Here is a 55,939-nt window from a genome sequence, read left to right as displayed (position 1 = left end):
GCGGGCCTGCGAGCTGAGCGGTGTGCTGCTGCACCGGGCCGAGGCCGTCGAGCTGCTGGTCGAGGACGACCGGGCGACGGGCGTGCGGCTGGGCACCGGCGAGCGGCTGCTCGCCGCTCGGACCGTGCTGGCCGCGGGCGCGCGCAGCCACCTGCTACCGGGCCTGCCGCCCGGGGTGCTGCCCGCGATCCGCCCGGTCAAGGGCCAGATCCTGCGGCTGCGGATCCCGGCCGCCTACCGCCCCTTCCTCTCCCGCAACGTGCGCGCGGTGGTGCGCGGCGGCCACCTCTACCTGGTGCCGCGGGCGGACGGCGAGCTGGTGGTCGGGGCGACCACCGAGGAGCAGGGCCACGACACCACCGTCACCGCGGGCGGCGTCTACGAGCTGCTGCGCGACGCCCACGAGCTGGTCCCCGGGATCACCGAGCTGCCGCTGGTGGAGACCGGCGCGGGCCTGCGCCCCGGCTCGCCCGACAACGCCCCGCTGCTGGGGCCCACCGCGCTGCCCGGACTGGTCGCCGCCACCGGCCACTACCGCAACGGCGTGCTGCTCACCCCGGTCACCGGCGACCTGCTCGCCGAGTACCTGGCCGACGGCACGCTGCCCGAGCGGGCCGCCCCGTTCTCCCCCGACCGCTTCGCCCTCAGGAGCCTGGTATGAGCCTGATCCCCCCGGCCGTCCCCGTGACCGGCCCCCCAGCCGTCCCCGTGACCGTCCCCCTGACCGTCAACGGCGAGCCGCGCGAGGTCAGCGGCGGGGCCACCCTCGCCGAGCTGGTCGCCGAGCTGTCCAAGGCCCCCTCCGGGGTGGCGGCCGCGGTCAACGAGGCCGTGGTGCCGCGCGGTTCGTGGGCCGGCACCCTGCTGGCGGCCGGCGACCGGGTGGAGATCCTCACCGCCGTGCAGGGAGGCTGACGCCGCGATGGCCGACGACCTGCTGACGATCGCCGACACCACTTTCACCTCCCGCCTGATCATGGGCACCGGCGGGGCGCCCAGCCTGGAGGTCCTGGAGCAGGCGCTGCGCGTCTCGGGCACCGAGCTGACCACGGTGGCGATGCGCCGGGTCAAGGCCGACACCCAGGGCTCGGTGCTGGACGTGCTGGTCCGCAACGGCATCCGGATCCTGCCCAACACGGCCGGCTGCTTCACCGCGGGCGAGGCGGTGCTGACCGCCCGGCTGGCCCGCGAGGCGCTCGGCACCGACTGGGTGAAGCTGGAGGTGATCGCCGACGAGCGGACCCTGCTGCCGGATCCGATCGAACTCCTGGACGCCGCCGAGACGCTGGTGGACGAGGGCTTCACCGTGCTCCCCTACACCAACGACGACCCGGTGCTGGCCCGCAAGCTGGAGGACGTCGGCTGCGCGGCGATCATGCCGCTGGGCTCGCCGATCGGCTCGGGCCTGGGCATCCGCAACCCGCACAACTTCCAGCTGATCGTGGCGGGCGCGGGCGTCCCGGTGATCCTGGACGCCGGCGCGGGCACCGCCTCGGACGTGGCGCTCGCGATGGAACTGGGCTGCTCGGCGGTGATGCTGGCCTCGGCCGTGACCCGCGCGCAGGACCCGGTGCTGATGGCGGACGCGATGCGCCGGGCCGCTGAGGCCGGGCGGCTGGCCCACCGGGCCGGGCGGATCCCGCGCCGCTTCCACGCCGAGGCCTCCTCGACGATGGCCGGGCGCGCCGACCTGGACCACCGGGAGCGGCCCGCCTTCTGACGGCCCGTCCGGCACCGTTCGCCCGCACTGATGACCAACCGTCGTATTGAATTATGACGGCCAGGTCATCCAACCGTGTTCTGTCCGCCCCTACACTCCTCTGGTGGACACGACCTTGAACGATCCTCCGCCTTCCGCTTGGGGGGACCCCCATCTCGGGACGCTGCTCGACGGCCGCTACCGGGTCGAGGAGCGCATCGCGGTGGGGGGCATGGCCACGGTCTACCGGGGCACCGACACCCGGCTCGACCGGGTGCTCGCGCTCAAGGTGATGCACCCCGCGCTGGCCGGGGACGCCGGGTTCACCGACCGCTTCATCCGGGAGGCCAAGGCCGTCGCCCGGCTCTCCCACCCCAACGTGGTCAACGTCTTCGACCAGGGCGCGGACGGCGGCTCGGTCTTCCTGGCCATGGAGTACGTGCCCGGGCGGACCCTGCGCGACCTGCTGAGCGACCGCGGCGCGCTCTCGGTGCGGGCCGCGCTCGACGTGCTGGAGCCGGTGCTGGCCGCGCTGGGCGCCGCGCACCGGGCCAACCTGGTGCACCGGGACGTCAAGCCGGAGAACGTGCTGATCACCGACGGCGGCCTGGTCAAGGTCGCCGACTTCGGCCTGGTCCGGCTGCTCTCCGGCGCGGACGCCCAGATCACCGACACCACCACGCCCGGTGTGATCATGGGCACGGTCTCGTACCTGGCCCCCGAGCAGATCCAACCCTCCAGCGCCACCGACCAGCGGGTGGACGTCTACGCGGCCGGCATCATGCTCTACGAGCTGCTGACCGGCAGCAAGCCCTACGTCGGCGACAACCCGCTGCAGGTGATCTACCGCCACCTGCACGAGGACGTGCCGGCGCCCTCGCTCGCCGTGCCGGGACTGGCCCCGGAGCTGGACGCGATCGTCGCCGCCGCCACCGCCCGCGACCCCGGGGCCCGGCCGTGGGACGCGGTCGAGCTGCTGGCCGCGGTGCAGCGGGCCCGGCGCGCCCTCACGCCCGCCCAGCTGGACGCCGAGCCGCCCGCCTCCACCCGGCAGGCCCCGCGCTTCTCGTCGGCCGACGCGACCTCGGTGCTGGACCTGTCGGCGCCGCCCGCCCCGGCGGTGGAGCGCACCAGCGTCTTCACCGCGCCGCCGGAGTCGCTGATCACCCGGCCGCGCCCCTACCACGAGCCCACCCCGCCGCGCCGCGGACGGTCGCCGCGCTCCCGGCGCGGGCTGGTCTGGGGCGTGGTCCTCACGGTGCTGGCGCTGGTGGTCGCCGGGGTCAGCTACCTGCTCTCCGGCGCCGTCTACGCCACGGTGCCCAGCGTGCTCGGCCAGAACCAGGCGCAGGCCGTCGGCACCCTGGACGGCGCCGGGCTGCGCGGCAGCTTCGTCCAGGTGTTCAGCGAGACGGTGCCCGCCGGCCAGGTGATCAGCAGCGACCCCGGCGTGGGGCAGCGGGCCCGCAAGAGCGACGCGATCAAGATCACCGTCTCCAAGGGGCCGGAGCGGATCGCGGTGCCCGACGTCACCGGCAAGCCGCTCGACCAGGCCCAGCAGCAGCTCACCGCCGCCCGGCTGACCCCCGGCGGCACCACCCAGGACTACAGCCCGACCGTGCCGCAGGGCTCGGTGATCTCCACCGACCCGGCCGCCGGGCAGCAGCTGGCGGTGAACACGCCGGTCGCGCTGGTGGTCAGCCAGGGACCGGAGCCGGTGAGCGTGCCGAACACCACCGGGCAGCCGGTGGCCGCCGCGCAGAGCGCGCTGACCGGCGCCGGGTTCAAGGTGGCGCTGGCCGGCGACCAGAGCTACTCGGACACCGTGCCGGCCGGCTCGGTCGCCGCGCAGGACGTCACCGGCACCGCCTCACCCGGCAGCACGGTGACCCTCACCCTCTCCAAGGGGCCGCAGCCGGTGGCCGTGCCCTCGGTGACCGGGATGAGCGAGTCGGACGCCACCAAGGCGCTGACCGGGGCCGGGTTCAAGGTGAAGAGCAGCGGGATCAACTTCTTCGGGCTGAGCGACGTCTCCGGGCAGAGCCCGCAGGCGGGCACCATGCTGCCGAAGGGGTCGACGGTCACCATCAACTTCTGAGCCGGGCGGCGGCTTCTGGGGCGGCGGTTTCCAGGGCGGCGGCTCTGGGGCGGCGGTTTCCGCGGCAGCGGTCCACCCCGCCGGGCGGGCGCTCAGCGCAGCGGGCCGTCGCCCGGCTCCTCCTGGTAGGAGTAGCGCTGCTCGGCCCACGGGTCGGCGCGGTTGTGGTAACCGCGCTCCTCCCAGAAGCCGCGCCGGTCGGCCCGCATGTACTCCACCGCGCGCACCCACTTGGGGCCCTTCCAGGCGTAGACGCCGGGGACGACCAGCCGGACCGGGAAGCCGTGCTCGGCGGTCAGCGGCTCGCCGTCGTGGTGGGTGGCGAAGACGGCGCGCGGGTCGGCGAAGCGGTCCAGGGGCAGGTTGGCGCTGTAGCCGTACTCGGCCCAGACCATCACATGGGTGACCCCGGAGGCCGGCGGTACCAGGTCGAGCACCGTGCTGGCGGCCACTCCGCTCCACTCGCTGTCGAGCATCGAGAACCGGGTCACGCAGTGCAGGTCGGCGCGCACGGTGAGCCGCGGCAACCGGTGGAAGCCCTCGTGGTCCCAGCTGTGCTTCTCGGCCGAGGCGGTCGCCCCGAAGACCTGGAAGTCCCAGGTCAGCGGCTTGAAGCGGGGGACGGGGCCGTAGTGCAGGACCGGCCAGCCGCGCTGCGGGCGCTGACCCGGTGGGAGCCTCGGGTCAGCCTGCGGCGGTGGTTCTTGTTCGGACTGACCCATGACTCCATGGTGACAGACGGCGCACGGAGCCAGCTGAGCGCCCCTCACCGTGATCGCGCGCCCCGCCGAGCGGATCAATCGGCTTGAAAGCGGCTAATCCGACACATTTGCGAGTGAGTGTGAACTTACTGGATATACCACCCGTAGTGGTGCCAGGATGCGTCCAATTGGTTCCCGAGCGAGGCAGGAAGGCACGCCATGAAGGGCGATCCCGAGGTCATCGAGTTCCTCAACGAGCAACTCACCGCCGAGCTGACGGCGATCAACCAGTACTTCCTGCACGCCAAGATGCAGGAGAACTTCGGCTGGACGAAGCTCGCCAAATACACCCGGCACGAGTCCTTCGACGAGATGAAGCACGCCGAGATCCTCACCGACCGGATCCTCTTCCTGGACGGGCTGCCCAACTACCAGCGCCTCTTCCACGTCCGGATCGGCCAGACGGTCAAGGAGATGTTCGAGGCCGACCGGCAGGTGGAGGTCGAGGCCATCGACCGGCTGCGCCGGGGCATCGTGGTGATGCGGGCCAAGAACGACGTCACCTCGGCGAACATCTTCGAGGCGATCCTGGCCGACGAGGAGCACCACATCGACTACCTCGACACCCAGCTCGAACTGGTGGAGAAGCTCGGCGAGGCGCTCTACATCGCCCAGCTGATCGAGCAGCCGGAGAGCTAGGTCCGGCGCTTCAGGCGCACGGCCCGCGGTTCAGGCACACGGCCCGCGGTTCAGGCGCTCCGGCGCAGCAGGGTCAGCGGCTCGATCGGCCGGTTGGCCGGCAGTTCCTCGACGCCCGGATCGGCCAGCCCCAGCTTGGCGGCCAGCCGGGCCGTAGGGCACGGGCGGCCGCCGTGCTCGCCCAGCAGCGCCTGGATCCGCCGCACGCAGGAGCCGCAGTCGGTTCCGGCCTTGCAGCCCTGGGCTATCTGGCGCGGGGAGTTGGCACCGCTGTCGATCGCCTGCCTGACCTGGTCCTCGGTGACCGCATGGCACATGCACACGTACATCGTGGCCTCTCCCAGGGGTCTCCGGTGCCTTTGAGCTAAGCCTTACCTTACCTGTCCTTCCGCGCACGAAGAAGGCCCTGCCCCCGTCGCGGGGGCAGGGCCTTCGTCACACTCGCCGGGGCCGGTCGGTCGACGCGCCCGCCACCGGCCGGTCGCTCTCAGTGCCCGCGGTACATCTCCGCGACCAGGAACGCCAGGTCCAGCGACTGGCTGCGGTTGAGCCGCGGGTCGCAGGCCGTCTCGTAGCGCTGGTGCAGGTCGTCGACCAGCACCTCGTCGCCGCCGCCGACACACTCGGTGACGTCGTCGCCGGTCAGCTCCACGTGGATGCCGCCCGGGTGGGTGCCCAGCGCGCGGTGCACCTCGAAGAAGCCCTTGACCTCGTCCAGCACGTCGTCGAACCGGCGGGTCTTGTGCCCGGTCTCGGCCTCGAAGGTGTTGCCGTGCATCGGGTCGCAGATCCAGACCGGCTGCGCGCCCGAGGCGGTGACCTTCTCCACCAGCGCGGGCAGGTGGTCGCGGACCTTGCCCGCCCCCATCCGGGTGATGAAGGTGAGCCGGCCCGGCTCGCGCTCGGGGTCGAGCCGCTCGATCAGGGTCAGCGCCTCGTCCACCGTGGTGGTGGGGCCGAGCTTGACGCCGATCGGGTTGCGGATCCGGGACGCGAACTCGATGTGCGCGCCGTCCAGCTGCCGGGTCCGCTCGCCGATCCAGACCATGTGGCCCGAGACGTCGTAGAGGTCGCCGGTGCGCGAGTCCACCCGGGTCAGCGCGGTCTCGTAGTCGAGCACCAGCGCCTCGTGCGAGGAGAAGAACTCGACGGTCTTGAACTCCTCCGGCGCGACCCCGCAGGCCTGCATGAAGCTCAGCGCGTTGTCGATCTCCTTGGCCAGCCGCTCGTAGCGCTGGCCGGCCGGCGAGTTGCGCACGAAGTCCTGGTTCCAGGCGTGCACCTGGCGCAGGTCGGCGTAGCCACCGGTGGTGAAGGCGCGCACCAGGTTGAGCGTGGCGGCGGAGGCGTTGTACATCCGCTTGAGCCGCTCGGGGTCGGGCCGGCGGGACTCGGGGGTGAACTCGAAGCCGTTCACCGAGTCGCCGCGGTAGACCGGCAGGGTGACGCCGTCGCGGGTCTCGGTGGGCTTGGAGCGGGGCTTGGAGTACTGCCCGGCGATCCGGCCGACCTTGACCACCGGCACCGAGGCGGCGTACGTCAGCACGGCCGCCATCTGCAGCAGGGTCTTCAGCTTGTTGCGGATCTGCTCGGCGGAGACACCGTCGAAGGCCTCGGCGCAGTCGCCGCCCTGCAGCAGGAACGCCTCACCACGCGCGACGGCAGCGAGCCGGGCGCGCAGCTGGTCGCACTCGCCGGCGAAGACCAGCGGCGGATAGGAGGCGAGGTCCGCCAGAGCGGTGCGCAGCGCCTCACGGTCCGGCCAGTCAGGCTGCTGCGCCGCGGGCAGGGATTGCCAGGAGTGGTGATTTGTCACGGTCACGGTGCCAAGGCTACGGGGTGTGACAACCGATTTGTGCCCGCCTTCCGATGGGTGAGACACCGGACGGACATTTCCGCGGCGCGCGTTCACTCCGGTGGGCGATCGGCTACTGTCGCTTCCATGCACGCGCCGCGCACCTTTTCCTGGTGGTGGGCCAACCCTCGGGTCGGCCCCCCGCTCGCGCGTCCCTGACGACTCGACGGCCGCCCCACCGGGGCGGCCGTCGTCGTACGCAGCAGACGGCCTTCCCGGCAGAGCGGACCCGAACCCGCCCCCTCCCGGAAAGACGCCGAACATGCCCGGTACCAGCGCCGCAGCCCTGCTCGCCCGCCTGACCGCCCCCGACGCCCCCGCGTTCGCCGTCCTGCACCGCCGCACCCCGCGGCTGACCCCGGACACCGTGGAGGTGCTGATCGGCGAGGTGGGCCACTACGACACGCTCGCCGAGCTGCCGCTGCCCACCGGCGCCCCCGCCGACGGGCGCCCGCGCCACGACCTGCTCGCCCTGATCCCCTACCGGCAGATCCGCGAGCGCGGCTTCGAGGCGCACGACGACGGCACCCCGCTGCAAGCGCTGCGGGTGGCCGAGCAGCACACGCTGCCGCTGGCGCAGGTGCTGGCCGCGCTGCCGCGGCTGCCGGTCACCCTGAGCGGAGGCCGCTTCGACATCGACGACGAGCGGTACGCCGAGATCGTCCGGCAGGTGATCGCGGAGGAGATCGGGCGCGGCGAGGGCGCCAACTTCGTGATCCGGCGCGACTTCCACGGCACCCTGGCGGACTTCTCCCCCGCGCTCGCGCTCAGCCTCTTCCACCGGCTGCTGGCGCAGGAGCGCGGGGCGTACTGGACGTTCGTGGTGCACACCGGCGAGCGTCTTGCCGGAGGCGAGCCGGGTCGCTGCCTGGTGGGCGCCTCGCCGGAGGTGCACGTGCGGCAGAGCGGCGGCACGGTCGTGATGAACCCGATCTCCGGCACCTACCGCTATCCGGCCACCGGTCCCACCCTGGACTCGCTGCTCGACTTCCTGCACGACCCCAAGGAGCTGGAGGAGCTCACCATGGTGGTCGACGAGGAACTGAAGATGATGTGCACGGTCGGTGACCTGGGCGGCCAGGTGCTCGGCCCGCGCCTCAAGGAGATGGCACACCTCGCGCACACCGAGTACGAGCTGCGCGGCCGCACCTCGCTGGACGTCCGCGAGGTGCTCAAGGAGACCATGTTCGCCGCCACCGTGACCGGCAGCCCGGTGCAGAACGCGACCCGGGTGATCCGCCGCTACGAGCGCAGCGGCCGTGGCTACTACTCGGGCGCGCTCGCGCTGATCGGCCGCTCGGCCAGCGGCGGCCAGCAGCTGGACTCGCCGATCTGCATCCGCACCGCCGACATCGACCCGGCCACCGGCCACCTGGTGGTCCGGGTCGGCGCGACCCTGGTGCGGCACTCCGACCCGGCCGGCGAGGTGGCCGAGACGCACGCCAAGGCGGCCGGGGTGCTGGCCGCGATCGGCGCCCGCCCGGCCGCGCCCGGCGCCGGCGAGCGCGGCGGCGCGCCCCGGCTGGCCGACGACCACCGGGTGCAGGCCGCGCTGGACGGGCGCCGGGCCGACCTGGCCCCGTTCTGGCTGCGGATGCAGCAGCCGGTGGCCGTCAGCCAGCCGCTGGAGACCCTGGTGGTGGACGGCGAGGACACCTTCACCGCGATGCTGGCCCACCTGCTGCGAGCGCTCGGCCACCAGGTCACGGTGCGGCGCTACGACACCCCGGGGCTGCGCGAGCTGGTCGCCGCGCACCCGGGTCCGCTGGTGCTGGGCCCGGGTCCGGGGGACCCGGCGGACGCGGCCGACCCGAAGATGGCGGTGCTGCGCCCGATCGTCGCCGAGGCGCTGGCGGCGGCACAGGCGGGCACCCGGACCGCACCGCTGCTCGCGGTCTGCCTGAGCCACCAACTGCTCAGCGCTGAGCTGGGGTTGGGGCTGCGCCGCAAGGCCGAGGTCTACCAGGGCGCGCAGGAGACGGTCGACCTGTTCGGCGCCGCACGGACGGTCGGCTTCTACAACACCTTCACCGCCTACTGCTCGGACGCCGACGCCGCCCGACTGGCCACCGAGGGCGTGGAGGTGGCCCGCGACCCGCTCACCGGCGACGTCCACGGCCTGCGCGGCACCGGCTTCGCGAGCCTGCAGTTCCACCCCGAGTCGGTGCTGACCAGGGACGGCGTGGACATCGTCGCCGAACTGCTGCGCGCCGCCGCCGTCCCGGCCGCCCGCTGAACGGCGTGGAGCCCCCGGCCAGTTACCGGGGGCTCCACGTCAGTGCGCACTCAGCGGTCGAACTCGCCGCCCTTGGCACCGTCCAGGAACGCGTCCCACTCCGCCGGAGTGAAGACGAGCACCGGGCCGCGCCCGTGCTGCTTGCTGTCCCGCATGGCCACGACGCCGTCGAGGACGGCGACCTCGACGCACTCGCCGTTGCCCTGGCTCTTCTTGGCCTTCCGCCACACGGCACGGGTCAGGTCGACGCTGCCCATGCCCTGCTCTTGCTTGGTGGTACTCAAAGCTCCGTCACCAGTTTTCTGATCAGCGCCCGCGTGTGATCGACGCTGAGCGCGCTCGCTCTCAGGACGTCGAACGTCTTCGTGAAGCGCTCTACCTCGCCCTCACGATCGAGGTAGGGATCAGCGTTGCCCTCCACGTACAACACGGCGGGGTCGGCCGGATCCTGGTAGCGCAGGATGACGAACGGCCCCACCAGTGTCCCAGGGTGGCCACCGGCTGAGAACGGGATGACCTGCATCAGGACGCTGGGCAACTCGGTCAGCTTCAGCAGTTGCTCCAGCTGCTCCCGCATGACCACCGGCCCGCCCACCATCCGGCGCAGCGCGGACTCGTCCAGCACGGCCCGCACCTCCATGGGAGACGGACGGGTCAGGATCGCCTGCCGGGCGATCCTGACCTCGACGCGCTGCTCCAGCGCCTCTTCAGTCATCCCGGGCACCGTCGACTTGTTGATGACCTCGGCGTACTTCTCCGTCTGGAACAGGCCTGGAACGACGTGCTGGTAGGTCAACATCTCCGACGCCTCGGCCTCAAGGCCGATGTACGTCGAGTACGGGATGTCCGAGTAGAGCTGCCACCAGCCCTTCTTCCGGGCTTCCTTGGTCAGGACGGTGAGCTCGTCCCGGCGTGACTGGTCGCCAACGCCGTACAGGTCGAGCAGCTTCACCACATCGGCGAGCGTCGGCGCGATGTGTCCGCGCTCAATGCGGGACAACTTGGAGGCGGCCCACTTGAGGCGGCGGGCCGTCTCATCGCCCTTGAGGCCCTTGGCCTCGCGGACCGCTCGAAGTTCCAGGCCGAGACGCCTGCGTCGCACAACGGGACTTGATGGTGTCACAGCGATCATTCTCCACCCCACGGGAGCCGCGTTTCAATCGAACAAGCAATTGCTATTTCGCCAGACATTGCGCTGACGGACTGTCATGCCCCACGCTCATGCAGCGCAAGGCTTCCCGTGATCAGGGAGTTACCCACTGTGATGACGCTGCCCGCGCCCGAGACCGTCTACCTCAACCTCTCCTGCCGCCTCACCGAGGTGCCACTCGCCCGCCACCACACTCGCGACACGCTCGCCGGATGGGGCCTGGGTGAGGACGCGACCGACCGGCTGGAGCTGCTGGTCTCCGAACTCGCCAGCAACGCAATCAAGTTCGCCGACTGCGACCAGGGCCTCGCACACCGGCAGTGCCCGATCCTGGGGCTCCACCTGCACGCGGACCACGTCCAGATCACCGTCTGGGACCGCCTGACGACGGTGCCACCGCGCCGCCAGCCACAGGACGACACGGCAGAAGGCGGCCGGGGCCTGCTGCTCGTCGAGCTGCTCAGTGACGCGTGGGGGCACTGTTCCGTGCCGACCGGCGGCAAGATCATCTGGTGCGAGGTCGCACGTGCCTGACGCGACCACGGGCTACTACACCCGCTACCGGTCGACCCTGGCCACGGTCGGCGGGCCTTCGACCGTCGAAGCCCAGCACGACACGCCGGAGCAGGCCGCGCGGTGGACACGGCGGATCCTGCGCGCGGTCGTACCGCTCGTCAGCCCCAAGTGCCGCAGGGACTTGCACGCTTGGCTCGGCGATGCCGAAGCGCTCGCCTGGGAGGTCAAGCGGCTCGGCGAGGGCGAGACGGTCGAGTGGCGGTTCCTGCTGCACGGCGGGGCCGGGCGTCTGGAAGCCGGACCGCTGGCCGGGCCCGGCGATCTCCCCGACGGCATGGTCCGGACGATTCGTCAGTCTCCGTCCCCTGAAGCCGAGTAGCCCGCGCCATCGCCCGACGGCTACTCCCTCAGCGCACCCCATCGCCGCCGTGGACTCACCTCACGGAGTCCCGGGCCGCTCGCTCCGGCGATGGGGTGCTCATCCTCCCCCATTCGGCAGAGGTCGACCGGGTCGACTTCTACCACCCACCCCCATCAGCTCAGCTCGTCGTCCAAACCGCGCTCTATCGCGTACCGCACCAGCTCGACCCGGTTGTGCAGTTGCAGCTTGCCGAGCGTGTTCTGCACGTGGTTCTGCACCGTGCGGTGCGAGAGCACCAGCCGGTCCGCGATCTGACGGTACGACAGGCCCTTGGCCACCATCCGCAGCACCTCGGTCTCCCGCGCCGTCAACTGCGGCACCGGCGGGCCCGGGGCAGGGGTCGGGTCGGCGGCCAGCCGGCGGAACTCGCCGAGCACGAGGCCGGCCAGCCCCGGGGTGAAGACCGCGTCGCCGGCGGCCGTGCGCCGCACCGCGTCGAGCAGTTCCTCGCGTCCGGCCGACTTCACCAGGTACCCCAGCGCGCCGGCCTTCACCGCCTCCAGGACGTCCGCGTGCTCCCCGCTCGCGGAGAGCACCAGCACCCGCAGGCCCGGGTCGCGGGCCAGCACCTGGCGGCAGACCTCGGCCCCGGGCAGCACCGGCAGGTGCAGGTCGAGCAGCAGCACCTGCGGCCCGGTCGCGGCCGCCCGGCGCACCGCCTCCGCGCCGTCCCCGGCGGTGGCGACCACCTCGAAGCCCGCGTCGGTCAGGTCCCGGGCGACCGCCTCCCGCCACATCGGGTGGTCGTCCACCACCATCACCCGCAGCCGCTCGCCCGCCATCAGCCCTCCCCCGCCCTCGGCACCGTCAACTCGACCTCGACGCCTTCACCCGGCGTCGAGCTGAACTCCGCCGTGCCGCCCAGATCGCGCAGCCGACCCTCGATCGACTGGGCCACCCCGAGCCGCCCGTCCTGACGGGCCTCGGCGAGCCGCCCCGCTGGGAGGCCCGGGCCGTCGTCGCGGATCGAGACGGTCACCGCCGCCGGCTCGTCCTCCAGCAGGATCCAGGCCCGCGCCTGCGGACCGGCGTGCCGCCGGACGTTGTCCACGGCCGCGCCGACGGCGGCCGCGAGTTGTTCGGCCGCGTCACCCGGCAGCAGCACCGGGGTGCCCGGGGCCGCGACGGTGATCCGCTCGTCGGCGTACCGGGCGAGCAGCTCACGCAGGTCGCGCCGGTCCCGGCGGGCCTGCGCCGGGAGCGGAGCGCTCGTCATGAGCGTGCGCAGCGCCCGCTCCTGTTCGCCCGCCAGCCGTCCCAGCCGCTCGTCCACCGCACCGGCCTGACGCTGCACCAGCGCCAGCACCTGCAACACGCCGTCGTGGATGTCCCGGGAGAGCCGCTCCCGCTCGCGGGTCGCCGCGTCCACCCGCAGCGCCTCGCTCAGCGTGGCCTCGCTCGCCCGGGCCAGCTCCATCACGTAGCCGATGGCGCAGCCGACCAGCAGCAGCACCACGCAGTTGTGGACGTTGTCCAGGGTCAGGCCGCCGTGCCCGGCGATGTTGGCGGCCCCGATCAGCACCCCCGACGCCGCCGCGAGCCGCCAGCCCCCCTTGCCCGCGAACCCGAGCACCGTGCCGGCCGCCCAGATCGTCGGCAGTGTCACGGCGGCGGCCGCGATCCGCTGCGGGGTGTCGACATATCCACTGAGCAGCACACCGGTGATCGCCATGGCCAGGTCGACGCCCAGCATCGGCCAGCCGCAGCGGGCCGGGTTGCCGAAGGCGCGCGAGGTGGCCAGCGTCCAGAGCACCAGGGCGCCCAGGTAGATCCAGCCGGCCACCGGGTGGCGGACGTGCAGGTAGGCCAGGTCGAACCGGATCAGCGCGTAGGCCAGGGCGACCAGCCTGAACCAGCTGATCGCCCGCCAGAGCGGCAGCTCCACCGACATCCCGCCGGCCGCCGCCACCGCGCTCGGGCCACCGCCCGGCACCGCCATCGCTCTCCCCCGGTTCCGCACCGCGCCGCACCGCCCCGCACCGCCGGCCGGCCGGCCCAAGAGCCTGTCCGACCCCAAAGCTGTCGGAACCCTATGAGCCGTCCGACCCTAGGAGTCGCCCGGCTCCTTGTCGGCCGGCTTCCCGGCCGCCTGCTCGCCCTCGGCCGCCTCGGCGGCTGCCTTCTCGGCGGCCTGCTTCTCCTTCTCGGCGGCCTTCTCCGCGGCTCGCTCCGCGCGCTGCTCGGCCCGGCGCTCGGCGTCCGCCCGCTTCTTGTCGTCGGCGATCTGCCGCTTGGCGGCGGTCGCGTAGATGTCCACGTACTCCTGGCCGGAGAGCCGCATGATCTCGTACATCACCTCGTCGGTGACCGAGCGCAGGATGAAGCGGTCGTTCTCCATGCCCTGGTAGCGGGAGAAGTCCAGCGGGCGGCCGATCCGGATGCCGGGGCGGATGCCGAAGTTGGGCACCACCTGGCCGGGCGGCTGCACCTTCTCGGTGTCGATCATCGCCACCGGGATCACCGGCGCGCCGGTCTGCAGCGCGACCCGGGCCAGGCCGCCGACCTTGCCGCGGTAGAGCTTGCCGTCGGGCGAGCGGGTGCCCTCGGGGTAGACGCCGAACAGCTCGCCCTGGTCGATCACCGCGATCGCGCTGCGGATCGCCGCCTCGCCGGCCCCGCGCACCCCCGAGCGGTCCACCGGGAGCTGGCCGACGCCCTTGAAGAAGGCGGCGGTCAGCTTTCCCTTCAGGCCCGGAGTGTTGAAGTACTCCGCCTTGGCGATGAAGGTCACCCGACGCTTCATCAGGGCAGGTAGGAAGAAGGAGTCCGAGAACGACAGGTGGTTGCTCGCGATGATCGCGGGACCCTCGTCCGGGATGTTCTCCGCACCTTCCATCCACGGCCGGAAGAAGATCCGCAGCATCGGCGCGACGATCATCTTCATCAGTCGGTAGAACAACCCGGACCTCCTGTATTGCAGACCGGTCGATCCTAATGCCCCGGCGACCCCCTCGACGCACCGGTGCCGCGGCGCCGCGCCTACCGGGAGGTCTGTACGCCCCGCCGACCCCGTGCAACGATGGCCGCGGCCCTCCCCTTCCGCGAAGGAGTCCCCTGGATGCCGCCGCTGCCCGGTGCCGAACCCTTCCACCATCGCGGTGGCCCGATCGGCGTGCTGCTCTGCCATGGCTTCACCGGCTCCCCGCAGGGCCTGCGCCCGTGGGCCGAGCACCTCGCCGCCGCCGGCCTGACCGTCTCGCTGCCGCTGCTGCCCGGCCACGGCACCCGCTGGCAGGACCTGCAGGTGACCCGTTGGGAGGACTGGTACGCCGAGGTCAGCCGCGAACTGCTGCTGCTCGCCGAGGAGTGCGAGCGGGTCTTCGTCTTCGGCCTCTCGATGGGCGGCGCGCTCACCCTGCGGCTGGCCGCCGACCACCCGGACCTGGTGGCCGGCGTGGTACTGGTCAACCCCTCGGTGCGCTCGGACAACCCGGCCACCGCGCTGCTCCCGGTCCTCCGCCACCTGCTGCCCAGCCTGCCGGGCATCAGCGGGGACATCGCGCTGCCCGGGGCCACCGAGCTCGGCTACGACCGCATCCCGCTGCACGCCGCCTGGTCCCTGGCCAAGCTCTGGCGCACCGTCCAGCAGGCCCTGCCGCAGGTCGGCCAGCCCGTGCTGCTGCTGCGCAGCCCGCAGGACCACGTGGTCTCGCCGGCGAACTCCGCTCTGGTCCGCGCCCGGATATCCTCGGTCGATGTGACGGAGCGGCTCTGCGAGCGCAGCTACCACGTCGCGACCCTGGACCACGACGCCGAACTGATCTTCGAGGAGTCCCTCGGGTTCGTCCGCCGGCTGACCGGGGTCACGCAGGGCACCGAGGCCACCGACCAGCGGGGCTGAGGGCCACCAGGACCGAAGGGCCGGCAGTGCACGAGCACGAGAACAACACGGCGGGCGACGACGAGGAGCGCCCCCAGGAGAGCGAGCAGCGCCCCGCCCCCCGCCCCGGGAGCCAGGCCGAGCAGGACGCGATCTTCGCGGCGCTGGTGGCGCAGTTCGACGACCCGGTGGACCTCAACCGCCCGGACTGGCCCGAGATCGAGAACCTGCGCGCCAGGACCACCATCGCCCCCTCCGTCACCCCGGCCGCTCCCGGCCCCCGCGACTGGGACGCCGCCGAGGACCCCGACGAGGGCCACTACATCCCGCCCGAGCCGCCGCCCCTGCCCACCGGCGACACCACCGCCAAGTTCGCCTGGATCGCCGTCCTCGGCGGCCCCGCCCTGCTCCTCTTCGACGCCCTGGTCTGGGGCGAGGTCTCCGGCTGGCCCGCCTGGGTCGGCCTCACCGCCTTCCTCGGCGGCTTCACCACCCTGGTCGCCCGCATGAAGGACCGCGACCCCGACGAGCCCCACGACCCGCACGGCGGCGCGGTGGTGTGAGGCGCAGCCGCTCAGGGCCGCAACTCCTGGATCGGCGGGCAGAGTTCACGGAACTTGGCCCGGGTCTCCGCGTCGGTCGAGTAGAGCAAGGTGCCGAGCATCCCACGGGTCAGCAGCACTCGATAGGTGTTGCGGATCATCGCGTCGACGTCGACATCGCGCCCTCTCCTGGTGAACACCGGGTCCTTGGACGCGGTCCGGTCCACCTGCCACCGATCGGCCCGCCAGACGAGGTCTGGCCCGAAGATCACACCGTTCCAGTCGTACTCCATGCCCTGGGTGGTGTAGACGGAGCCGATCTGGCCGAAGCCCCTGGGATCGGTCGCCCAGGCGGCGGCCGGGGGCGCGTCACCGACCGCCCGGTCACCCGCCACGTTCCACGGCCGCGCCCAGTCCCCGATCACCACGTCGGCGGGCAGCGGCTGCCCGGGCCGGACGCCGGTGTGCCAGGGCCAGCAGAACCCCGCTGTCAGTCGGGCCGAACGGCCGGCCGCCATTTCCGCCGCCAGGAATTCCTCCATCTCCTGCGGTGACTCCACCGCACCGAGCCGGTACCTGCCGTCGGGCACCCAGGCGCGCCGTTCGCCCGGGGTGGGGTCGAGCAGCCCGGAAACCCAATCCGGATACTCCTCGCTGCCGTTCCCCCGGAAGACCTCACCCAATTCGACAATCGTGCAAGGAATTCCGAGCCGGGCGGCTTCGCCCAGCAATTCCCGCAGGGTGCCGATCTCGCCCGGCCTGACGCTCTGCCGCTCGTCGAGCAGGAAGACGCTGACCCTGGCAGCCTCCATGATCTCGCCGATCTGGCTCCTCCCGGTGCGGTCCGCCGCTCGGGTGTAGCGATTGGCGGACGTCTCGCGCAGCCGGTGCGCCTCGTCGCAGATCAACACGTCGACCGAATTCCGCTCGGCACCGGCGAAGCTGTTGAAATACCGGAACAGCCCCGCTCCTCGCGCTCCGCCGATCGACTTCCGCAAGGCCGTCGTGAGCACCTTCGACCCGGTGGCGTGCAGGGCCACCGTGCCCGCCCGGGAGAGCTCCCCCAGCAGCGACAGAGCCACGACGCTCTTCCCGGTCCCCGCCCCGCCAGTGATCACTACCGCGCGCTTGCCCCCCTCCGACCGGGTACGTGCCACTGCCGCCAACACCGCGTCGTGGGCGATCCGCTGCTCGGCGAGCAGCACGAACTGCTCGTTCTCGCGGACCTCGGCGCGGGCCGCCGCGATCAGCGGCCTCGGCTCGGACAGCTCCGCCGCCACGAGCTGGTCGGCGGCGAAGGCACCGGAGACCGGCGCCAGTCGGCTCCGGAGGAATGCCACCAGTTCCGGATGCCGCTGCGGCGTGAACACCCTGATGCGGTCATCCGCCGAGGCCTCCGGCGCGCCGCCGGGGCGGGCCCCCGCCTGGTAGACCAGCCCGGCGACCCGCTCGGGGTGATCCCGCAAGCCGCTGTTGGTCGACACCAGGTAGTCGCAGTAGCTCCGGAGCTGCGCGGTGGCCCCCGGCCCACCCCCTCGCTCGACCTCGAAGACGAGGTAGGACGGCGCTCCCGTCTCCGGGTGGATTCCGGCGACCAGCAGGTCGAGCCGCCTCGCCGTACCGGGCATCCGGTATTCGGCGAACACCTCGACCTGCCCGAGCCCGGCGTCGACGAGCAGTTCGAGCAGCTGTGACACAGGTGCCCGCTCGGAGGCCGGCTTCGTACGCGCGGGCCGGCGTTCCGCCGGCCCGCCCACCGAGGCCGCCACCTCCCGCTCCACGACACCGAATTCGGTGTCGGCCACCGCTCCGGCCGCGGAATTACGGTAGGACACTGGTTCTCCCGGGATGCAAGGCGCTCAGCGCCGGACGGCCGTCACTTCCGCAACGCTTTCAGAATAGCGGGCAGTTGGGCCGGCTCGGATTTGGCGAGCGCCTGGAGCACGATCCGCTCGTAGGATCGCTCGTGGACGATGAATCGAATCGTGACGCCGACGTTCCGGGCGATGACACCCGCGGTGGTCGCGATTTCGGCGGTGGACAGGAAATTGAGCACAGCGCGTCCTCGTGAGACTGGCCCCGTGCGTGAGGCTGAGCCCGGTCGGGCTTCCGCGACCGAGTGCTCCCCCCGAGCACGAAGATCCGGCAGGTGGATTTCCGTGGTCAGAGACTCGGGAATGCGGGCGACGCGGCCGTGCCGGACCGCGGCTGCGGGTCCGAGCGACGTGCCGGCGGGCTACCGGTACCGGAAAACGAGAAGGCCCCGGAATCACCGGGGCCGGCGCACTGGGGCAGGCGCGAAGAAGACATGCGTGAACTCCGATACGGGTGTGGGCATGTCCACCGAAGTGGAAGCCCGGAGGGCCGTAGAGCGAACGAACATACCAGCCGCCGAGGCCGTCCGTACAGGCTGGTGACGGTCAGGCCGACGGTGCAGCTGCCATCGGCCGGGCGGCCGCACCCACCCGGACCGGGGCGGTGACGCCGGCTCAGGAGGCGGCCGGCACCCGCAGCACCGCCACCACCGGCAGGTGGTCGGTGGCCGCCAGCAGCTCCGCCACCGGCAGCGGCGGCACCCCGCAGGAGAGCACCTCGATCCCGGGCGAGGCGAAGACGGCGTCCAGCCGCTGCAGCGGGTCCCCCGGGCGCGAGGTGTACTCGCCGCCCCAGGGCTTGGTGGCCCAGCCGTCCTGGTAGCGCTCGGCCAGCGCACCCCAGCCCGGATCCTCCGGGTGCTCGTTGAAGTCCCCGGCGATCACCGAGTGTTCGCGGATCGCCGCCTGCTCGCGCAGCAGCTCGAACTGCTGCACCCGCTCCGGTCCGATGAAGCTCAGGTGGCAGCTGGTCAGCGCGAACGGCACCGCGCGCCCCAGCCGCACCACCGACGTGGCGAAGCCGCGCGCGTGCCAGCCGCGGTGCTTGGGGAGCAGCAGGTCGTGCCGACTCACCACCTGGACCCGCAGCCCGCCGAGCAGCAGCGGACCGGCCGCCGTGCGCCCCCCACCCGAGAGGACCACGGTGCCGGTGCGGCGCGCCAGCCAGGCCGCCTGGCCCTCGGGGCGCCAGTAGCGCGGCGACTCCTGCACGCAGACCAGATCCGGCTCGCAGGCCCGGATCACCCGCACCAGCGCCGCGCGGTCGTCGCGCTGCGAGCGGATGTTGTAGCTCAGCACGCGGACCAGTTCGGCACCGTCGGGCTGCGGACCGGAGGGCGGCAGATCGAGGCTCACCCCGGACACGCTACCGGCTCCGCCGAGGCGGAGCCGGTAGTACCCGCGACCAGTGCCCGGCCGGGGCCGACGCACCATCAGTTCTCAGCGCGTGCGCGCCAGATCGCCCGCGCCGACGATGCCGGCCGAGGAACCCATCGAGGCCAGCACCACCTCGGCGCGCGGCCGGTGCACCCCGCCGGTCAGGTACTTCTCGAAGTCCTTGGCCACCGGGTCGAGCAGCAACCGCCCGGAGTCCGAGACGCCGCCGCCGAGCACGAAGACGCCCGGGTCGAAGAGCGCGGCCAGGTCGGCCATGCCGCGGCCCAGCCAGTCGGCCAACTCGGCGTAGCACTCCAGCGCCAGCGGGTCGCCCTCCTCGGCGGCCTCGGTGATGTGGATGCCGCGCAGGGTCTCGGCCACCCCCTCGTTCAGCGCCAGCATCCGCTTGCCGCGCACCTGGTCGGCCGCGGCCTTCTCCCGGCCGTAACGGCGCAGCGCCCGCCCGGAGGCGTACTGCTCCCAGCAGCCCTTGCCACCGCAGCCGCAGAGCAGGCCGTCCGGAACCATGTTGAGGTGCCCGATCTCGCCGGCCACGCCGAACCGGCCGCGGTGCAGCCGCCCGTCCAGCACGATGCCGCCGCCGATGCCGGTGCCGACGGTGATCAGCACCATGTCGTTGTGCTCGGCCGCCGCGCCGAAGCGGAACTCGGCCCAGGCCGCGCAGTTGGCGTCGTTCTCCACCACCGTGTCGAGGCCGGTCAGCTCTTCGATCCGGCCGCGCAGCGGCTCGTTCTCCCAGGCGATGTTGGGCGCGAAGATCACCGTGGAGCGGTCGCGGTCCACGAAGCCGGGCGCGCCCACGCCCACCGCGGTGACCTCGGCGAACTGCTCCTTGAGGTCGCGCACGGCCTGGGCGATCGCATCGACCGCCCACTGCGGGTCGGCCGGGGTGGGAACCCGGGTCCGGGCCAGGATCTCGCCGTTCTCGTCGACCACGCCGGCCGCGATCTTGGTGCCGCCGACGTCGACGCCGATGGTCAGAGCCATGTGTCCCTCAGTCATTCGCTCGTGCCCGATGGGCGGAACGGTACCCGCCCGGCCGTGCTCCCGTACACATCTGGCCATACATTATCCGAAGACAAGGTTGCGGAAGCCCGGCCGGAAGACTTCAAAAGTCGTACGATTCGCGGCTGACGGTAGTACGGTCACGCCGCTCGGTGACGGGTGTTGACCAGGCTCATTCGTCCAGGTCGGTGCGCTTGTCGGCGTGATTGTCGGTGCGCTTGTCGGTGCGCTCGCCGGCGTGCTCGCCGGTGCTCCCGCCGCCGTCCTCGTCGTCCAGGTCGATGGGCTCGGAGTCGGCCGGGTCGGGGGCCGACCAGCGGCGCTCGTGCCCGGCCACGGCGGCCCGGTAGGCGGCCAGCAGTTCGCTGCCGGCGGCGCTCAGATGGGCGAACACGTCGGGGTTCTCGGCCTTCACGCGGCCGAAGAGCCGCTCGGCCTGACCGCCCACCGCCGAGGCCAGTCTGCGCACCTCGTCGACCAGCGGGTTGTCGACAGGATCTGAACTGTTCATGACGCGCGCCTCCCGGTGCCGCGGCGGCGGCTCGCGCCAAAGCGGCGCGTCCACCCGGTCCCCTCAGACGCTACCGGGTCGCGGCGCCCGACCGGGATCGCTAACTCGAGCGCGGCCAGAGGTCCGGGTCAGGAGCGAAGCGCAACGTCAACTCCCCGTCGCGCAGCGCCGCCCCGGCCACCGTGCAGCGGCGCAGCGCACCGGGCAGCGGCAGGATCCGCCGGTACGGACCCAGGCCGACCACCAGTTCGTCGCCGCGCCGCATCAGCTCCAGGTCGGCCCGCTCGGCACCGGGCGCGGCCAGCCGCCAGAGCAGCACGCCGTCCTCGGCCAGCCGGTCCTCGGCGGTCCACGGCCACGAGGCGCCCGGCTGCGGGCCCGGCCCGCCGCCGTAGAGCTGGGCGGCCACCGCGTCGGGGTCGGCCGCCGTCCGGTCCGCCGTCAGCAGCGGTACGCCCAGCCCGATCCCGCCCAGCCGCGCCCGCTCGGCGGCGGCCTGCCCGGCCAGCCAGGGATCGGCGGAGTCCAACGCCGCGGCGGGCAGCGCGCGGTGCGCGACCACGGCGTCCACCCGGTGGCCGAAGAGCGCGAGCCCGGCGGCGGCCCGGCGCAGCCCGGGCACCGAGCCGGCGTCGGCGTCCAGCACCAGGCGCACCGAAGTGCGCGCCGACTCGATCACCGCGCGGGTGGCGGCCAGCTCGCCGGCCACCCAGGCGCGGGCGGAGTAGAGCCAGTCGGCGGGCATCGGCACCCCGGCGACGGCGGCCAGCAGCGGGCGCAGTGCCCGGGCCGCCTGGCGCTGCTCGGGCAGCAGCCTGGTCAGGTACCGGTCCAGTTGCTCGGGCAGCGCGAGCGCGGCGGTCAGCTCGGCCGGCGGCGGGGCGGCGGCCACCACCAGGTCGTACCGGTCGGCGGGCACCCGCAGCGCCCGCAGCAGGGCGAGCTGGCGGGTGCCGGGCAGCGCGGTCAGCTCGTCCGGCTCCAGCGGTTCGACGCCGAGCAGGTCGAAGCCGCGGCGCAGCTTGCCGTCCAGACCGGCCACGGCGGCGCGGAACGCCTGCTGCTCGTCGATCCGCGCGGCGTGCAGCGACCCGGGGGCGGCCGCGCCCTCGGCCGCGCCCTCGGCCGGGCCCGGCGCGGCGGCGGGGTCAGGGCACTGGGGCGGATGGGCGAGGCCGGGGCCGTCGAGCGAATGAGCGGACCCGGGGCCGTCGAGCGGGCCCGGCGCGGCCGCGGGCAGCGGGACGGGCCGCGCCTCGGCGGCGAGCCGCAGTCCGAGCGCCTCGTCGACCAACCGGTGCGGGTCGTCGGCGGCCAGCAGCAGGGTGCGCAGGCCCTGCCGGGCGCCGTGCAGCGCGGTGGCGGCGGCCACCACGGGCACCGCGGCGGCGTCGCCGGTGACCAGCACGGTGCGGGTCACGGTGCGGGTCACGGTCAGCTCGCCGCGCTGCCGGGCTTGCTCTCGACGCGCTTCTTCAGGCCGGCCAGCGCCCGGTCGATGATCACCTTCTCGGCCTTGCGCTTGATCATGCCCAGCATCGGGATCTTGACGTCCACCGCGAGCTGGTAGGTGACCTCGGTGCCGCCGGCCGCCGGGGCCAGCGCGTAGGAGCCGTCCAGCGAACGCAGCATCTGGCTCTTGACCAGCGTCCAGGAGACCTCGCGGTCGGCGTCCCAGGTGTAGGCGAGCACGTGCTCGTCGCGGATCGCCCCGGCGTCCAGCAGCAGCCGGACCTGCTCGGCCCGCCCGTCCGCGCCCCGGCCGAGCACCTCGATCTCCTTGACCTCACCCGTCCACAGCGGATACGCCTCGAAGTCGGCGATCACCGCCATCACCTCGGCCGCCGTCGCCTCGATGACGATGCTCGACCTGGTGTGTTCCGCCATGGGTGGGCCTCCGAGTTGTCCCGTCTCCGGTGCGCTCGACGTCGTCAAGTGCGATCGAAGGCTATCGCGGCCGAAGCGGCCCGTTACCCCATGGGGCACGGGCCCCGGGGCTACCGGCGGGTCACCCGCACGCTGCCGTAAGGTGCGTTCCGCAACGATCAGCAGCTCACCTGAGCGGTGTGACACTTCGAACAGAGCGGCTGACCCCCCTACCCGAATCTGACTACTGGGCAGTAACGTCCTGCCGTCCCGCAGCGTCGCAGACGAGGAGCAGCAGTGCTCGACTTCAGCCTTCCGGCCAGCTACCAGGTCCCGAGCGGTGGCAACCTCTCGGACCTGGTCCACCAGAACGCCACCCAGCACCCCCGGGTCGCGGTGGTCAGCCGGAAGCTGGAGGGCCGCTGGCAGGAGGTGACCGCCGCGGCGTTCCTCACCGAGGTGCACCGCGCCGCCAAGGGCCTGATCGCCGTCGGTGTCCAGCCGGGCGACCGGGTCGCCGTGATGTCGCGCACCCGCTACGAGTGGACGCTGCTCGACTTCGCGATCTGGTGCGCGGGCGCGATCACCGTGCCGGTCTACGAGACCTCCTCCGCCGAGCAGGTGCAGTGGATCCTCGGCGACTCCGGCGCGGTCGCGGTGGTCACCGAGACGGACAGCCACGCCGCCGTCGTCGAGTCCGTCCGCGACCGGCTGCCCGACCTGGCGCACACCTGGCAGATCGAGCGCGGCGCCCTGGCCGAGCTGGCCGCCGCGGGCAGCACCGTGTCGGACGCCACGGTCACCGAGCGCCGGTCGATCCCGACCGAGGACTCGATCGCCACCATCGTGTACACCTCGGGCACCACCGGGCGCCCCAAGGGCTGTCAACTGACCCACGGCAACTTCCTGGCCGAGTGCGGCAACGTGGTGGCCCGGATGCCGGAGCTGTTCCGCACCGGCGAGAGCTCGGTGCTGCTCTTCCTGCCGCTGGCCCACGTGCTGGGCCGGATCGTCGAGATCGCCGCGGCGATCGCCCCGATCAAGCTGGGCCACGTCTCGGACATCAAGGACGTCACCGCCGAGCTGGCCGCCTTCCGCCCCACCCTGATCCTGGGCGTGCCGCGGGTCTTCGAGAAGGTCTACAACACCGCCAGAGCCAAGGCGCAGGCCGACGGCAAGGGCAGGATCTTCGACCAGGCCGCCGCCACCGCGATCGCCTACAGCCGGGCGCTGGACCAGGGCCGGCCCGGGCTACCGCTCCGGCTCAAGCACGCGGTCTTCGACAAGCTGGTCTACAGCAAGCTGCGCGCCGCGCTCGGCGGCCGGGCCACCCACGCGATCTCCGGCGGCGCGCCGCTGGGCGAGCGGCTCGGGCACTTCTACCGGGGCATCGGCTTCACCGTGCTGGAGGGCTACGGCCTGACCGAGACCTGCGGCGCCACCGCGTTCAACCCGCACGACCGGCAGAAGATCGGCACGGTCGGCCAGCCGCTGCCCGGCTCCGCGGCCCGGATCGCCGAGGACGGCGAGGTGCTGCTGAAGGGCCCGCAGGTCTTCACCGGCTACTGGAACAACCCGACCGCCACCGCCGAGGCGCTGCAGGACGGCTGGTTCGCCACCGGTGACCTCGGCACCCTGGACCAGGACGGCTTCCTGACCATCACCGGCCGCAAGAAGGAGATCATCGTGACGGCCGGCGGCAAGAACGTCGCCCCCGCGGTGATCGAGGACCGGATCCGGGCGCACCCGCTGATCGGCGAGGTGATGGTGGTCGGCGACCGCCGTCCGTTCATCGCCTGCCTGGTCACCATCGACGAGGAGTTCCTGCCCAAGTGGCTGGAGCTGAACCACCGCCCGGCCGCCGCCGTGGCCGAGCTGCGCCAGGACCCGGCGCTGCTCGCCGCCGTGCAGGAGGCGGTGGACGAGGGCAACAAGGCGGTCTCGCACGCCGAGGCGGTGAAGAAGTTCGCCATCCTGGAGACGGACTTCTCCGAGGCCAACGGCTATCTGACGCCCTCGCTCAAGCTCAAGCGCAACGTGGTGCTGAAGGACTTCGCCGCCGAGGTCGACGCCCTCTACCAGAAGAAGTAGCCGGCCCCCGGGCCGGACCTCCCGGGGTGGGTCTCCCGACCCGCCCCGCCCCGTCCTGTCCCGCTCCGGTCTGTCCCGCTCCGGCCCGGTCCCGGGAACCGGGCGGCCCCCCTCAGGGCCGGTCGGGCCCGGCCAGCAGTCCGCCGAGGCGCTCGGCCAGCAGGTCCCAGCGCCAGGCGTCCTCCACCCAGCGCCGCCCGGCCGCACCCAGTTCGCGGCGCAGCGCCTCGTCGCCGAGCAGCCGCACGATCCGCTCGGCGACCGCCCCGGGCGAGCCGCCGGGCACCACGTAGCCGGTCTCGCCCTCCCGCACCGCGTCCGGCGCGCCGCCCGAGTCGCCCGCCACCACCGGCAGCCCGGTGGCCGAGGCCTCCAGGTAGACGATGCCGAGCCCCTCCACGTCCAGTCCGCCGCGCCTGGTCCGGCAGGGCATCGCGAAGACGTCCCCGGCGCCGTAGTGGGCCGGCAGCTCGGACCACGGCACCTCCCCGGTGAACCGCACCGAACCGGCCACCCCGGTGCGCTCGGCGAGGCGGCGCAGGTCGGCCAGGTAGGGCCCGCCGCCGACGATCAGCAGCACCGTGTCCGGCTCGGCGGCCAGGATCCGCGGCATCGCCTCGATCAGCGTGTCCTGCCCCTTGCGCGGCACCAGCCGGGAGACGCAGACCACCACCGGGCGGTCGGTCAGCCCGAGCGCCGCGCGCACCTGGGCCCCGCCCGACTCCGGGTGGAAGGTCTTCTCGTCCACCCCCGGCGGCAACTGCGCCATCCGCGCGGCCGGCCCGGGGCCCACCGCCGCGGCGATCCGCGAGCGGGTGTACTCGCCGAGGTAGGTGAGCGTGTCGGTGCCCTCGCCGATCCGGCGCAGCAGCTGCCGGGAGGCCGGCAGCTGCGCCCAGGCGGCCTCGTGGCCGTGCGTCATGCCCAGCAGCCGGCGCGCACCGGCACGGCGCAGCGCGGGCGCCATCAGACCCAGCGGCGCGGCGGCGCCGAACCAGACGGTGTCGCAGCCCTCGGTCCGGAGCAGCTCGGCGGCGCGCCGGGTGACCCGGGGCGTGGGCAGCAGCATCGTGCTCCGGTCCCGGACCACGGGGAACGGCTGCTCGGCGTCGAACCGCGCGACCTCGCGGCCGTCGCGCCAGGATGAGGCATACACCACAATGTCACCCGCGGGTTGGCGGGTGGCCATGTTGTGGACGAAGGCCTGGATTCCGCCGGGGCGTGGGGGAAAGTCGTTGGTGACGACAAGGGTCTTGGGCATACTGTCCACGGCTCGCTCGGTCGGGGGGTGCGCGGTTCACCGCTCGGTGATCCGTACCATAGGTCACCATGCCGATGCGGCGGGAACGGTTGAGGGACCCGGAACCGTTTCCCCCGTGGCTCTGTCCTAGCCGACACGGGTTCAGGCGGGTGCGCGCAGCGAACGAGGGAGCACAGTGGAGTTGGCCAAGGACGGCCCGGCCGACCAGGACGGCAGCAGTGGCGGCGGTCTCGCCCTCGCCGTACCCCCACCCCCCGGCTCCACCGCCGTGACGCCCGCCGCGCCATCGCGCCGCGCCGCCTGGCGGGTCGGCGGCAGCTGGGTGCTCACCCGGACCCTGCTGATCCTGCTGGTCACCGGCGTGCTCAAGATAGCGCCGATGGACGTGACCACCGACGTCTCGGTGATCTACCACGGCTGGTACCAGGTGCTGCAGACCGGCACCTTCCCGATGGACGACGTCACCTGGCAGTACCCACCGGGTGCCGCGCTGGTGATCCTGGCCCCCGGCCTGCTGCCCTGGTCCTACCTGACCTCGTTCTTCGTGCTCTGCGGGCTCTTCGACACGCTCGCGATGGGCATGCTGCTGCGCTCCGGCCTGCGCCGCGGGCGCAGCCTCGCCGGTGCCTGGATCTGGGTGATCGGGGTGCCGCTGCTGGGCCCGACCGTCTACTGCCGCTACGACATCCTGGTCACCGCGATGGCCGTGACCGGCCTGCTGGTGATCCTGCGCCGCCCGGTGCTGGGCGGCATCCTGCTGGGCGTGGGCGGGCTGATGAAGCTATGGCCGCTGCTCGGCCTGGCCGGCACCCCGCGCGGCCGGCGGACCCGGCGCTCGTGGACCTCGGCGGTGGCCGCGGTCGCCGCGCTCTCCTTCCTGCTGGCCGCGGGCATGAACGGGGCCTTCCAGTTCCTCACCTTCCAGGCCGACCGCGGCGTCGAGGTGGAGTCGCTGGGCGCGCTACCGCTGCACTTCGCCAAGATGTTCGGCGGCTGGCACGGCGCGGTCACCATGAACTACGGCTCGGTGGAGTTCCTGGGCCCCTGGGTGCCGGTGATCTCCAAGCTCGCGGTGGGCGCGACCCTGGCCGGCTTCGCCTGGCTGCTCTACTGGCGGTTGCGGGCCCGCCGCTGGCAGCCCTCCACCACCTACGACGCGGCCCTGGCGGCACTGCTGATCTTCACCGTGACCAGCCGGGTGATCAGCCCGCAGTACCTGGTCTGGCTGGTCGGCCTGGCGGCGGTCTGCCTGACCGTGCGCGGTACCAGCCAGCGGCCGGTGGCGGTGCTGGTCCTGGTGGCGACGGTGCTGACCACGCTGGAGTTCCCGATGAACTTCGGCCAGGTGGTCAACAGCATGCCCTGGGGCGTGACCGTGCTGGCCTCCCGCAACCTCACCCTGCTGGCCGCCACCCTGCTCTCCTGCCGGCGGCTGTGGCGCTCCACCCAGGGCCCGGCGCCCGCGGCCGCCGTCGAGCGGGCCGCGCTGCCGGAGGAGCCGGAGCAGACGTACCCGGTGCGCCCGGGGATCGCCTACGAGCAGAGCCTGCTGGACGACATCCAGCGCGGCTGAGCCACCGCCGGCCGGGCCACCACCGGCCAGGCCGCTGCCGAGCCCTGAGCCACGGGCGCCTGCCGCCCCGCCGCCGCTCAGCCGGCAGGCCCCCCAGACGGTGGGCCCTCAGCCGGCCGGCCCGACCTCGCGGAGCACGGCGGCGATCCACCGCCGGGTGAACTCCGCCAGCCCGTAGCCGAGCCGGTCGCCGAGGACCCGGTCCAACTGCTGCGCGCGACCAGCACCGGGCCCTGCCGCGCCGACCGCCCGGTAGACGTCCACCAGGGCCTGCTGCCCGTGCTCGGCTGCGATCAGGCCGCAGGCCAGCCAGGAGAGCTCGTAGGCCTGGGCGATGCCGGTGGAGCCCGCTGAGAAGTCGGCGTCGGTGGGCAGCGCGGTGGGGAGCTTGCCGGCCGCCACGTCCGAGGTCAGCTCGGGGGCGATCTGTCGGGCGGTGCGGCCGGTGCCCAGGTAGCCGGTGTAGTCGGCGACCCCCTCGGAGAGCCAGAGCGGGGTCCACGGGTGGGTGTCGGCCCTGGTGGCCACATGGGTGCTCTCGTGGGTGATGACCACCTGCTTGCCGAACGCGCTGAGCAGGCGGAACGCGTCCGGGTTGACCAGCACCCGGTCCGCCGGGGTGTGCACCGGGGCGCCCGCGGCCGCGCTGGTGACCGCGGCTATGTCCGCGTACGAGCTCGGGTCGACCCCGAGCAGCCGGGTGAACTGGACCTCGCTGGTCGGCAGCTGGAGCACCAGCCGGCCCGCCCAGGCGGTGCCCCACACCGCGCTGACGGCGGGTACCGCGCGGTCCGCGACGGCGGCCAGCCCGGTCAGCTCCGCCGGCGCGGCCGGCCCGAGGACCACGCACCGCGCCCCGCGCACCGGCATCGGGTCGCCCAGGTCCCAGGGAGCGGCAGCGCTGCCCGGCGCCGCGCTCTCCTCGCCCAGCGCGCCACCGGCCAGGGTGAACCGGCGGCCCAGCACCACCGGGTAGTCGTCGAAGCCCGCCAGCCGGTAGGAGAGCTCGGCGCTCACCGCGGTGGCGTCCCAGGAGGTCGCGCGGTAGTCCAGCTGGGCCAGGTCGAGCGCGGCCAACCGCCCGGTGCGCAGCGCCCGGGCGTGCGCGGCCAGCAGCGCGGCCAGCGGCGCGGCGCCGAGCACCTGCGGGGCGGCGGGCGCTCGGGGCGGCAGCACCCGGGGCAGCGAGAGCTGGGCCAGCGCACCGGCCGCCAGCAGCAGCGCGGCCCGCCGCGAGACCCCGCCACCCGCGGCGGGGTCGGCCGGAGCGTCGGCCGAGAGGTCTGCGGGGGTGTCGTCAGGGGTGTCGGCAAGGTGGTCGGCCGGAGCGTCGGCCATGAGGTCGGCCGGCTGCCGCTGCCACGCCTGGGCGCTCAGACCCGCACCACCGCCGCCACCGGCATCGCCGAGACGTTCTCGTAGCGCACCCGGGCCCCGGGGTAGGGGGCGTGGATCACCGTGCCACCGCCGACGTACATGCCGACGTGGTGCATGTCATGGAAGAAGATCACCAAGTCTCCCGGTCGCGCCTCTGCCAGGCTCACCCGCTGCCCGCCGAACGCCTGCGCCTGCGAGGTGCGCGGCAGGCTCACTCCGGCCTGCCGCCAGCTCCAGTACATCAGACCCGAGCAGTCGAAACTGCCGGGCCCGGTCGAACCGTAGACGTACGGCGAGCCGAGCTTGCTCAGCGCCGCCGCCACCGCGGCCGCCGCCCGGTCCGAGGCGGGGGGCTGGGTGCCCAGGTCGACCCGGTCCGCGCCGCGCGTCGCCCGCTCGTGCGCCTCCCGGGCGTCCTGCGCGAGCAGCTGGCTCCGCTCGGCGGCGGAGAGGCTGTTGAGCAGCGCCTGGGCGCTCTTCAGCCGCTGCTGCACCTGCTGCTTGCTCCGCGCCAGCGTGTCGCGCACCGTCTCCAGCTCGGCCAGCTTGGCGCCGGCCTCGGTGCGCCGCTGGTCCAGCCGGCGCTGCTGCTCCAGCACCTCGTGCAGCGAAGCCGCCTGCTGCCGCCCGGCCTCGGCCAGGCTGCGCGCCTTGACCAGGTAGCCGGCCGGGTCGGAGGAGAGCATCAGCTGCACGGTCGGGTCCATCCCGCCGGAGCGGTACTCGGCGGCCGCGACGGTGGCCAGGTCCGAGCGCATCCGGTTGAGGGTGTCCTGGCCCTGCGCCACCTGGTCCTGCAGGCTGCTGGTCTCGGTCTGCAGGCGCTTGGCGTCCTCCTCGGCGGCGTTGGACTTCTCGGAGGCCTGCTCGGCCTCCGCGTAGAGCTGGTCCACCTGCGCCTTGACGTCCTTCTTGTCCGGCTTGGCCGGCGCGCCCTGCGCGGTGGCCGTCATCGCCAGGGCGGTGGTGGCGGCGGCGGTGACCGCCAGCACCCGGGCGAATCGGCGCGCGGTGCCCGACGGGGGTGTGATCGCCATCGGCTGACGACTCCAATCGCCGTGAGAGCTCGGGGTGAGCCCTCGGAGGAGCTGAGGTCCGAGCGCAGACGTTAGCGAGTCAGGACGGATGAGTCCAAACCCCCACCGATACGAATATTTGATCCACAATCGGACACCAGAACGCCGAAAGCCCGGCCTCCGTGCTGGAGACCGGGCCTGGGTGACGCCCCGCCAGGGACGTCGGGTACGTCAGGAGCCGTCAGGGGCGGACGATCGCCTCGATCCCCATCACGGTGGCCGACTCGTACTTGACGTTCTCACCGGCACGCGGCGCGTGGATCATCACACCGCCACCCACGTACATGCCGACGTGGCCGTAGTTGTTGAAGATCAGCAGGTCGCCCGGCTGCGCGTTGGCGATGTTGGTGCCCTCGTTGGTGCCGCTCGCGGCCTGCTCCTCGGAGGTGCGCGGCAGCGAGACCCCGGCCTGCGCGTAGGCCCACTGCATCAGGCCCGAGCAGTCGAAGGTGCTGGGACCCTCGGTGCCGTACTTGTACGGCGAGCCGAGCTTGCTCTCGGCGGCGGCGATCGCGGCGGCGGCGGCCGAGCTGCCGGTGGTCGGCGCGGCAGGCGCGGCCGGTGCGGTGGCCGTGCCGGAGGAGCTGCCCAGGTCGGTGCGGGAGGAGTCGCGCGAGGCGGCGGCCTGGGCGTCGGACTGCGCCTTGGCGGCAGCGGCCGCCTTCGCCTGCGCGGCGGCCTGGTCGGCGGCGGCCTTGGCGGCGGCGTCGGCCTTCGCCTGCGCGGCGGCCATCTGCTGGCGCTGCTGCTCGGTGAGCGAGTTGAGCAGGCTCTGGGCCTGCGCCAGCTTGGCCTGGATGGTCGCCTTGGCCGTCTTCAGCTGCTGGGTGGTGGCGTCCAGGGCGGCGAGCTTGGTCTGCGCGTCGGACTTGGACTGGTCGAGCACCCGCTCATCGCCCTGCAACTCCTTCAGCGTCTCCGCCTGGGTGCTGTTGAGCTGGCTGATCGAACTGGCCTGGGTGAGGAAGCTGTCCGGATTGGACGAGAGCATCATCTGGACGGTCGGCGATATGCCGTTGTTGGCGTACTGGTCGGCGGCCACCGAGGCCAGCCCGGCCTGCAGGTTGGTCACCTGGTCCTGCTGCCGCGCCACCTGGTCCTGCAGGTCGCCGACCTGCTTCTGCAGCGTCTGCTGCTGGGCCTGGGCCCCGTCGTACTGCTCGGTGGCCTGCTCCGCCTGGTTGTTCAGATCGTCGACCTGGGACTTGACCTGGTCGAGCGAGGGCGCCGGGTCGGCGTGCGCCGCGCCCTGCGAGGAGAGCGCCATGGCGGTCGCGGCGGCGGCGGTCAGGATCGACGCGCGGGTACGACCGACGGGCTTGGGACGACGATGGGACGCCACGAATCCTTCTTCCCTCGAACCGCCTACCGGGTGAGCTGACGGGTTCGGGCTGGAAGAGATGCCCTACGACGCCTCACCGGCCCGTGGCCGACCTGGCGCCGATTCACCCCGAGGAACGTGGTTCCCCGGCTCCGGTCCGCAGCCTTCCCGAAGGAGATCCGTCGGGCAGTCAACTGCCCGTGCTGCTTTCCAGACTCGGCGGTGCCCGCGCCGTCACCCGGGTCGGGTGATCACCATCGCGTGGGTCTGATTGCCGACCCTAGTAACAAATCTGTGATCCGTTCAAATCCTTGTCGGAAAAACCCGGAAACTTTGACTCTCCGTGCTAGGGGGATCACCGGCAAGTGATCACACGGTGCACGAAGAAGTGTCCCCCGTCACACGCGAAGGGTGACGGGGGATCAGCAGTGCGCCCGGCACGGCGGGGCGACGGTGGGTCAGGGCCGGCGGATCGTGTTGATCTGACCGATCGAGACGGCGTCGGCGATCCGGACCACGTCACCGGTGTGCGGCGCGTGCACGGCCTTGCCGTTGCCGATGTACATGGCCACGTGGTGCCGGTCGCTGCCGTAGATGATCAGGTCGCCGGGCTGCGCGTTGGCGATGTTGGTGCCCACGTTGGCGCCCACCGTGGCCTGCTCCTGCGAGGTGCGCGGCAGCGAGACGCCGGCCTGCGCGTAGGCCCACTGCATCAGGCCCGAGCAGTCGAAGGTGGTGGTGCCGGTGGCGCCCCAGACGTAGGAGTCGCCGAGCCGGCTGAGCGCCTCCTGGACGGCCTGGCCCGCGTAGCCGGAGGCCGGCGGCAGGTCCAGGGTGCTGAGGTCGGTGCGGGCGCTGCTGCGCGAGGCGCGGTCCTGGGCGGCGAGCTGGGCCCGCTGCGAGGCGCTCAGCGAGTTGAGCAGCTTCTGCGCGGCGGCCAGCTTGGCCTGCACGTCCGCCTTGGCCTGGTTCAGCTCCTGGGTGGCCGAGTCCAACTGGGCCAGCGTGTCGGCCGCTTCCTTCTTCTCCTGGTCGAGGTTGCGCTCCTGGCTCTGCACGGACCTCAGCGCGTTCGCCTCGGTGCTGGAGGCCACCTGCATGCTGGACGCCTGGTCCAGGTAGGCGCTCGGGTTGGAGTTGAGCATCAGCTGGACGGACGGATCGATCCCGCCGTTCTGGTACTGGTCGGCCGCCACCCCGGCCAGGCCGGTCTGCAGCTGGGTCACCTGGTCCTGGGAGCGCGCCACCTGGTCCTGCAGCTGGGAGGCCTGCTGGCGCAGCTCGTCGCCGCGCTCCTTGGCGCCGTCGTACTTCTCGGCCGCCGCTTCCTGCTGGTTGTTCAGGTCGTCGATCTGCGCCTTGACCTGGTCGATCGTGGGCGCCGGATCAGCCCAGGCCCCACTCTGCGAGGAGAGTGCGACCGCGGTCGCCGCAGCGGCGGTGAGCACGGAGATCCGCGCGCGGCTCGACTGCTTGGGACGGCGGTGGGACGCCAAGGGACTGCTCCTTCTTCTACCGGTCTCACCCGAACGGATGAGTGGCCGGAAAAATAGGTTTGACGCCAGACCCTAGTGAACATCAGATCCCCGCGCCACTCCCCCGTGGTCACCAACCACCTGTCACCCGCAGGTGTTCACCTGGTCTTCACCAGCTGAGCGCTGGTCAACTGCGCGCCAGCCGGTTCAGCAGCAGCACCGAGGCGACCGGGCGCGCACCGGCCTTCCGCACGCCGTCGGCCACCTCCCGGTCGGCCGAGACCACCACCACCGGACGGCCCTGCGGCTCGGCCCGCACCAGCTGCCGGATCAGCTCGTCGGCGGTCTGCCCGGTCCGGCTGAACCGCACCCGCACCCCGCGCGGCGGTGCCATGATCACCGGCACGTCCAGGTCCTGGCCGTCGAAGACGCAGGTCACCTCGGCCTGGGTGCGCTGCGCCAGCATCGCGAGCCCGCCCAGCAGCCGCATCCGCTGCTGCTCCAGCGGCAGTGTCGGATAGCCGGTCTTGGTCACGTTGTAGCCGTCCACCACCAGGTGGACCTGCGGGATCGCCAACAGCTGGTCGAGCAGCGCCGGGTCGTCCTCGGCCAGCCCGCGCCGGGCCACGTCGTGCGGCGAGGCCGAGCCCGGGACCACCGCGTCCACCAGGTCGGCCGGGTGCAGTTGGGTGACCGGCAGCGCCAGCTCGCGCTGCAGGCCCTGGGCCGACTGCAGCACCGTGTCGAGCAGCAGCCGCAGCCGCATGTCCTCCACACTGCGCCCCTCGCGGGCCGAGCGGCGCCCGGCCTCCAGCGCGGTCTCCAGCTCGGCCACCCGGTGCTTGAGCCGCCGGGCCTCGCTCTCGGCGGCGCCGCGCTCGGTGGCGGCGGCCCCGGCGGCGGCGGTCAGCTCGGCCTGCAGCTTGCGGCTCTCGGCCTGGGCCCGGCGGGTGTCGCTCTCCAGCCCGCGCAACTTCTTGCGCAGCGCCTCCAACTCCTTGCGGGTGCCCTCGGCCTCCGCGCGCTGGCGCTCCAGGTCGGCACGGGCCGCCGCGCGGGTGGCGGTCAGCTCCTCCTGGAGCTTCTCCACCAGTCGGGCCGACTCGGCGGCCGCGTCCTCGGCACCGGCCCGCTCGGCCTGCTCACCGGCCTCGGCGACCAGCCTGGTCCAGCCGCGACTGCGCAGCAGGTAGGCGGCGGCGGCCACGTCCAGCGGCTCGGCCGCGCCCGGCACCTGGCCCGCCTCCAGCGCCTTGACCAGGTCCGGCTGGCCCAGCCGCAGCCGGTCCGCTATCCGCAGCCGGAAGGCCGGCTCGGCCTCCAGCGCGGCGGCCAGTGCGGTGCCGGCGTACTTGGCCCGCCGGGCCGGGGTGAACTTGGCGTACGGGCGCAGCGAGGCCGGCAGCTCGGTCGGCGCCAGGCCACCGAGCGCGTCGGCCGCCAGGCCGACCACGCGTCGGCGCACCCCCTCGGGCAGCGGGCGGTCCAACTGCTCGGCCGCCGCCGCTGCCTCCTGGCCGGCCTCCTCGCCCTCCGGGACGGTGCTGCCCGCGGCTTCCCCCGAGGCGGTCGCGGCGATCGCGGTGTCCGAGGCGTCCGAAGCGCCCTCGGTGTGCGAAGCGTCCGCGCCGACCGCGACATCCGCCGACAGCGTCGCCGGATCACCGGCAGTGGGCTGTGGCCCCTGCGGCTCCGCGGCCTCCCTGGCTGCGTCCATCGCGTCCTCGGCTCCGATCCTGATCTGCGCGGCTGCCCCGGCCCCCGCGGGCCGGGGCGTCCTGACTCACCGCCCGGTGACTGTCACCCGGTGCAATTGTCGCGTGCGCGGCCGCTGTTTTTCAGCAGTGCCCGTTTTCGGCGGGTGCCCGGTCGGGCGCCCGCTCAGCCCGCCCGCTCAGCCCGCCTGCTCGGCCTGGTCCGCGGCGGGGCCCCCGGCGTCGGGCCGGGCCACCAGCTCGACCTGGTCGACCGCGTTGCACCAGCGGCAGCGGATCGACTCCAGCGTCTCGCTGAGCACCTCGGTCTCCTCCACCTTGGGCTCGCCCGCCAGGTCGAGGTGCAGGTACTCGACCACCCGGGAGGAGCGGGTCACGTCGAAACGGGTGAGGTTGCCGCAGAGCGTGCAGCGCCAGCGGGTCTCGGCGGTGGGCGCGGGGACGGGCATGGGCGGGGTCCTCTCGGCTGGTACCTGGTCCGGGCCTGTGTGCCGGCCAGGTCTCAAGCCTAGGGCCTGATGCTGAGACGGCGGGCACCGGATACCGGTTCCCACCAGCGCTCCCGCCCTCTCGAACGCCTGCGCGCAGGCTCACCCGCTCGCCGTACACCCCGGTGTCACGGCCGCACCGGCGCGGAATGGATGCGCCATGGCAGACCAGCGCTCCGACGAGCCCGCCCCGCTCGTCACCTACCTCCTGATCGCGCTCAACTGCCTGGTCTTCCTGGCCGGCCCCAGCGGGGTCAACCCCCGGTACGGCGCGACCGAGGCCGCGCGCGCCTGCGCCGCCCAGCACTACCAGCAGCGCTGGGGGGCGGTCCCCGCCGAGCTGCTGAGCAACCGTCCGCTGAGCCCCGCCCAGCTGGCCGCGCTCACTCCTCCGGTGCCCGGCTGCCCGCTGCTGGCCACTCCGCACAAGGTGCCGGCCCTCTCCGTGCTCACCTCGCTCTTCGTGCACGGCGGCTGGCTGCACCTGCTGGGCAACATGCTCTTCCTCTTCATCTTCGGCGCCGGCGTCGAGGAGCGCTTCGGCCGGGTGCGCTTCCTCCTCTTCTACCTGGCCGTCGGCGTGCTGGCCGGGTACGGCTACGCGGCCCTGGGCGGACACGGCCCGGACTCGCTGCGCCCACTGGTCGGCGCCTCGGGCGCGATCGCCGGGGTGCTCGGCGGCTATCTGCGCCTCTACCCGCGGGCCAGGGTGACGGCGCTGGTCCCGGCGCTGCTCTTCCTGCCGCTGCGGCTGCCCGCCTGGCTGGTGCTCGGCCTCTGGTTCGCCGTCCAGTGGTGGTCGGTGCGCCAGGTCGGCAGCGGGGTCGCCTACCTGGCCCATGTGATCGGCTTCAGTGCCGGCTTCCTGGCCCTGTGGGTGGCGGGAAGGCGCGCCGGATACCCTGGCCCCATCCTCCCCCGGCCCCCGACCGGGGGGAGCCCCAGCCCAGGAGCCCAACCGTGATCACCGCCATCGTGCTCATCAGGACCAGCGTCGACCAGATCCCGGAGATCGCCGAGGCGATCGCCGCGATCGAGGGGGTCAGTGAGGTCTACTCGGTCACCGGTGGCTACGACCTGGTCGCCATGGTGCGGGTGCGCCGCCACGACGACCTGGCCGACGTGATCCCCGGCCGGCTCAACAAGGTGCCCGGGGTCGCGCACACCGAGACCCAGATCGCCTTCCGGACCTACTCGCAGCACGACCTGGAGGCCGCGTTCGCGCTCGGCCTGGACGGCTGACGCCCGCTCAGCGCCGGGTGTCGGCGACGCAGCGCCCGCCCTCGTTGCGGTAGTTCCACCGGGCGCCGTCGCTGACCAGCTCGCGCACCGCGCCCAGGAACCGCTCGATGTGCTCCTCGGGGGTGCCGGCCCCGAAGCTGACCCGGATCGCGTTCAGGCTGCGCTCCCCCGGCAGCGAGGGCTCAGGCGCCCCGCACTCCGAGACCTGGCCGGCCGGCGACTCGCCGCCGAGCAGCGTGCGCACCAGCGGGTGCGCGCAGAACAGGCCGTCCCGCACCCCGATCCCGTACTCGGCCGAGAGCGCCGCCGAGAAGTGCGAGCTGTTCCAGCCCCGCACCACGAAGGAGAGCACGCCGACCCGGGCCGCCCCGGTGCCGAACAGGCTGAGCACCTGGACCTCGGGGATCTCGGCCAGGCCGGCCGTCAGCCGCTCGATCAGCCGCTGCTCGCGCGCCTGGAGCGCCTCGAAGCCGGCCTCGGTCAGCGCCCGACAGGCGGCGGCGATGGCATAGGCGCCGATCACGTTCGGCGAGCCGGCCTCGTGCCGCGCCGGGCCCTGGTGCCACTCCACCGCCACCGAGCCGTCCGCCTCCCGGGCCACCGTGCGCGAGGCGCCGCCGCCGGCCAGGTAGGGCTCGGCCGCGTCCAGCCAGTCGCTGCGCCCGGCCAGCACACCCGCGCCGAACGGGGCGTAGAGCTTGTGGCCGGAGAAGGCGACCCAGTCCACGTCCAGCTCGCGCACCGAGACCCGGTGGTGCGGGGCCAGCTGCGCGGCGTCCAGCACCACCCGCGCACCGTGCTGGTGCGCGACCCGGGTCAGCTCGGCCACCGGCCACAGCTCGCCGGTGACGTTGGAGGCGCCGGTGACGCAGAGCAGCCGCGGGCCGGCCTGCTCGGCCGGGTTGGAGGCCGCCAGCGCCTCGGCGAGCGCGGCCACCGCCTCCTCGGGCGAGCGCGGTGCCCGCAGGTAGCTGACCGGCAGGCCGGCCTGGGCCCAGGGCAGCAGCGAGGCGTGGTGCTCGGTCTCGAAGGCGTAGACCCGGGTGCCCGCGGGCAGCGCGCCCGCCAGCAGGTTGAGCGAGTCGGTGGTGGCCCGGGTGAAGACCACCTGGTCGCCCTCGCGCAGGTCGAGGAAGTCGGCGACGGTGCGCCGGCTCTGCTCGAAGAGGTCGGTGGAGAGCTGCGAGAGGTAGCCGGCGCCGCGGTGCACGCTGCCGTAGTACGGGGCGTAGGCGGCGACCTCGTCCCAGACCCGCTGCAGGGCCGGCGAGCTGGCCGCGTAGTCGAGGGCGGCGTAGGCGACCTTCTCACCGGAGACCAGCGGGACCTGGACATCGGCACCGAGGACGGCGAGCGGGGCGCAGAGGTCGACAGAGGTGGACATGGGTGTGCACTCCTTCGGGGTCAGGACCCCGGGAGTGTGACAATGCCGGTGGTCCGCGCTTGCCGTGCGGACCTGTCGCCGCCTGGCCTGGTCTTCACCCAGGGCACCCCGCCACGGACGGAGGGTTGCCGGACAGCAAGCTGGGGCTTGTCGCGCTGTCACTCATGACCTGTCGCAGACTCTAGGTCAGTGCCCGAAGCGTGGTCAAACGACGTTCCAGCATGCGGACAGCAGGGCGCCCGCCGACCCCAGGGGTCGGCGGGCGCGACGGCGTTGACGGGGGGTCAGCGCGCGGTGGCCTCGGCCCAGCGCTTGAGCGTGTCCTGCGCCGCTCCGGAGTCGATCGCCTCGGTGGTGCGGGTCATCGCGGCGGCCAACTGCTCGACCAGCGGTGCCCCGGTCAGCTCCAGCGCGACCAGCGCCGCCGCCGAGTTCAGCACCACCGCGTCGCGCACCGGACCGCGCTCGCCGGCCAGCACCCGCCGCGCCACGCCCGCGTTGTACTCGGCGTCCGCGCCGCGCAGCTCCTCGATGCCCACCAGCTCGATGCCCAGCTCGCGCGGGTCGAGCACGGTCTCGGTGACGCTCCCCTGCCGCACCACCCAGACCCGTGAGGTGGCGCAGACGGTGAGCTCGTCCAGCCCGTCTTCGCCGCGGAAGACCAGCGCCGAGGAGCCGCGCTCGGCCAGCACCCCGGCGATCAGGCCCGCCAGCCGGGTGTCGAAGCAGCCGACCGCGTGCGCGGTGACGTGGGCCGGGTTGGTCAGCGGCCCCAGGATGTTGAAGGCGGTGGCCACCCCGAGGTCCCGGCGGGCCGGGGCGGCGTGCCGCATCGCCGGATGGAACTTGGCCGCGAAGCAGAAGGTGAGGCCGACCTCCTCGGCCACCTCGGCCACCCGCCGGGCGCTCAGGTCCAGCCGGATCCCCAGCCGCTCCAGGACGTCGGAGGAGCCGCTGGCCGAGGAAGCCGCCCGGTTGCCGTGCTTGACCACCTTGGCCCCGGCCGCCGCCGCCACGATGGCCGACATGGTGGAGATGTTGACGGTCTTCGCCCGGTCGCCGCCGGTGCCGACGATGTCCACGGCGGGGCCGGGAATGTGCAGCGGCTCGGCGTGCGCGTACATCGCCTCGACCAGTCCGGCGATCTCCGCCACCGTCTCGCCCTTGGCCCGCAGCGCGACCATGAAGCCGGCCACCTGCACCGGGCTGGCCTCACCGCTCATGATCCGGTCCATCGCCCAGGCGGTGTCCTGCTGGGAGAGATCGGCTCCGTCGAGCAGGGTGCTCAGCAGGTCGGGCCAGGTGCGGACCACCTGCACGGGGTCGCTACCGCCGTTCGCAGGGTTCACATTCACCATGGCCGACTCCAGCTCGCATCCGGTGTTCGTCACTGAGGGATGCGGCCAGCCTAGCGACCGGCGAAGGGCCGCCGCGGCACCCGCGGCAGCCCTTCTCTCCTGCTGAGACGGCCGCCCCGCGAGGGAGCGGCCGCCTGTCCAGCTCCGACCGGACCGGTCAGCGCGCCAGGGTGCGCGCCTCGACCCTGGCCCGCAGCAGCGTGGCCACCGCCTCGGCGAGCGCGACCGGGTCCACCGGCTGCGAGATCGCCGCGTCGGCCCGGCTCCAGGCGGCCAGCCAGGTGTCCTGCGGCCGGCCGATCAGCACCAGCACCGGCGGGCAGCCGTAGATCTCGTCCTTCACCTGCCTGGCCAGCCCCAGGCCGCCGGCCGGCACCGCTTCACCGTCGAGGACGCAGAGGTCCACGCCGCCCTTCTCCAGCGCCCGCAGCACGGCCGGCACCGTGGCGCACTCCAGGTAGTCGACCGCCGGCAGGTCGGCGGCCGGACGGCTGCCGAGCGCCGAGGTGACCTGCGCCCTGGTGTTGCGGTCATCGCTGTAAACGAGAACGGTGAGCGTCTCGTCACTCGTGTGCGTCGCCATCGACCTGCTCCCATGTGATCCAGACCACGTCCAGCACCTCCGGATGCTACTCCCGATCACCGCGTCCGGAGGGCGACTGGCGCGATCTCTTCCGCATCCCGTCCGGTCCGAAGATCACCTCGGCCCGCGCGGGGCCTTCACCCGAGCGGTCTAGGCGGCGTCACCCCCGGGGTCACAGTCCACCCGGACGGCCCAGAGCGCTACCGCATCCGCGCTCCGCACGCCGTCAGGACGCGCCACGCGAACGGGTGGCCGCACCCCACGCCTCGTCAGAAAAGTCGCACCGGCGCTCGGAAAGCCCTCGCCAACGGCCGCGCACCGGGTACGCACGGCCCGCCGCACAGCCATCCGGGCATACCGCACGCACCGGACACTCCGAGGGAGACCCCCCGACGTGAAGACGGAATAAGGGACCGACATAATGTCGGTCGTGGCGACAGCAACAGCAACAGAAACCGGGCACGCACATGGATCGGTCAACCGACCGAACATGACCAGCGTCGGAACCATCGTCTGGCTGAGTTCCGAGCTGATGTTCTTCGCGGCCCTCTTCGCGATGTACTTCACGGCTCGCTCCGTGAAGGGGCCAGGCTTCTGGGCCGAGAAGGCGCATGCCCTCAACGTCCCTTTCTCCTCCGTGAACACCACGATCCTGGTGCTCTCCTCGCTCACCTGCCAGCTCGGCGTCTTCGCCGCCGAGCGCGGTGACGTCAAGAAGCTCCGCTCGTGGTTCTCGCTCACCTTCATGATGGGCGCGATCTTCATCGGCGGTCAGATCTACGAGTACACCAGCCTGGTGAAGAAGGACGGCATCTCGCTCTCCTCCGACCCCTACGGCTCGGTGTTCTACCTGACCACCGGCTTCCACGGGCTCCACGTGACGGGCGGTCTGATCGCCTTCCTGCTGGTGCTGGGGCGGACCTACGCCGCCAAGCGGTTCACGCATGAGCAGGCCACCGCGGCGATCGTCGTGTCCTACTACTGGCACTTCGTCGACGTGGTCTGGATCGGCCTCTTCGCGACCATCTACCTGATCAAGTAGCCGATCAGGTCGCTGGCCGCCGGCCGGACCCGCGCGCCCTCACCGGCTCCGGGTCCTTTGCCCGTGCCCACGTCAGGCCGATGCCCCATGGCACCGGGCCTCCACCCAGTCGACCAGATCCTGATCCTGACACCGGGGTTATTCCGTGAAAAAGCTCTCCGCACGACGGCGCCACCCGCTGGCGGCGCTGGTCGTCCTACTCTTCGCCCTCGCGGCCACCGGGGGGCTGTACGCCGCGTTCGCGCCAGCCGAGGCGGCCAAGGCCGACAGCTCCGCGCAGTCGCTCAAGATCGACGAGGGCAAGCGGCTCTTCGCCGTCGGGTGCTCCTCGTGCCACGGCCTGAACGGTGAGGGCAGCAGCACCGGCCCGAGCCTGGTGGGCGTGGGTTCCGCCGCGGTCGACTTCCAGGTCGGCACCGGTCGGATGCCCGCCCAGCAGCCGGGCGCGCAGATCCCGAAGAAGAAGAACATCTACAGCCAGGACGACATCGACGCGATGGCCGCCTTCGTCGCCTCGCTCGGTCCCGGTCCGGTGGTCCCCACCGCCGACCAGTACACGTCGACCGAGACCGACGCCGTGGCGAAGGGTGGCGAGCTGTTCCGTACCAACTGCTCGCAGTGCCACAACTTCCAGGGTGCCGGTGGCGCCCTGACACAGGGCAAGTTCGCGCCCTCGCTCGAAGGTGTCAGCCCGAAGCACATCTTCGAGGCCATGCAGACCGGCCCGCAGAACATGCCCTCCTTCCCCGACAGCACCATGCCGGAGAAGCAGAAGCAGGAGATCGTGGCCTTCGTCCGCTACCAGTCGAATGAGGCGCCCAACCCCGGTGGTCTCTCGCTCGGCAGCCTCGGTCCGGTGACCGAAGGCCTGTTCGGCTGGATCTTCGGTCTCGGTGTCCTGATCGCCATCGCGATCTGGGTCGCCGCTCACACCACCAAGGCCAAGAAGTCATGAGCCACGACATGTCAGACGACAAGCTGCCGGCGGAGCACGCCGAAGGGCACGGCGAGGTAGCCGCTGCCGACAACCCGTTCGCGGACCCGGGCCTGCCGGCCCACCAGGTGCGCCGGACCGACATCGACGAGCGGGCCGCCAAGCGGGCCGAGCGCCAGGTGTCGCTGCTCTTCGTCGTTTCGATGCTGGCCACCATCGGCTTCATCGCCAGCTACGTGAGCATCGACCCGGACAAGATCGTCTACATCTTCCCGCTGGGCCACGTCAGCGCGCTGAACTTCGCGCTGGGCATGACCCTGGGCGTGGCGCTCTTCTGCATCGGCGCCGGCGCCGTGCACTGGGCGCGCACGCTGATGTCGGACGTCGAGCACCCGGCCGAGCGGCACGCGATCGAGGCCGACGACGAGGTCCGCGCGGACGTCATCGAGCAGTTCAAGACCGGCGCCGGCGAGTCCGGCTTCGGCCGCCGCAAGATGATCCGCAACACCATGATCGGCTCGATGGCCCTGGTGCCGCTGGCCGGCGTGGTGCTGCTGCGCGACCTCGGTCCGCTGCCGGAGAAGAAGCTGGACCACACCGGCTGGGACGAGGCCACCCCGGCCGTCCCGATCCGGCTGATCAACATGAACACCAACGAGGGCATGAAGCCGGAGGACATCGCGGTCGGTTCGCTGACCTTCGCGAAGCCGGGCCCCTCGGTCCTGCGCCCCGAAGGCCTGCAGGAGTCCGACGATGACTTCCAGGAGGCCATCGCCAAGGACGCCCTCATGCTGATCCGCATCCAGCCCGAGGACATCAAGGACGCCAACTCCGCCGGGCTGGGCTTCCAGGGCGTGCTCGCGTACTCGAAGATCTGCACCCACGTCGGTTGCCCGATCTCGCTGTACGAGCAGCAGACCCACCACGCGCTCTGCCCCTGCCACCAGTCGACCTTCGACCTGTCGGACGGCGCTCGCGTCATCTTCGGCCCGGCCGGCCACCCGCTGCCGCAGCTGAAGATCACCACTGACTCCCTGGGCTACCTGGTCGCCACCGGGGACTTCAGTCACCCCGTCGGCCCGAGCTTCTGGGAGCGCAGCGAATGAGTTCCGCGTCCACCAGCGGGAAGCAGGCCCCGCCGGCCAGCACCCGCGCCAAGCCCGCGAACAAGGCGGAAGCCGCAGCGGACTACCTGGACGGCCGGCTGGGGATCTACTCCCTGGCCAAGGCCAACCTGCGCAAGATCTTCCCGGACCACTGGTCGTTCATGCTCGGTGAGATCTGCCTCTACACCTTCATCATCATCATCCTGACCGGTGTCTACCTCACGCTCTTCTTCAAGCCGAGCATGGGCGAGGTCATCTACAGCGGCTCGTACACGCCGCTGGACGGCATCCGGGTCTCGGAGGCGTACAACTCGACGCTGAACATCAGCTTCGAGGTCCGCGGCGGTCTGCTGATCCGGCAGATCCACCACTGGGCCGCCATCGTCTTCGTCGCCGCGATGTTCGTGCACATGATGCGCGTCTTCTTCACCGGCGCGTTCCGCAAGCCCCGCGAGATCAACTGGGTCTTCGGCTTCCTGCTGCTCTTCCTGGGCTTCTTCGACGGCTTCCTGGGCTACTCGCTCCCGGACGACCTGCTCTCCGGCACCGGTATCCGGTTCATGGAGGGCGCGATCCTGGCCGTCCCGCTGGTCGGCACCTACATCTCGTTCTTCCTCTTCGGCGGGCAGTTCCCCGGCACCGACATCGTGCCGCGGTTCTTCACCATCCACGTGCTGCTGATCCCCGGCATCATGCTCGGCCTGCTGGTCGCGCACCTGATCCTGGTCTTCTACCACAAGCACACCCAGTGGGCGGGCCCGGGCAAGACCGAGAAGAACGTGGTCGGCATGCCCCTCATGCCGGTCTACATGGCCAAGGCCGGCGGCTTCTTCTTCCTGGTCTTCGGCATCATCGCGGCGATGTCCGCGATCGCCTCGGTCAACCCGGTCTGGGCCTACGGCCCGTACCGACCCGACCAGGTCTCCACCGACGCCCAGCCCGACTGGTACATGGGCTTCGCCGAAGGTCTGATCCGCGTCATGCCGGGCTGGGAGATCCGGGCCTGGGGCCACACCCTGAACCTGGGTGTCTTCATCCCGCTGATGCTCTTCCCGCTGGTGCTCTTCGCCATCGCCGCCTACCCGTTCATCGAGAACTGGATCACCGGCGACAAGCGCGAGCACCACATCCTGGACCGGCCGCGCAACGCCCCGGTGCGCACCGGTCTCGGTGCCGCCTGGATCAGCCTCTACCTGGTGCTCCTGGCCGGTGGTGGCAACGACCTGATCGCGACGCACTTCCACCTCTCGCTGAACGACATCACGTACTTCGTGCGGGTGGGCTCGTTCGTCGTCCCGGTGGTGGTCTTCTTCGTGACCAAGCGCTGGTGCCTCGGGCTGCAGCGCCGTGACAAGGAGAAGGTGCTGCACGGTCGCGAGACCGGCGTCATCAAGCGCCTGCCGCACGGCGAGTTCATCGAGGTGCACGCCCAGCTCCCGCAGGACAAGCTGCACACGCTCACCGCGCACGAGCAGTACGAGCCGCTGGAGCTGCCGGCCGAGGTCGACGAGAACGGGGTCGCCCGCAAGGTGAGCCTGGCCACCAAGACCCGGGCCGCGATCTCCGAGGGCATGTTCGGCGAGGGCAGCCAGATCCCCAAGCCGACCGCCGACGAGCACAAGGAGATCACCAGCGGCCACGGCCACCACTGATCACCGCTCCTGACATCGCGTCAGCCACCTGAGGGCCCCGCCCCGGCACTGCCGGGGCGGGGCCCTTGGCATATCCGCGGCCGGCACCTGCGCGGCGGGCACGGACCGGACGGGCACAATGGATGACACCCCGTCAGCCCGGCCAGCCCCGCCAGCTCCGCCAGCCCTGCCAGCCCGTGACCACCCGAGGAGACCCGCCCCGTGCAGGTGAGCATCGACCACGCCGCAGCCACTGCCCCGTACGAGCAGCTGCGCGCGCAGATCGCCGAGCAGGCCAGGGCCGGTGTGCTGCCCGCCGGCCTGCGGCTGCCGACCGTGCGGGCCCTGGCCGAGCAGCTCGGCCTGGCCGCCAACACGGTGGCCCGCGCCTACCGGGAGCTGGAGGCGGACGGTGTGGTGGAGACGCACGGCCGGCGGGGCACCCTGGTGGCCGCCACCGGGGACGCCGCGCACCGCCTGGCGGCCGGCGCGGCCGGCGAGTACGCGGCCCGGGCCCACCGCCTGGGCGTGACGCGCGACGAGGCCCTGGCGGCCGTCACCGGCGCGCTGGACCTCGTCTACCGCGATCAGCCCCGCTGACCTGATCACCCGTACCACCTGGGCGGCCCGCGGCGGGCCGCCCAGCGGCCTCAGACCTGCGGCTGCAGGGTGGCGGCGGCCTGGGCCGCCGGGGCCGGTCCCTGGGTGCTCACCGGCTTGCCCAGGGCGCTGCCCTTCAGCCAGTCGTCCCAGCTGACGTTCCAGTCCCCGAAGCCGTTGCCGAACGGCTCCATCTCGTGCCCGTGGCTGTTGACCACCTGCACGATGTCCCCGACCCTGACCTGGTCGAAGAACCACTTGGCGTTGTCGGTGCTCATCCCGGTGCAGCCGTGGCTGACGTTCTCCACGCCCTGCGAGGCCACCGACCACGGCGCGGCGTGGACGTACTCGCCGCTCCAGGTGACCCGGGTCGCCCACTCGACCTTGAGGTCGTAGCTCTCGCTGCTGCCCTTGGCGATACCGATGGTCTCGCTGCTCATCTGCACCACCCGCTCCTGGCCGAGCACCACCTTGATGCCGTTGCGGGTGTCGAAGCCGGGCTTGCCGGTGGTCACCGGGAGGCTGTTGACGACCTCGCCGTTGCGCTTGAAGGTCATCTCGTCGCTGGCCGCGTCCACGATGGCCTCGACCCGGTCGCCGGTCTTGAAGGAGAGCGCGGCGGGCGCCCCGCCGAAGAGGCCGCCGTCGATCTGCCGGCCCTCGGCGTCGTAGCTCAGCTGCACCGCGGTGTCGGCAGGCCAGTAGTCCTTGGGGCGGAAGTGCAGCTCCTTGCCGTCCACCCAGTACCAGGCGCCGGTCACCGCGGGCGTGGAGACCACGGTCAGCGCGCTCTCCACCCGGCCGCGCGCGGCCGGGTCCTTGACCTCGGCGGAGAGCTTGACCGTGAGCGGCTCGCCGACCCCGTAGGTGCCCTGGCCGAGGTCGGGGCCCAGGGCCGCGGTGAGCAGTGCGTCCGGCGCCTTGGTGCTGACCGTGGTGGTGGTCTCGCCGCGCCCGCCCGCGCCGTCCGCGACGGCGATCCGGGCGCTGTAGTGGGTGCCCGGCAGCAGCGTGCCGGTGCTGTGCCAGCCGTGCCCACCCGTGTCCAGGGCACCCGCCACGCGGCGGCCGTCCGGACCGGTGAGGGTCACGTCGGTGATGGTGTCACCGCTCTCGGCGGCCACCGTGAACGGCTTGGTCGAGTCGGCGTCGGTCACCGCCGAGGTATGCATGAGACGGGTGGCGTCGACCACCCTGGGCGGACTGGCACCGGTCGCTGAGCCGCCGTCCGAGCAGGCTGCGAGCGGACCGAGCACCAGCGGGGTGAGGGCCAGCCAGACGCACGTCCGTCGGCTGGACCCGGTCTTCTGTCCCCCTGTCGCACATCTGCCGGCCACCGGAGCCTCCTGGGGTTCGGATGATGCATCAGATGGTAGGAACATCTCCGCATCTGGCAGGCCGCGGCGCACGTCATCACGCCCGGGCGGGTGAATCGCAGAACGCGGCAGGCCCCCTCCGAGGAGGGGGCCTGCCGCGTCGGGAGCGCTGGAACCTACTGGTTCTGGTTCTCACCGCGGTAGAACTCGAAGACCCAGCCGAAGAGGCCGATGGCGATGATCGGAGCGGCCCAGAACATCAGCCACCAGCCGAAGATCACGGCGCAGAAGGCCAGCGCGCCACCGAGGGCCAGCGAGAGCGGCTGCCAGCTGTGCGGGGCGAAGAAGCCCATCTCGCCGGCGTCGTCGGAGACCTCGGCCTCGGGGTTGTCGCCCGCGCCCAGGTCCACCCGGCGGGCGGTGAAGCCCAGGTAGAAGGCGATGAACGCGCACAGGCCGAAGGCCAGGAAGAGCGCGGTGGTACCGGCCGCCTCCGTGCCGTGGGAGCTGTGCGTGGTCCACACCCCGTAGACCACGGCCATGATCAGGATGAAGGCGGCGAAGCCCGCGAAGATCTTGCCCTGCTCCTTCATCAGGCGTCGCCCTCCTTCTTGCCCTTGCTCTTGGTCAGCTCGGGACGGTCGTACTCGGCCGGCACGACACCCTCCAGGTGCTTGGCCAGGTGGCCGTGCAGCTCCAGGTAGTCCAGCGCCGCGATGTCCGGGTGGTGCAGGTCGAACGCCGGGGATTCGGAGCGGATCCGCGGCAGGGTGAGGAAGTTGTGCCGCGGCGGCGGGCAGGAAGTGGCCCACTCGAGCGAGCGGCCGTAGCCCCACGGGTCGTCGACCTCGACCTTCTCCCCGTACTTGGCGGTCTTCCAGACGTTGTAGAGGAACGGCAGGATCGACAGGCCGAGCAGGAAGGAGCCGATGGAGGAGACGGTGTTCAGCGTGGTGAAGCCGTCCGAGGGCAGGTACGAGGCGTAGCGGCGGGGCATGCCCTCGGCGCCGAGCCAGTGCTGCACCAGGAAGGTGGTGTGGAAGCCGATGAAGAGCGTCCAGAAGGTGATCTTGCCGAGGCGCTCGTCCAGCATCTTGCCGGTCATCTTCGGCCACCAGAAGTGGAAGCCGGCGAACATCGCGAAGACGACGGTGCCGAAGACCACGTAGTGGAAGTGGGCGACGACGAAGTACGAGTCCGAGACGTGGAAGTCGATCGGCGGGGAGGCGAGCAGCACACCGGTCAGACCACCGAAGAGGAAGGTGACCAGGAAGCCGATCGTCCAGAGCATCGGCGTCTCGAAGCTCAGCGAGCCCTTCCACATGGTCCCGACCCAGTTGAAGAACTTCACACCGGTGGGGACCGCGATCAGGAAGGTCATGAAGGAGAAGAACGGCAGCAGCACCTGGCCGGTGACGTACATGTGGTGCGCCCACACCGTCACGGAGAGGCCGGCGATGCCGATGGTGGCCGCGATCAGACCCGAGTAGCCGAACATCGGCTTGCGGGAGAAGACCGGGATGATCTCCGAGATGATGCCGAAGAACGGCAGCGCGATGATGTACACCTCAGGGTGGCCGAAGAACCAGAAGAGGTGTTGCCAGAGTAGTGCGCCGCCGTTGTTCGGGTCGAAGATATGGGCCCCGAACTTCCGGTCCACCTCCAGCGCGAAGAGCGCGGCGGCCAGCACCGGGAAGGCGAGCAGCACGAGCACCGAGGTGAGCAGGACGTTCCAGACGAAGATCGACATCCGGAACATCGTCATGCCGGGGGCGCGCATGCAGATGACGGTCGTGATGAAGTTGACCGCGCCGAGGATGGTGCCGAAGCCGGAGAAGGCCAGACCCATGATCCACATGTCGGCGCCGACGCTGGGCGACCGGATCGCGTCCGAGAGCGGCGAGTAGGCGAACCAGCCGAAGTCGGCCGCGCCCTGCGGGGTGAGGAAGCCGCCGACGGCGATGGTCGAGCCGAACAGGTAGAGCCAGTAGGCGAACATGTTCAGTCGCGGGAAGGCGACGTCGGGCGCACCGATCTGCAGCGGCATGATCCAGTTGGTGAAGCCCGCGAACAGCGGCGTCGCGAACATCAGCAGCATGATCGTGCCGTGCATCGTGAACGCCTGGTTGAACTGCTCGTTCGACAGGATCTTGCCGTCGGGCTGGGCCAGCTGGGCGCGCATGACGAGCGCCAGGATGCCACCGATCAGGAAGAACGCGAACGAGGTACCGAGGTACATCGTGCCGATCGTCTTGTGGTCGGTGGTGGTCAGCCACTTGATGATGGTGGCGCCAGGCTTGCGCTCGCGCGAAGGCGCGGCTGCCTTGGCGGTGCCCCCAGGTGCCCCGCCGGCCGCGGCGGGTTCGTTGAGGATCGTCACTTCGATTCACTTCCCATGCTCGTGATGCCCGAAGGCACCGCGCCGGCCTGACCCTCGGCCCGCAGCTGCTGCAGGTGGTTGACGTAGTCGTCGTGCGAGACGACCTTCACCTTGAAGAGCATCCGGGAGTGGTCCACACCGCAGAGTTCGGCGCACTTGCCGTCGTACTCGCCGATCACCGTGGGGGTGACCTCGAACTTGTTGACCACGCCCGGCACAACGTCCATCTTCATCATGAAGTTGACGGGCCAGAAGTCGTGGATCACGTCACGCGAGGTGAGGCGGAACTCGACCGACTCGTTGACCGGCAGCCAGAGCGTGGGGATCTGGCTCGGCGTGCCGATGTCGTAGGCGGCCAGCTGGCTGGTGGGGTCCGGGTTCTCGCTGTTCTCGTAGTTGAACGCCCAGCTCCACTGGAAGCCCACCACGTTGACGATGTGATCCGGCTTGGCCGAGACCTGGGTCAGCTTCGCCTCGTCGCGGGCGACGAAGTAGAAGAGGACCGAGACGATGACGATGGGGACCGCGGTGTAGAGCGCCTCGATGGGCACGTTGTACCGGGTCTGCGGAGGGATCTCGATGCCGGTGCGGCTGCGCCGGTGGAAGATCACGCTCCAGATGATCAGACCCCACATCAGTACGCCGACCACCAGCGCCGCGATCCAGGAGCCCTGCCACATCTGAAGGACGAGGTGTCCAGTCGTGGTCACAGGGCTGGGGAGGCCAAGCCTGGGCAGGTCATTGGCCGAGCAGCCGGTAGCGGTCGCGATGACGAGGCCCAGTGCCAGCGCCTGAGGCAGCTTCCGCCGCATCGTGCGCCGCGGCGAGCGGTCGGAGCCGTTGGGACTCACGTAGCGCCTTCCCGAAGTCTCGCCCGCGATCGCGCCGCCCCCGGGAGTACTGTGAGCCTCCCCGGCGACCCGTCCACGGGCACGGTTTGAATGCTTATGCGGGCCAAACCCTACTCCAGCCTTATGCGGACCTGACGAGCAGGTCCCGGTAACGCGCCGCCCCGCTACCCGATCAGCCCCGGCATGCGCGGACTCCCAGGTCATGGACGACTTTCGAGCTCCGTACACCCGATCGGGGGATGGCATTGCGACGCTCGGGTGACGGCCCGTCGGGTGCGGACGAATCGGACAAATGGGCGCTCCGCCGGGTGCTCCGCTGACGGGTCGTGAGGCCCGGATACCGTGTCGTGCGTGTCCTCCACCGACAGCCTCTATTTCGACGCGGCCTCCACCGCTCCGCTGCACCCCGTCGCCCGGCAGGCGCTGACCGCCGCACTGGCCGAGGGCTGGGCCGACCCGGCCCGGCTCTACCGCTCCGGACGGCAGGCCCGGCTGCTGCTGGACGCCGCCCGGGAGACGGTGGCCGAGCTGATCGGCGCCCGCCCGGACGAGGTCAGCTTCACCACCAGCGGCACCCAGGCGGTGCAACTGGGCCTGCTCGGCGCGCTGCGCGGGCGCCGGCGGACCGGCAGCCACCTGGTCCACTCGGCGGTGGAGCACTCCAGCGTGCTGCACACCGCCGAGGCGCACACCGCCCAGGGCGGCGAGGTCTCGGTGGTCCCGGTCGACCGCGGCGGGCGGGTGGACCCGGCGCGCTTCGCCGCCGCGGTGCGCCAGGACACCGCGCTGGCGGCGCTCCAGTCGGCCAACCACGAGGTCGGCACGGTGCAGCCGGTGGCCGAGGTGGCGGAACTCCTCGGCGAGGTGCCGCTGCTGGTGGACGCCGCGCAGAGCGTGGGCCGGCTGCCCGCGCCGCGGGGCTGGTCGCTGCTGACGGCCAGTGCGCACAAGTGGGGCGGGCCGGCCGGAGTCGGCGTGCTCGCCGTCCGCAAGGGCGTCAGGTTCAACTCCGCGCTGCCCGCCGACGAGCGCGAGGGCGGACGGGTGCCCGGGTACGTCAACGTCCCCGCGATCGTGGCGGCGGCGGCCGCGCTGCGCGCCGTGCGGGCCGAGGCGGCCGCCGAGAACTCCCGGCTGCACGCGCTGGTGCGGCGGATCAGGGAGCAGGTGCCGCGCCTCGTGCCGGAGGTGGAGGTGGTCGGCGACCCGGTGCACCGGCTGCCGCACCTGGTCACCTTCTCCTGCCTCTACGTGGACGGCGAGGTGCTGCTGGGCGAGCTGGACCGGGCCCGGATCGCGGTCTCCTCGGGCTCCTCCTGCACCTCCAGCACCCTGACCCCCAGTCACGTGCTGGCCGCGATGGGTGTGCTGACCGAGGGCAACGTGCGGGTCTCGCTGCCACCGGGGACCACCGAGGCCCAGGTGGACCGGTTCCTGGCGGTACTGCCCGGACTGGTGGCCGGGGTGCGGGCGCCGCTGGGCCTGGACCTGGCGGTGCCGGCCGCGGCAACACCGGCAGCTCCGGCAGCGGCAACGGCAACGGCGGCAACGGAAGCGTCGGCACCGGCCGCCGAGCTGGTGGTCGACGCGCTGGGCAAGCGCTGCCCGCTGCCGGTGATCGAGCTGGCCAAACGGATCGGCGAGGTGCCGCCGGGCGGCCTGGTCGTGGTGCTGGCCGACGACGAGGCGGCCCGCCTCGACATCCCCGCCTGGTGCGAGATGCGCGCGCAGGCCTACGAGGGCGAGGCCCCGGCCGCCGCGTACGGGGCCGACCGGGGCAGCGCCTACCTGGTCCGGCGGGTCGACCAGGACCCGCGGGACCGGGGACGGAGCGTCAGCTGAGCTTGGCGCGCACCTCGGCGGCGGCGGACTCGCCGTAGGCGGCGGCGAAGCGCTCCAGGAAGTGCCCGGCGCGCAGCTCGTACTCCTGGGTGCCGATGGTCTCGATCACCAGGACGGCCAGCGCGCAGCCGATCTGGGCCGCCCGCTCCAGGCCCAGCTCCCAGTGCAGGCCGGCCAGGAAGCCGGCCCGGAAGCCGTCGCCCACGCCGGTCGGGTCGACCTTCTTCAGCTCGGGCACGCAGGGCACGGTGATGTCCGGCTCGCCCTTGCGCTCGATCCGCACGCCCTTGGGACCCAGCGTGGTGACCCGGATGCCGACCCGGTCCAGCACCTCGGCGGCGTCCCAGCCGGTCTTGCTCTCGATCAGCGCGGCCTCGTACTCGTTGGTGAACAGGTAGGCCGCGCCGTCCACGATCTCGCGGATGTCGTCGGCCTCCAGCCGGGCCAGCTGCTGCGAGGGGTCGGCGGCGAAGGCATAGCCGCGGCCGCGGCACTCCTGGGTGTGGCGGACCATCGCCTGCGGGTCGTCGGCGCCGATCAGCACCAGGTCCAGGCCGCCGATCCGGTCGGCGACCGGCTTGAGCTCGATGTTGCGGGCCTCGGCCATCGCCCCGGTGTAGAAGGAGGCGATCTGGTTGTGGTCCTCGTCCGTGGTGCACATGAAGCGCGCGGTGTGCCGGGTCTCCGAGATGTGCACGGACTGGGTGTCCACGTTGTGCCGCTCCAGCCAGGAGCGGTACTCGGCGAAGTCCGCGCCGGCCGCGCCCACCAGCACCGGGCGCAGGCCCAGCAGGCCCATGCCGAAGGTGATGTTCGGCGCGACGCCGCCGCGGCGGATGTCCAGGGTGTCGACCAGGAAGGAGAGCGAGACCGCGTGCAGTCGGTCGGCGACCAGCTGATCGGTGATGCGACCCGGGAAGGTCATCAGATGGTCGGTGGCGATCGAACCGGCGACGGCGATGCGCACGACTGGGCTCCTAGGTGGCGAAGGCGGGTGAACCCCCATACGGTACCGGGCGCCGGCCCGGCCGAGGTCGAGTAGTCGCCACTCTCCCGTGCTCTCCCGTCCGGATGACTACCTGCGGGTAGGTCTGGCCGGGGCTGCCAGGGCGGCCTAGGGTCGCGATCAGCGGGCCCCGCGGGGCCCGGGTGGCGCGCGGCGACGAGGCCGCGGCCGGCGATCGGAGCGCCCAGATGGATCGGAACGCACACATGCTGCCCAGTCACTGTCCCGTCGAACCCGCCCGCACGCAGCCGGTCGAGGCCGATCCGGAGACGCTGGACGCCCTGGTCGACTCCTCCCGCCGGCTCGGCGCCTTCTGGCCGCTGCTGGCCGAGCCGCCGCGGCTACCGAGCGAGCCGGCCGGTCCGATCACCGTGCCGGACCGCACCCGCGCGCTGGTCGCGAGGATGGCCGAATACGGGCTCTGACCGGGCCCCGTCAGAAATCTCGTCCGCTCCGGGGAACCGGATCCTCCCGTGCCGCGTCAGATCCGCGCAGCCACCGCTGCCGTAGGGATCCGCACCTTCTGGAGGGCGTCGCACCATGGACGAGAACACCACCGCCGAGCAGCTCCGCCGTCCCTCGGCCCCGCTGGGCCGGCGCCGCCGGAGTCTGGCCGCCGCCGTCCTGCTGCTGTCGGTCGCGGCGACGGTGAGTGCCTGCGGCAGCAGTGCGAAGAGCACCGCGGCCGGTGCCACCGCGAGTTCCTCGTCGAGCCCCACCGCCGCGGCCCCGTCGAGCCCGGCCACCCCCTCTGCCGTCGCGTCGCCGTCCTCCCCCACCGGCGGCGCGACGGGCAGCTCGACCGCCCCCGGCACGGCGGGCACCCCGACGGCCCCCGGCACGGCGCCCACCGGGAGCCCCGCGGCGCCCGGCACCCCGCCGCCGGCCACCAGCACCCCCAGCGCCCCGCTGAAGCCGGGCGCCCCGACGCCGGTCCAGCCGGGCGGCGGCTCAGGCTCGCAGCAGCCCTCGAACCCGCAGGAGCCGGTGAAGCCGAGCAGCTACCTGACAAAGGACAACCAGTTGACCGTCTTCTTCTTCGGCGGGGTCTGCGACAAGTACGGCCTGCAGACGGACGAGAGCAAGTCGGGCCAGGTCCGGGTGCAGGTGGTGATCACCCAGCACGCGCCGACCGGCCAGCTCTGCCCGGCACTGATCAAGCAGCAGTCCGTGGTCGGCAGCCTGGCGCACCCGCTGCAGGGCCGCGCCGTGGTGGACGCGAACACCGGGGCGGACATCCCGCTGGAGTCCGCGCCCAACGGCGGACCGGTCAGCGCGGGCAACTGAGCGCGCACAGCTGAGCGCGAGGAGCTGGGCACGGGCAGCCGGCGGACAGCAGCCGGACCCGGACAGACGACAGCGGCGGCCCCGGAGTACCGGGGCCGCCGCTGTCGGATCGTCGGCTCGGCCGGTGCGCCCGGCCGGCCGGCACTAGCTGAACGAGTCGCCGCAGGCGCAGGAGCCGGTGGCGTTCGGGTTGTCGATGGTGAAGCCCTGCTTCTCGATGGTGTCGACGAAGTCGACGGTGGCACCGCCGAGGTAAGGGGCGCTCATCCGGTCGGTGACGACCTTGACCCCGTTGAAGTCCTTGACGACGTCGCCGTCCAGCGAGCGCTCGTCGAAGAAGAGCTGGTACCGCAGGCCCGAGCAGCCACCGGGCTGGACGGCGACACGGAGCGCGAGGTCTTCGCGGCCCTCCTGCTCCAGCAGGCCCTTCACCTTGGCCGCAGCGGCATCGGTAAGGAGCAGACCACTCTCGACGGTGGTCTCGTCCTGGACGGTCATCTGCTTACTCCCGGTCGTTGACGACAAACTGCCGCCAGTGCCAACCAGCGGCCGCCCGGATTGATTCCGGGCAGTGGATCCGGGTCGGCGGACGCATGTCCGCTCCCCTGTCCGTCCATGCTCGCACACCGCGCCCGGAGCCGAGGCCGACCGCTCGCCGAAAGCCCACCGGGCCGATCACCGAAAAGCGGGCGCGGGCACCGACCCCGAACGGGGAGGATGGACCGATGATCCTGCGCCAGGTCCGCGACAGCCGCGCGGACGCCGAAACCGTTCGACTGATCGCGACCGAGGCCTTCGGCGCGCGGGCCGACCGGGCCGCGACCGCGCCCGGTGCCGCCGAGAACATCCTGCACGAGGCGCGGACCAGGCATCTGGCCCGCACCGACCCGGCCGGCTGCTGGCTGGCCGAGGAGGACGGCCGGGCGATCGGGTTCGCGCTCTCGATGCGCCGCGAGGGTGTCTGGATCCTCGCGCTCTTCTGCGTGCTGCCCGAGTTCCAGGGCAAGGGAGTGGGCCGGCTGCTGCTGGAGCGGGCCGCCGCGCACGGCCGGGCCTGCCTGCGCGGCATGATCGGGGTCTCCTCCGACCCGGCCGCCGCCCGCCGCTACCGCCGGGCCGGCTACACGCTGCACCCGGCCATGCGGCTGACCGGAGCGGTCGACCGGGCCGGGCTGCTGGACGCCGGCGACCTGCCGGTGCACCCGGGCAACGCGGGTCACCGGGACCTGCTGGACTCCATCGACCGCCGGCTGCGCGGCGCGGCCCACGGGCCGGACCATGAGCTGATGCTCGCCCACTTCGACGAGGTGCTGATCGCCGACACCCTGGCCGGCAGCGGCTACTGCTACCGGTCGGACGGCTCGGTGAAGCTGCTGGCCGCCACCTCGAAGCGGCTCGCGGTGCGTCTGCTGCGCGAGGCGCTGGCCCGGGTGCCCGAGGGGACGCCGGCCAGGGTCGAGCTGCTCACCGCCGAACAGGAGTGGGCGGTGGACGTCGGCCTGGAGGTGGGCCTGACCCTGGAGAACCGCGGCTACCTCGCGCTGCGCGGGATGCGGCCGCCGGCCCCCTACCTGCCCAACGGCGCCTTCCTCTAGGCGCTCCCGGCGGCGGCCCGGCTCGGGCCGTCCGGGCAGCTCAGGCCGGTCAGGCCGGTCAGGCCGGTCAGGCCGGTCAGGCCGGTCAGGCCGGTCAGGCCATGGTGTCGAGGATCTCGCTGACCATCTCCATCGTGGTGCCCGGGTGCAGGAAGGCGAACCGGGCCACCGTCTCGCCGTCCCAGCCGGTCGGGGTGACGAAGCCGATCTGGTCCGCGAGCAGCCGCTGCGACCAGGCGTAGTAGTCCTGCTCCTGCCAGCCGGTGCGGCGGAAGCAGACGGCGGAGAGCTGCGGGTCGTGCAGCAGCTCCAGGTGCTCGGTGGCGCGGATCAGCTCGGCGCTCTCCCGGGCCAGCGTGAGGCCGGCCTCGATCGCGTCGGTGTAGGCCTGGGTGCCGTGCACGGCGAGCGAGAACCAGAGCGGCAGGCCGCGGGCCCGGCGGGTCAGGTGGTAGGCGTAGTCGGTGGGGTTCCACTCGTCGCCCTCGTGGTGCAGCACGTCCAGGTAGCCCGCGTCCTGGGTGTGCACGGACTTGGCCAGCCGCGGGTCACGGTAGAGCAGCGCGGCGCAGTCGAAGGGCGCGAAGAGCCACTTGTGCGGGTCGACGACGAAGGAGTCGGCGTGCTCGATGCCGTTGTAGCGCTCGCGCACCGAGGGGGCGAAGAGGCCCGCGCCGCCGTAGGCGCCGTCCACGTGGAACCAGAGGCCGCGCTCGCGGGCGACCTCGGAGAGGCCCTGCAGGTCGTCGATGATGCCCTCGTTGGTGGTCCCGCCGGTGCCGACCACCGCGATCACCGTCTCGGGGTGGGGGTCGGCCGCCAGTGCCGCGCGCAGCGCCTCCCCGGTGAAACGGCGGTCCACGGCGGGGACCTTGAAGGCCTCGACGCCGATGATGTTGAAGGTGTTCTTGACCGAGGAGTGCACCTGGTCGGCCACCGCGATCCGCAGCCGTGCCTCGGGCCCCACGCCCAGCTTGCGCCGCGCGGTGTCGCGGGCCACCACCAGCGCGGAGA

55 protein-coding genes and 2 riboswitches (2 of these 57 running past the window's edge) are annotated in these 55,939 nt (G+C 72.3%); of the genes, 23 read left to right on the top strand and 32 right to left on the bottom strand.

From position 1 onward, the window contains the following. From thiO to pknB, 4 genes are all read left to right on the top strand, one after another. On the top strand, window positions 1–661 hold the 3' portion of the coding sequence (gene thiO / locus OG455_RS29430; RefSeq protein WP_266298844.1) for a glycine oxidase ThiO. Its footprint begins 521 nt before the window's first position; the window shows 661 of its 1,182 coding nt (coding positions 522–1,182); its start codon lies beyond the left edge, outside the window; its stop codon occupies window positions 659–661. Then, the gene (gene thiS, locus OG455_RS29425; protein WP_266298842.1) at window positions 658–915 is read left to right on the top strand and encodes a sulfur carrier protein ThiS; all 258 of its coding nucleotides are present in this window, start codon (window positions 658–660) and stop codon (window positions 913–915) included. The genes thiO and thiS overlap by 4 nt, the downstream gene beginning before the upstream one ends. A gap of 7 nt (window positions 916–922) precedes the next feature. Beyond that, the gene (locus OG455_RS29420; protein WP_266298840.1) at window positions 923–1,720 is read left to right on the top strand and encodes a thiazole synthase; all 798 of its coding nucleotides are present in this window, start codon (window positions 923–925) and stop codon (window positions 1,718–1,720) included. Window positions 1,721–1,823: 103 nt separating this feature from the next. Beyond that, complete coding sequence (gene pknB / locus OG455_RS29415; RefSeq protein ID WP_266298838.1) at window positions 1,824–3,797, top strand: Stk1 family PASTA domain-containing Ser/Thr kinase; 1,974 nt, start codon at window positions 1,824–1,826, stop codon at window positions 3,795–3,797. 92 nt (window positions 3,798–3,889) lie between these two features. Here the strand turns inward: pknB and OG455_RS29410 are convergent, their stop codons facing one another. Beyond that, on the bottom strand, window positions 3,890–4,519 hold the full coding sequence (locus OG455_RS29410) for a molybdopterin-dependent oxidoreductase (protein ID WP_266298836.1): 630 nt from the start codon (window positions 4,517–4,519) through the stop codon (window positions 3,890–3,892). A gap of 198 nt (window positions 4,520–4,717) precedes the next feature. Between OG455_RS29410 and bfr the strand changes: the two genes are divergently transcribed. Continuing rightward, the gene (bfr, locus tag OG455_RS29405) at window positions 4,718–5,197 is read left to right on the top strand and encodes a bacterioferritin (protein ID WP_266298834.1); all 480 of its coding nucleotides are present in this window, start codon (window positions 4,718–4,720) and stop codon (window positions 5,195–5,197) included. Window positions 5,198–5,247: 50 nt separating this feature from the next. Here bfr and OG455_RS29400 read toward each other — a convergent pair whose 3' ends face one another. Beyond that, window positions 5,248–5,526, bottom strand: coding sequence for a bacterioferritin-associated ferredoxin (locus OG455_RS29400; RefSeq protein ID WP_266298832.1), 279 nt, complete (start codon window positions 5,524–5,526; stop codon window positions 5,248–5,250). A 158-nt stretch (window positions 5,527–5,684) separates the two neighbouring features. After that, window positions 5,685–7,019 (bottom strand): class II 3-deoxy-7-phosphoheptulonate synthase, encoded by a 1,335-nt coding sequence (locus OG455_RS29395; RefSeq protein ID WP_266298830.1) that lies wholly within the window; start codon window positions 7,017–7,019, stop codon window positions 5,685–5,687. A 295-nt stretch (window positions 7,020–7,314) separates the two neighbouring features. On the opposite strand from OG455_RS29395, the gene OG455_RS29390 reads away from it, so the two are divergent. Then, the gene (locus tag OG455_RS29390) at window positions 7,315–9,288 is read left to right on the top strand and encodes an anthranilate synthase family protein (RefSeq protein ID WP_266298828.1); all 1,974 of its coding nucleotides are present in this window, start codon (window positions 7,315–7,317) and stop codon (window positions 9,286–9,288) included. A 50-nt stretch (window positions 9,289–9,338) separates the two neighbouring features. Here the strand turns inward: OG455_RS29390 and OG455_RS29385 are convergent, their stop codons facing one another. Then, on the bottom strand, window positions 9,339–9,545 hold the full coding sequence (locus OG455_RS29385) for a DUF397 domain-containing protein (protein WP_266300996.1): 207 nt from the start codon (window positions 9,543–9,545) through the stop codon (window positions 9,339–9,341). Window positions 9,546–9,568: 23 nt separating this feature from the next. After that, on the bottom strand, window positions 9,569–10,390 hold the full coding sequence (locus OG455_RS29380; RefSeq protein WP_266298826.1) for a helix-turn-helix transcriptional regulator: 822 nt from the start codon (window positions 10,388–10,390) through the stop codon (window positions 9,569–9,571). Between the two features lie 162 nt (window positions 10,391–10,552). Between OG455_RS29380 and OG455_RS29375 the strand changes: the two genes are divergently transcribed. Both OG455_RS29375 and OG455_RS29370 read left to right on the top strand, forming a co-directional pair. After that, complete coding sequence (locus OG455_RS29375; RefSeq protein WP_266298824.1) at window positions 10,553–10,972, top strand: ATP-binding protein; 420 nt, start codon at window positions 10,553–10,555, stop codon at window positions 10,970–10,972. Continuing rightward, window positions 10,965–11,333 (top strand): hypothetical protein, encoded by a 369-nt coding sequence (locus tag OG455_RS29370; protein ID WP_266298822.1) that lies wholly within the window; start codon window positions 10,965–10,967, stop codon window positions 11,331–11,333. Before OG455_RS29375 ends, OG455_RS29370 begins: the two co-directional genes overlap by 8 nt. 155 nt (window positions 11,334–11,488) lie before the next feature. Here the strand turns inward: OG455_RS29370 and OG455_RS29365 are convergent, their stop codons facing one another. From OG455_RS29365 to OG455_RS29355, 3 genes are all read right to left on the bottom strand, one after another. Further along, window positions 11,489–12,157, bottom strand: a complete 669-nt coding sequence (locus OG455_RS29365; protein WP_266298820.1) for a response regulator transcription factor — start codon at window positions 12,155–12,157, stop codon at window positions 11,489–11,491. Further along, entirely contained in the window at window positions 12,157–13,314 is a 1,158-nt protein-coding gene (macS, locus tag OG455_RS29360) for a MacS family sensor histidine kinase (RefSeq protein ID WP_368082114.1), read from the bottom strand. The genes OG455_RS29365 and macS overlap by 1 nt, the downstream gene beginning before the upstream one ends. Window positions 13,315–13,422: 108 nt before the next feature. Next, the gene (locus OG455_RS29355; protein ID WP_266300994.1) at window positions 13,423–14,259 is read right to left on the bottom strand and encodes a 1-acyl-sn-glycerol-3-phosphate acyltransferase; all 837 of its coding nucleotides are present in this window, start codon (window positions 14,257–14,259) and stop codon (window positions 13,423–13,425) included. A gap of 174 nt (window positions 14,260–14,433) precedes the next feature. On the opposite strand from OG455_RS29355, the gene OG455_RS29350 reads away from it, so the two are divergent. Beyond that, on the top strand, window positions 14,434–15,216 hold the full coding sequence (locus tag OG455_RS29350) for a carboxylesterase (RefSeq protein ID WP_266298818.1): 783 nt from the start codon (window positions 14,434–14,436) through the stop codon (window positions 15,214–15,216). Window positions 15,217–15,242: 26 nt separating this feature from the next. Then, window positions 15,243–15,758 carry a hypothetical protein gene (locus OG455_RS29345; protein WP_266298816.1) on the top strand — a complete coding sequence of 172 codons (516 nt, stop codon included), beginning with the start codon at window positions 15,243–15,245 and terminating at the stop codon, window positions 15,756–15,758. A gap of 11 nt (window positions 15,759–15,769) precedes the next feature. On the opposite strand, the gene OG455_RS29340 is transcribed toward OG455_RS29345, so the two are convergent. From OG455_RS29340 to OG455_RS29310, 7 genes are all read right to left on the bottom strand, one after another. Then, window positions 15,770–17,572 (bottom strand): DUF2075 domain-containing protein, encoded by a 1,803-nt coding sequence (locus OG455_RS29340; RefSeq protein ID WP_266298814.1) that lies wholly within the window; start codon window positions 17,570–17,572, stop codon window positions 15,770–15,772. A gap of 41 nt (window positions 17,573–17,613) precedes the next feature. Further along, on the bottom strand, window positions 17,614–17,793 hold the full coding sequence (locus OG455_RS29335) for a hypothetical protein (RefSeq protein ID WP_266298812.1): 180 nt from the start codon (window positions 17,791–17,793) through the stop codon (window positions 17,614–17,616). A gap of 433 nt (window positions 17,794–18,226) precedes the next feature. Then, a complete protein-coding gene (locus OG455_RS29330; RefSeq protein WP_266298810.1) occupies window positions 18,227–18,967 on the bottom strand; it encodes an endonuclease/exonuclease/phosphatase family protein in 741 nt (246 codons plus the stop codon). Between the two features lie 84 nt (window positions 18,968–19,051). Continuing rightward, window positions 19,052–19,996, bottom strand: a complete 945-nt coding sequence (locus OG455_RS29325) for an ROK family glucokinase (protein ID WP_266298808.1) — start codon at window positions 19,994–19,996, stop codon at window positions 19,052–19,054. 190 nt (window positions 19,997–20,186) lie between these two features. Continuing rightward, window positions 20,187–20,525: a DUF5304 family protein gene (locus OG455_RS29320; RefSeq protein ID WP_266298806.1), complete on the bottom strand. Its 339-nt coding sequence runs from the start codon at window positions 20,523–20,525 to the stop codon at window positions 20,187–20,189. 100 nt (window positions 20,526–20,625) lie between these two features. Further along, window positions 20,626–21,957, bottom strand: a complete 1,332-nt coding sequence (locus OG455_RS29315; protein ID WP_266298804.1) for an ArsA family ATPase — start codon at window positions 21,955–21,957, stop codon at window positions 20,626–20,628. Between the two features lie 2 nt (window positions 21,958–21,959). Then, window positions 21,960–22,412, bottom strand: a complete 453-nt coding sequence (locus OG455_RS29310) for an SRPBCC family protein (protein ID WP_266298802.1) — start codon at window positions 22,410–22,412, stop codon at window positions 21,960–21,962. Window positions 22,413–22,688: 276 nt separating this feature from the next. Between OG455_RS29310 and OG455_RS29305 the strand changes: the two genes are divergently transcribed. After that, the gene (locus tag OG455_RS29305) at window positions 22,689–24,482 is read left to right on the top strand and encodes a long-chain fatty acid--CoA ligase (protein WP_266298800.1); all 1,794 of its coding nucleotides are present in this window, start codon (window positions 22,689–22,691) and stop codon (window positions 24,480–24,482) included. A 112-nt stretch (window positions 24,483–24,594) separates the two neighbouring features. On the opposite strand, the gene OG455_RS29300 is transcribed toward OG455_RS29305, so the two are convergent. After that, window positions 24,595–25,743, bottom strand: coding sequence for a glycosyltransferase family 4 protein (locus OG455_RS29300; RefSeq protein ID WP_266298798.1), 1,149 nt, complete (start codon window positions 25,741–25,743; stop codon window positions 24,595–24,597). A 175-nt stretch (window positions 25,744–25,918) separates the two neighbouring features. Here OG455_RS29300 and OG455_RS29295 point away from each other — a divergent pair, with 175 nt between their 5' ends. Then, entirely contained in the window at window positions 25,919–27,316 is a 1,398-nt protein-coding gene (locus tag OG455_RS29295; RefSeq protein WP_266298797.1) for a glycosyltransferase 87 family protein, read from the top strand. 108 nt (window positions 27,317–27,424) lie between these two features. Here OG455_RS29295 and OG455_RS29290 read toward each other — a convergent pair whose 3' ends face one another. From OG455_RS29290 to OG455_RS29265, 6 genes are all read right to left on the bottom strand, one after another. Then, complete coding sequence (locus OG455_RS29290) at window positions 27,425–28,654, bottom strand: hypothetical protein (RefSeq protein WP_266298796.1); 1,230 nt, start codon at window positions 28,652–28,654, stop codon at window positions 27,425–27,427. Window positions 28,655–28,689: 35 nt separating this feature from the next. Next, a complete protein-coding gene (locus OG455_RS29285; RefSeq protein WP_266298795.1) occupies window positions 28,690–29,730 on the bottom strand; it encodes a C40 family peptidase in 1,041 nt (346 codons plus the stop codon). 220 nt (window positions 29,731–29,950) lie between these two features. Next, window positions 29,951–31,111, bottom strand: a complete 1,161-nt coding sequence (locus OG455_RS29280) for an NlpC/P60 family protein (protein WP_266298793.1) — start codon at window positions 31,109–31,111, stop codon at window positions 29,951–29,953. 6 nt (window positions 31,112–31,117) lie between these two features. Next, a riboswitch (cyclic di-AMP (ydaO/yuaA leader) is annotated at window positions 31,118–31,285 on the bottom strand. Window positions 31,286–31,548: 263 nt separating this feature from the next. Continuing rightward, a complete protein-coding gene (locus OG455_RS29275) occupies window positions 31,549–32,586 on the bottom strand; it encodes an NlpC/P60 family protein (protein WP_266298791.1) in 1,038 nt (345 codons plus the stop codon). Between the two features lie 166 nt (window positions 32,587–32,752). Then, window positions 32,753–34,282 (bottom strand): NYN domain-containing protein, encoded by a 1,530-nt coding sequence (locus OG455_RS29270; RefSeq protein WP_266298789.1) that lies wholly within the window; start codon window positions 34,280–34,282, stop codon window positions 32,753–32,755. 177 nt (window positions 34,283–34,459) lie between these two features. Next, complete coding sequence (locus OG455_RS29265) at window positions 34,460–34,729, bottom strand: hypothetical protein (protein ID WP_266298787.1); 270 nt, start codon at window positions 34,727–34,729, stop codon at window positions 34,460–34,462. A 199-nt stretch (window positions 34,730–34,928) separates the two neighbouring features. Between OG455_RS29265 and OG455_RS29260 the strand changes: the two genes are divergently transcribed. Next, complete coding sequence (locus OG455_RS29260) at window positions 34,929–35,732, top strand: rhomboid family intramembrane serine protease (protein WP_266298785.1); 804 nt, start codon at window positions 34,929–34,931, stop codon at window positions 35,730–35,732. Then, a complete protein-coding gene (locus tag OG455_RS29255) occupies window positions 35,729–36,010 on the top strand; it encodes an Lrp/AsnC ligand binding domain-containing protein (protein WP_266298783.1) in 282 nt (93 codons plus the stop codon). The genes OG455_RS29260 and OG455_RS29255 overlap by 4 nt, the downstream gene beginning before the upstream one ends. A 7-nt stretch (window positions 36,011–36,017) precedes the next feature. Here OG455_RS29255 and OG455_RS29250 read toward each other — a convergent pair whose 3' ends face one another. The 3 genes from OG455_RS29250 to OG455_RS29240 form a co-directional block, all read right to left on the bottom strand. Then, entirely contained in the window at window positions 36,018–37,394 is a 1,377-nt protein-coding gene (locus OG455_RS29250) for an aminotransferase class V-fold PLP-dependent enzyme (protein WP_266298781.1), read from the bottom strand. A gap of 50 nt (window positions 37,395–37,444) precedes the next feature. After that, a riboswitch (SAM riboswitch) is annotated at window positions 37,445–37,564 on the bottom strand. 114 nt (window positions 37,565–37,678) lie between these two features. Further along, window positions 37,679–38,752 carry an anthranilate phosphoribosyltransferase gene (trpD, locus tag OG455_RS29245; protein WP_266298779.1) on the bottom strand — a complete coding sequence of 358 codons (1,074 nt, stop codon included), beginning with the start codon at window positions 38,750–38,752 and terminating at the stop codon, window positions 37,679–37,681. Between the two features lie 157 nt (window positions 38,753–38,909). Next, on the bottom strand, window positions 38,910–39,335 hold the full coding sequence (locus OG455_RS29240) for a hypothetical protein (protein ID WP_266298777.1): 426 nt from the start codon (window positions 39,333–39,335) through the stop codon (window positions 38,910–38,912). Window positions 39,336–39,756: 421 nt separating this feature from the next. Here OG455_RS29240 and OG455_RS29235 point away from each other — a divergent pair, with 421 nt between their 5' ends. The 5 genes from OG455_RS29235 (at window position 39,757) to OG455_RS29215 (ending at window position 44,648) form a co-directional block, all read left to right on the top strand. Then, complete coding sequence (locus OG455_RS29235; RefSeq protein WP_266298775.1) at window positions 39,757–40,377, top strand: heme-copper oxidase subunit III; 621 nt, start codon at window positions 39,757–39,759, stop codon at window positions 40,375–40,377. Window positions 40,378–40,522: 145 nt separating this feature from the next. After that, a complete protein-coding gene (locus OG455_RS29230; RefSeq protein WP_266298773.1) occupies window positions 40,523–41,332 on the top strand; it encodes a c-type cytochrome in 810 nt (269 codons plus the stop codon). An 8-nt stretch (window positions 41,333–41,340) separates the two neighbouring features. After that, window positions 41,341–42,417, top strand: coding sequence for a ubiquinol-cytochrome c reductase iron-sulfur subunit (locus OG455_RS29225; RefSeq protein ID WP_266298771.1), 1,077 nt, complete (start codon window positions 41,341–41,343; stop codon window positions 42,415–42,417). Further along, window positions 42,414–44,069 (top strand): cytochrome bc complex cytochrome b subunit, encoded by a 1,656-nt coding sequence (locus OG455_RS29220; protein WP_266298769.1) that lies wholly within the window; start codon window positions 42,414–42,416, stop codon window positions 44,067–44,069. The genes OG455_RS29225 and OG455_RS29220 overlap by 4 nt, the downstream gene beginning before the upstream one ends. 201 nt (window positions 44,070–44,270) lie before the next feature. Next, window positions 44,271–44,648, top strand: coding sequence for a GntR family transcriptional regulator (locus tag OG455_RS29215; RefSeq protein WP_266298767.1), 378 nt, complete (start codon window positions 44,271–44,273; stop codon window positions 44,646–44,648). Between the two features lie 50 nt (window positions 44,649–44,698). Here OG455_RS29215 and OG455_RS29210 read toward each other — a convergent pair whose 3' ends face one another. The 4 genes from OG455_RS29210 to coxB all read right to left on the bottom strand — a co-directional run bounded on the left by OG455_RS29210 (window position 44,699) and on the right by coxB (window position 49,195). Further along, window positions 44,699–45,805: an Ig-like domain-containing protein gene (locus OG455_RS29210; protein ID WP_266298765.1), complete on the bottom strand. Its 1,107-nt coding sequence runs from the start codon at window positions 45,803–45,805 to the stop codon at window positions 44,699–44,701. Window positions 45,806–46,140: 335 nt separating this feature from the next. Further along, window positions 46,141–46,557 carry a cytochrome c oxidase subunit 4 gene (locus OG455_RS29205; RefSeq protein ID WP_266298763.1) on the bottom strand — a complete coding sequence of 139 codons (417 nt, stop codon included), beginning with the start codon at window positions 46,555–46,557 and terminating at the stop codon, window positions 46,141–46,143. Continuing rightward, the gene (gene ctaD, locus OG455_RS29200) at window positions 46,557–48,344 is read right to left on the bottom strand and encodes a cytochrome c oxidase subunit I (RefSeq protein ID WP_266298761.1); all 1,788 of its coding nucleotides are present in this window, start codon (window positions 48,342–48,344) and stop codon (window positions 46,557–46,559) included. Before ctaD ends, OG455_RS29205 begins: the two co-directional genes overlap by 1 nt. Beyond that, a complete protein-coding gene (coxB, locus tag OG455_RS29195) occupies window positions 48,341–49,195 on the bottom strand; it encodes a cytochrome c oxidase subunit II (RefSeq protein WP_266298759.1) in 855 nt (284 codons plus the stop codon). The genes ctaD and coxB overlap by 4 nt, the downstream gene beginning before the upstream one ends. Window positions 49,196–49,546: 351 nt before the next feature. On the opposite strand from coxB, the gene OG455_RS29190 reads away from it, so the two are divergent. Next, the gene (locus OG455_RS29190) at window positions 49,547–51,037 is read left to right on the top strand and encodes a cysteine desulfurase/sulfurtransferase TusA family protein (RefSeq protein ID WP_266298757.1); all 1,491 of its coding nucleotides are present in this window, start codon (window positions 49,547–49,549) and stop codon (window positions 51,035–51,037) included. On the opposite strand, the gene OG455_RS29185 is transcribed toward OG455_RS29190, so the two are convergent. Then, on the bottom strand, window positions 51,030–52,004 hold the full coding sequence (locus tag OG455_RS29185) for a carbohydrate kinase family protein (protein ID WP_266298755.1): 975 nt from the start codon (window positions 52,002–52,004) through the stop codon (window positions 51,030–51,032). The genes OG455_RS29190 and OG455_RS29185 overlap by 8 nt on opposite strands. A 227-nt stretch (window positions 52,005–52,231) precedes the next feature. Between OG455_RS29185 and OG455_RS29180 the strand changes: the two genes are divergently transcribed. Further along, a complete protein-coding gene (locus tag OG455_RS29180) occupies window positions 52,232–52,468 on the top strand; it encodes a hypothetical protein (protein ID WP_266298753.1) in 237 nt (78 codons plus the stop codon). 115 nt (window positions 52,469–52,583) lie between these two features. After that, window positions 52,584–53,330, top strand: a complete 747-nt coding sequence (locus tag OG455_RS29175) for a hypothetical protein (RefSeq protein ID WP_266298751.1) — start codon at window positions 52,584–52,586, stop codon at window positions 53,328–53,330. 144 nt (window positions 53,331–53,474) lie between these two features. Here OG455_RS29175 and erpA read toward each other — a convergent pair whose 3' ends face one another. Beyond that, a complete protein-coding gene (gene erpA, locus OG455_RS29170; RefSeq protein ID WP_266298749.1) occupies window positions 53,475–53,828 on the bottom strand; it encodes an iron-sulfur cluster insertion protein ErpA in 354 nt (117 codons plus the stop codon). A gap of 227 nt (window positions 53,829–54,055) precedes the next feature. Between erpA and OG455_RS29165 the strand changes: the two genes are divergently transcribed. After that, entirely contained in the window at window positions 54,056–54,925 is an 870-nt protein-coding gene (locus OG455_RS29165) for a GNAT family N-acetyltransferase (protein ID WP_266298747.1), read from the top strand. 94 nt (window positions 54,926–55,019) lie between these two features. Here OG455_RS29165 and OG455_RS29160 read toward each other — a convergent pair whose 3' ends face one another. Then, window positions 55,020–55,939: the 3' portion of a pyridoxal-dependent decarboxylase gene (locus OG455_RS29160; protein ID WP_266298745.1), read on the bottom strand. The gene runs 451 nt beyond the window's last position; only the last 920 of its 1,371 coding nucleotides appear in the window; the start codon falls outside the window, past its right edge — the gene reads right to left on this strand; the stop codon is at window positions 55,020–55,022.

The organism is Kitasatospora sp. NBC_01287, from assembly GCF_026340565.1.
GTDB lineage: Bacteria > Actinomycetota > Actinomycetes > Streptomycetales > Streptomycetaceae > Kitasatospora.
This window is presented reverse-complemented; position numbering and strand designations above follow the sequence as displayed.

What these genes read in the sequence shown, in the direction of transcription:
- thiS (WP_266298842.1), top strand. Translation starts at nt 658, where the DNA reads ATGAGCCTGATCCCCCCGGCCGTCCCCGTGACCGGCCCCCCAGCCGTC.
- OG455_RS29250 (WP_266298781.1), bottom strand. Translation starts at nt 37,394, where the DNA reads ATGTCCACCTCTGTCGACCTCTGCGCCCCGCTCGCCGTCCTCGGTGCC.
- OG455_RS29325 (WP_266298808.1), bottom strand. Translation starts at nt 19,996, where the DNA reads ATGGCTCTGACCATCGGCGTCGACGTCGGCGGCACCAAGATCGCGGCC.
- OG455_RS29320 (WP_266298806.1), bottom strand. Translation starts at nt 20,525, where the DNA reads ATGAACAGTTCAGATCCTGTCGACAACCCGCTGGTCGACGAGGTGCGC.
- OG455_RS29235 (WP_266298775.1), top strand. Translation starts at nt 39,757, where the DNA reads ATGTCGGTCGTGGCGACAGCAACAGCAACAGAAACCGGGCACGCACAT.
- OG455_RS29180 (WP_266298753.1), top strand. Translation starts at nt 52,232, where the DNA reads ATGGATCGGAACGCACACATGCTGCCCAGTCACTGTCCCGTCGAACCC.
- OG455_RS29175 (WP_266298751.1), top strand. Translation starts at nt 52,584, where the DNA reads ATGGACGAGAACACCACCGCCGAGCAGCTCCGCCGTCCCTCGGCCCCG.
- OG455_RS29285 (WP_266298795.1), bottom strand. Translation starts at nt 29,730, where the DNA reads ATGGCGATCACACCCCCGTCGGGCACCGCGCGCCGATTCGCCCGGGTG.
- macS (WP_368082114.1), bottom strand. Translation starts at nt 13,314, where the DNA reads ATGGCGGTGCCGGGCGGTGGCCCGAGCGCGGTGGCGGCGGCCGGCGGG.
- OG455_RS29300 (WP_266298798.1), bottom strand. Translation starts at nt 25,743, where the DNA reads ATGCCCAAGACCCTTGTCGTCACCAACGACTTTCCCCCACGCCCCGGC.
- OG455_RS29375 (WP_266298824.1), top strand. Translation starts at nt 10,553, where the DNA reads ATGACGCTGCCCGCGCCCGAGACCGTCTACCTCAACCTCTCCTGCCGC.
- OG455_RS29420 (WP_266298840.1), top strand. Translation starts at nt 923, where the DNA reads ATGGCCGACGACCTGCTGACGATCGCCGACACCACTTTCACCTCCCGC.
- OG455_RS29265 (WP_266298787.1), bottom strand. Translation starts at nt 34,729, where the DNA reads ATGCCCGTCCCCGCGCCCACCGCCGAGACCCGCTGGCGCTGCACGCTC.
- OG455_RS29410 (WP_266298836.1), bottom strand. Translation starts at nt 4,519, where the DNA reads ATGGGTCAGTCCGAACAAGAACCACCGCCGCAGGCTGACCCGAGGCTC.
- OG455_RS29350 (WP_266298818.1), top strand. Translation starts at nt 14,434, where the DNA reads ATGCCGCCGCTGCCCGGTGCCGAACCCTTCCACCATCGCGGTGGCCCG.
- bfr (WP_266298834.1), top strand. Translation starts at nt 4,718, where the DNA reads ATGAAGGGCGATCCCGAGGTCATCGAGTTCCTCAACGAGCAACTCACC.
- trpD (WP_266298779.1), bottom strand. Translation starts at nt 38,752, where the DNA reads ATGGTGAATGTGAACCCTGCGAACGGCGGTAGCGACCCCGTGCAGGTG.
- OG455_RS29385 (WP_266300996.1), bottom strand. Translation starts at nt 9,545, where the DNA reads ATGGGCAGCGTCGACCTGACCCGTGCCGTGTGGCGGAAGGCCAAGAAG.
- OG455_RS29310 (WP_266298802.1), bottom strand. Translation starts at nt 22,412, where the DNA reads ATGGCGGAACACACCAGGTCGAGCATCGTCATCGAGGCGACGGCGGCC.
- OG455_RS29290 (WP_266298796.1), bottom strand. Translation starts at nt 28,654, where the DNA reads ATGGCCGACGCTCCGGCCGACCACCTTGCCGACACCCCTGACGACACC.
- OG455_RS29225 (WP_266298771.1), top strand. Translation starts at nt 41,341, where the DNA reads ATGTCAGACGACAAGCTGCCGGCGGAGCACGCCGAAGGGCACGGCGAG.
- OG455_RS29270 (WP_266298789.1), bottom strand. Translation starts at nt 34,282, where the DNA reads ATGGACGCAGCCAGGGAGGCCGCGGAGCCGCAGGGGCCACAGCCCACT.
- OG455_RS29205 (WP_266298763.1), bottom strand. Translation starts at nt 46,557, where the DNA reads ATGAAGGAGCAGGGCAAGATCTTCGCGGGCTTCGCCGCCTTCATCCTG.
- OG455_RS29165 (WP_266298747.1), top strand. Translation starts at nt 54,056, where the DNA reads ATGATCCTGCGCCAGGTCCGCGACAGCCGCGCGGACGCCGAAACCGTT.
- OG455_RS29390 (WP_266298828.1), top strand. Translation starts at nt 7,315, where the DNA reads ATGCCCGGTACCAGCGCCGCAGCCCTGCTCGCCCGCCTGACCGCCCCC.
- OG455_RS29365 (WP_266298820.1), bottom strand. Translation starts at nt 12,157, where the DNA reads ATGGCGGGCGAGCGGCTGCGGGTGATGGTGGTGGACGACCACCCGATG.
- OG455_RS29220 (WP_266298769.1), top strand. Translation starts at nt 42,414, where the DNA reads ATGAGTTCCGCGTCCACCAGCGGGAAGCAGGCCCCGCCGGCCAGCACC.
- OG455_RS29355 (WP_266300994.1), bottom strand. Translation starts at nt 14,259, where the DNA reads ATGAAGATGATCGTCGCGCCGATGCTGCGGATCTTCTTCCGGCCGTGG.
- OG455_RS29260 (WP_266298785.1), top strand. Translation starts at nt 34,929, where the DNA reads ATGGCAGACCAGCGCTCCGACGAGCCCGCCCCGCTCGTCACCTACCTC.
- OG455_RS29400 (WP_266298832.1), bottom strand. Translation starts at nt 5,526, where the DNA reads ATGTACGTGTGCATGTGCCATGCGGTCACCGAGGACCAGGTCAGGCAG.
- erpA (WP_266298749.1), bottom strand. Translation starts at nt 53,828, where the DNA reads ATGACCGTCCAGGACGAGACCACCGTCGAGAGTGGTCTGCTCCTTACC.
- OG455_RS29240 (WP_266298777.1), bottom strand. Translation starts at nt 39,335, where the DNA reads ATGGCGACGCACACGAGTGACGAGACGCTCACCGTTCTCGTTTACAGC.